Raw genomic sequence first — 57,671 nt, 5'->3', positions numbered from 1 at the left:
CTGCAGAAGGGAATCCAATGCGTGCGGTGACAAGCGGATGTCGGCATCCAGAAAAACGAACGTATCCCCGGAAGCATGAAGATAGCCGTTCCACACGGCCCATGTTTTTCCCGTCCATCCGGGAGGAAGCGGCGGATTCTGCACCACGGTCACCCCGAAGCCCGCGGCAACGTCCCGGGTCCGGTCCCCCGAGCCGTCGTCGACGACAATAATCTCATACGGCTGCAAGCTTTGAACCCGGAGCGATTCCAGGAGGAAGGCCAGGTTCTTCTCCTCATTCCGCGCCGGAATGATCACGGAGAGCTTTTCCCCCGTCCGCCCCGCGCTTTCACTGCGGAGGACCAGGCTTTTGCGGAACAAAACGATCCCGGAAAGGATGCCGATAACAAATAACAGGTAAAGCCCCATAGCCAACAACCCCATCTCTCTAAAGTAGCTGGAACCTTGGAAGGTTAGAGCCTTTCGTGCGTCTGCCGGATCTGTCATGAAGCGTTATCGTTGAATGATGCAACCATAGTGTAGCCGAGCATTTCTCCCATTTCAATACATTATATTCCATCCCCTTGGCCAAGGATTCGCGGATTGCGCCATCCCCTCTGAAAACTTTCTGACCCTTCCGGACCAAGCTGCGCAGCGAAACGCCTTTTATGATAAAATAATCGTACTGCCACCTGGACAGGGCGGCGGCAAGGAGGCATAATCCATGAATATCAGCAGCCGGTTTTCCGTGGCTATTCATATCCTTTCGATTCTGGAAATCAACAAGACGGGTACCAATACGTCTGATTTTATAGCTTCAAGCGTCAATACGAACCCGGTCGTTATCCGGAGAATTACCGGCATGCTCAGCAAGGCGGGACTGGTCGAAGTGAAGCCGGGGGTCCCCGGTGCCAAGCTGGCCAAGGATCCCGGCGATATAACGCTCCTGGACATTTACAATGCGGTTAACGTCGTGGAGGAGAACGGCCTGTTCGGCGTCCATGATTCTCCCAACCCCGATTGCACGGTGGGCCGCAACATCCAGGGAGCGATCGTACCGCTGTTTACCAGCGCCCAGAAAGCGATGGAGAACGTGCTCGCTGCCGTTAAGCTCCAGGACATCATCCAGGACATCGAAGCGCATGAAATGTAACGCACGCCCCAACTCCCGACCCGGAAGAGGGGCGTGTTTTTATCGTGTTGAAGGTTCGCCGTCCTTTTTGATTTGACATTCGCCCGACATGTAACTACAATTGTTACAGGATAAACATGATCATCAGGAGGGAAATTTTTATGAATATTGGAGTTATTGGAGCCAGCGGTAAGGCTGGGCAACTTATTGTAGAGGAAGCGTTGAACCGCGGACACCAGGTAACGGCGATCGTTCGTGATGCAGGCCGCGTTACGGGGAACGTCAGCGTTCTGGAGAAAGATGTGTTTGACCTGACGTCTGAAGATGTGAAGCCGTTTGATGTCGTCGTCAACGCCTTCGGCGCCAAGCCCGGGGACGAGCATCTTCACGTCGAAGCCGGAAGATCGCTGATTTCCGCCCTGAAGGAAGCACCGTCAACCCGGCTGATCGTCGTGGGAGGCGCAGGCAGCCTGTTTGTCGACGAGGCGCTGAGCACCCGCGTCATGGATACGCCAGATTTTCCGAAGGAATACTTCGCTACGGCATCCAATCAGGGCAAAAACCTCGAGGATCTGCAGCAGTCCAGCGGGATTCAGTGGACCTTTATCAGTCCGTCGGCCTTTTTTGATCCCGAAGGGGCAAGAACCGGCTCCTACCAGGCCGGAAAGGACCAGCTTCTCGTCAACTCGGCCGGAAGCAGCTATATCAGCTATGCGGACTACGCCATTGCCGTCCTTGATGAAATCGAGCATCCGCAGCATCGGAACGAACGGTTCACCGTTGTGGGCGAATCCAAATAAATAGGATTTACCGGCAAAAAGAGACGATCCCCTACCTTCTTGGGACCGTCTCTTTTGTGCTTACCTGGAAAGGCGGTATCACGCCTATTTCGATTCCTTCATCGATGGAGCGGCCTTCCAGCTCATCTCCTCCAAAAGGGCGCGAACCCGTTCCAATATCATTTCCACATGCTCGGCATGCATATCTTTGATGAGCGACATATTTTCCGGCTCGGCTATATAACTGAGCGTGTTCAGGAACAGCTCCGTCTCCAAATCGATTAACGCGATTTCCCGCGCACGGTCAATTAAATCTTCATAGGTCATGCGGTCCGGAGGGAAATCGAGCCTAAGATGCAGAGCGATCTCCTTCAGCTTGGTTTTCGCCGCCATATGGGCGAGTATCAGCGCCGGCTGCAGCTGTCCCTCGTCTTTGAGCAGGATCGCCAGATTCATATGACTCCTGGATAACTCACTCCAAATGCGGGTCTTGGCGGACTGAAGGGAATCCCCATCCGCGTGAAGTTCCCTTTCTTTAACCAGGCTCAAGTTTGCTGTGTTCGGACTCATTCCCAATCATACCTCCCTTGGAGCAGCACTTCTGCAGGAACTGAAGCCGGCATGGCTTGCCGGTGCGAAGTAAGGGGGTGCATACTCATTTTGAGTGTCGGCATACGAACTGCCGAAATTGCTTGCCGCCTGCGGCTTACCGCATCGGTCATCCAGGACGGGAACGTTCCCATCTTGAACGTTGCGGGCTTTAGGCTTGATAACTGCTGGCACTCTATGTTGTATATTTCGGTTATTTCTGCATCAGAATGAAGGGTTTTCCATATTAAAACGTTTTCTCTAACCATTCTGTTTGTTTTTGGGGATGCGCAGTGGCAAAGGCCGCCCTACCGCTCCCCGGTTCCTCCCTTTTTTTTCATCACGGCTCCGGGTACGGTGCTATAATGAAGAGGTTGGTTTCAAATACATCATGACAATGATCTCGAAAAAGGAAGCTGAGCTATGATTGGAGACATACTTCTGGAAGTGGTGCTGCCCGTCTTTGTGCTGATTGGAATCGGTTCTTGGATGCAGCGCGTATTCCGCCTGGATTTGTACACATTGGCCAAAATCAATTTTTACTGTATAACCCCTGCCGCCGTCTTTATGAGCATGTATCATTCGGATATGTCGGGCGAGCTGCTCGGGAATGTGACGCTCTTTTATGCACTATATGTATTCATTCTATACATCATAGGGACCTTGGTCGCCCGCCCGCTGAAATTCACCAAAAGCATGCGCGCCGCGTTCAACAACAGCATCATGCTGGACAACTCGGGCAACTACGGGATGCCGATCAATGCCCTGGTGTTCAAGGCAGACCCTCTCGCCAGCTCCATGCAGGCACTGATCATGTCGCTGCAGAGCCTCCTGACATTCACTTATGGAGTCATATCGATTCAGGGCGCCAAGTTGAAGGGAAATTACCGCAGCATGATCATCGGCTTTCTGAAAATGCCGGTCCCGTATGCGCTCGTGCTCGGCATCGTGCTGCACGCCGTACATGCCCCGCTGCCCTTGTTCGTTTCGCAGCCGCTCACCTATGCCCAGCAGTCGATGGTGGCCGTCGCCCTGCTGACGCTGGGGGCTCAGATCGTCAAGTATCCGCTCAAGCTGTACCGGGTAGACGTATATATCAGCCTGTTCCTCCGCCTTATCATCGGCCCGGTCATCGGCGTAACGCTCGTGTTTGCGCTCGGAATGAAGGGTATTCCGGCCCAGGCGCTGCTCATCGCATCCGGCATGCCGACCGGGGTTAACACGTCGATTCTGGCGGAAGAGTATAACAACGAGCCGGATTTTGCGGCACAAACCGTTCTGATTTCCACGCTGTTTAACATTATTACGATTACGGGATTGATTTCACTGGCGAAAATGTTCTGAATAGAAAGAAATTGTTCTGAAATAGAGGCGAAATGCCTCTATTTTTTTGTATATATCGGCCAGGTCTGCTCCTGCCTAGCGGGAACCAAGGACGAATTGGCGCGGCGTGACGCCGAGCACCCGTTTGAAATGCCGGTGAAAATGGCTCTGATCGCTGAAATTAAGCGCTGCCGCCACTTCGTGAACGGGAAGACCGGACAACAGCAGCTGCTGTGACCTGCGGATCCGCTCCCGGATGACGTACTGATGCGGCGGCAGGCCTGTGGTCTGCTTAAACAGCCTGACCAGATGGGACGAGCTGATATGGGCGGCCGCAGCCAAGTCTTCGAGAGAGATATCCTGATCCAGAAACGCATCGATGTACTGCAGCACTTGATCCAGCTGATTTTTTCCCAGCTTATGCCGGGCGGCCTGACTCCCGGCTTTTGTGCCTGTACTGTAGCGGTCGACCATATGGACGGTGAGCATGCGCATCAAAGAATCCGAGTAGAGCCTGCCGCCCGGCCCTCCGCTTTGCTGTTCTTCGTGGAGCCAGCGGACCAGCTGAACGATCCGCTCATCCTGCAGCCGGATCTGGGTAGCGAAATCAATCTGTCCGGCTCCTCCGGGGAGTTCCAGTTCACCAGCCACCTTGTGGACCAGGTCAGGGCTCAGGTCAAGACGGTAGAAATCGAGTTCCCTGTCCCATTGGCACAATGACATGTCGCCTGCAGAGAATAAATTGATATGCCCCGGCAAGGCCACCCCTTCCCCGCTGTATCCGTCAGACCGCTCAAACACGCGGACCGGCTCCTTGGTACGGTGAACGACCATGAGATGCCCTGCTAATACCGGCTCAAAGGCCTCCTGCGGAGGGACTTGCTCCAAGCTGGACAACGTATACTCCGGCTTATCCACGATCCTGTTTTCATCCTTTCCCACTGCGGGTATCGGCAATACGCTCTCCTCCCTGCGGCTTTGATACAAATGAAACGCCTTTTTTTTCCATTCTAAACGCTGCTCACTTCCCTGACAAAGGGTACTTCGGCCCAAATGAGCATTTTGTTCAAAAAGACGATCAACCGGTTCAAGAAACCGTCCCCGGATTCCCCGTATACTTGGTTCAAGAAGGGCACTAACCCTATAACATGAATGGAGGCGTTGAAGCATGAAATATTCAAGACTCGGAAACTCGGGACTGATCGTGTCCAGACTGGCATTCGGAGCAATGACTTTTGGCACGGGAAACCTCCCAAGCGTCTATAAGGTAGGCCCATCGGCTGCCCGGCAGCTGGTGAATGAGGCGCTGGCGGCAGGCATCAATTTCTTCGATACCGCGGATGGTTATGCCGACGGGCAAAGCGAAGAAATGCTGGGACAGCTGCTCGGCTCCCGCCGACAGGAAGTGGTCATTGCCACCAAAGGCGGCTTCCGGGCGGGACCCGCGCTTGTTCAATCGGGCTTGTCCCGCAAGCATTTGTTTGCCGCCGCAGAGGCAAGCCTGAAACGCCTCAACACCGATTACATCGATTTGTACATCGTTCACAAGACAGATCCCTTCACGCCGCTGGAAGAGACCCTCGAAGCGCTGAACGACCTGGTCCGGCAGGGAAAAGTCCGCTATATCGGCTTCTCCAACTGGTCGGCCTGGCAGGCGGCCAAAGCGGTGCAAATCCAGCGCGAACGGGGCTGGGCCACCTTTATTAACGGTCAGATGTATTATTCCCTGGTCGGCAGGGACGTCGAATACGAAGTCCTGCCGTTTATGAAGGATGCGGGGGTCGGGCTGACGGTATGGAGCCCGCTGGCCAGCGGATTTCTGAGCGGCAAGTATACCCGCAGCAATTTGCAGGATCCGGACGGACGGCTGAGCGGCTTTGACATCATTCCGTTCGACAAGGAATGGGGATTTACCGTGCTGGACCACGTTCAAAGTATCGCCGGTGCGCACGGCGCTACGGCTGCGCAGGTATCGCTTGCCTGGCTGCTGTCCAAAGCCGGCGTCAGCAGCGTCCTGGTTGGCGCCAGCAAAATGAGCCAGCTGGAGGACAATTTGAAAGCCATCGACCTGGAGCCGAGCGCTGAGGAGATACTTCTTCTGGATCAAGCCACGCAGCCGCGCCCGCTCTATCCGAATTGGTTTGCCGATTCGATGCTGGATGCGGAGCATGTCAAGGCGTTGGGGTAACGTGAAGTACCGGCGGGAATCCGGTCTCGCCTTTCGGTGTTTATTTTCACCTATTTTCCGGCGTCGTTCATATTCAGTTCATAAACATCGTGTAATTTGGTTACATTCCAAAAAGCAATAGAGAAATGAGGGAGTTTGGAGTGAAATCAAATCGAAACACGCTGATTTTGATCGGACTGATGATTGGTTTAATTTTTGCGGAGCTGGACGAAACCGTCGTGTCCACGGCGATGCCCACCATCATCCGCGATTTGCACGGGCTGGCGCTGTATGGCTGGGTCGCCGGCATTTACATGCTGGCTGCGACCATATTCATGCCGATCCTCGGCAAGCTGGCCGACATTTATGGCCGGAAGGTCATTTATTTAAGCTGCATGGCGCTCTTTATTGCAGGCTCGATCGTGTGCGGCCTCGCTCCATCGATGGCGGTGCTGCTTATCGGCCGGGGCATTCAGGGCATTGGAGCCGGAGGGCTCATGCCGATCGCCCTGGTCATCATCGGGGATTCGTATCCGCTGGAGAAACGGGCCAAAATCCAGAGCTTGTTCGGCCCCATGATGATCATTCCCCAGCTGCTGGGTCCGACGGTCGGCGGCTACCTGGTCGGCCATGTCAACTGGCACTGGGTGTTCCTGATCAACATTCCGGTCGGCCTGATCGCCGCCTTGGTGCTCGGGATCGGCATGCGGGAATCGCGCGGGAATGAGAGAAAGCCGATCGACTGGCTCGGTTCCGCCGTGCTTACTTTAAGCATGCTGTCCCTGCTCATGTCGCCCGTATTGGTTGATAACCAAGGCCTCGCCTGGTCGTCGCCGACGATTATCGGGCTGCTGGTACTCGGGGCTGTACTGCTCGGCCTGTTTATCTGGATCGAGACCAAGGTCAAGGAACCGATCATCCCGCTGCATTTGTTCCGTAACCGCAACGTAGTCGTGCTGTCGCTGCTGGTCTTTATTCTCATGCTCGGCCTGATGGGCGGCATTGCGACCTTCCCGTACTTTGCCCAAAATGTGATGGGGATGACGCCAACGCAGTCCGGGTATCTCATGCTGGCGTTCATGGCCGGCGCCATTCCGTCGAGCATCGTCAACGGATTTTTGATCACCCGGGTTCCATACCGCAATCTGTTTATCATTTGCTTTATCCTGCCGGTCATCGGCATCTATCTGCTGACGCAGCTTGGCATTCACACGTCCGTGGTTTATATCGTCGCTTCCTTCTTTATTCTGGGCCTCGGCCTCGGCGCCCTGTTCGGCGGCGACAATCTGATCGTGCAGGAATCGGTCTCCAAGGAAAACAGCGGCATTGCGCTCGGCACCGTGCAGCTGATCCAATCGCTCGGCACGACGATTGGCCTCAGCGTCTTCGGCAGCCTGCTTGCCAAGCATATCAAAGACGGCGTCTCCTCCATTGCCGGACAGCTTCCTGCAGGAAGCGCAGAGCACCTGGCTACGGGAGGCATTCCGACAAATCTTGCGCCGGACCTGCTGCTGAAGGTGCAGACCGTCTTTGTGGACGCGTTCCAAAACTTGTTCGGCATCGCATTCGTGTTTATCCTGGTATCCTTTGTCATCACCTGGTTTTTGAAAAAGGGCGTGCTCACCAGCAAAGAGACGGCGGCCGAGTCGGGACACAGCTGAGACGGCGGTCCGTAGTTATAAAGTTATAAATACGGCTGAATGCATCTCTAATCAGGCATTACAATCAAAAATAAATAGCGACGGTCCCGGGACAAAAAAACAACATCCCGGGCTGTCGCTATTTCATTTCCAGCTATCCCCTGCTTCTATTCCCCCGTTTTGGCAAACCGCCCGATTCTTTCGCCAATCTGATCGCGTACACGCTGAAATACGGCCCATTTCTCATCATCTGTGCCTTGGGCTTTCGCCGGATCGTCAAATCCCCAATGCTCACGTCTGACTTGTGGAGGGGTTACAGGGCATTTATCGGCCGCATCACCGCAGAGGGTAATCACTACATCGGCGTTATTCAGGATTTCCGGATCGATGATGTCGGAAGTTTGATTTGAAATATCAATACCCACCTCATGCATAGCTTTTACAGCATTCGGGTTAAGTCCGTGAGCTTCAATGCCCGCACTCAGCACATTCCAGTCGTCACCAAGATGTTTTTTCGCCCACCCTTCAGCCATTTGACTCCGGCAGGAATTGCCTGTGCACAAAAAGTAAATTGTTTTCTTGTTCATGTGAGCATGTCTCCTCTCCATATGAAAATTATAAAATCGCCAACAACAAATACAGGCCCAGCAGCGTAATCAAAAGGGTAGGAATCGTCAGGATGATGCCGGTTCTAAAATACGTCCCCCAGGAGATTTTGACCCCTTTGGCGGACAGCACATGAAGCCAAAGGAGCGTCGCCAGAGATCCAATGGGAGTCATCTTCGGTCCTAAGTCGGAACCGATAACATTGGCATACGCCAGAGCCTCTTTGATGGCATCGGTGGTGTGGGTTGATTGTATGGCCAGCGCATCAATCATGACGGTGGGCAAATTGTTCATGACAGATGACAGCACAGCAGATAAAAAGCCCATCGATATTGTCGCCGCAAACAATCCCTGATCTGCTGCCGACTGAATGACTTGTGCTAACAAGTCCGTCAGCCCGGCATTCCGCAAGCCATACACCACCACATACATGCCAATGGAGAAAAAGACGATGGCCCACGGGGCTCCCTTAACCACATCTTTGACTGGAACTATTGGACTTTTTCTTGCCATAAGCAGAAAGAAGATCGCGATTACACCAGCGACGATAGACACCGGTAAATTTAGAAATTCGCTCGCAAAGTATCCTGCCAGCAGAATGACAAGCACAACCCAGGATAATCTGAACATTTTAGGATCCTTGATCGCATCCTCCGGGTTCCTCAGATCGGCCGTATCAAACTTCGGGGGGATGCTCTTTCGGAAAAACAGGTAGAGAACGATGATGCTGGCTCCTAGAGCAAATAAGTCCGGGATGATCATATGGCCGGCGTATTCCATGAAAGAAATACCGAAGAAGTCGGCAGACACGATATTTACGAGGTTGCTGACAACCAGCGGCAGTGAAGTCGTATCCGCAATAAACCCGCTGGCGATGATGAACGGGAATACCTTCTTTTCATCGAATCTAAGCGCCCGCACCATCGCGAGGACGATAGGCGTCAGGATCAACGCGGCACCGTCATTTGCAAAAAATGCAGCCACAACGGCACCGAGGAATGAGACATAAATAAACATCCGCATGCCGCTGCCGCGAGCGGCCCTTGCCATATGGAGCGCAGCCCACTCAAAAAATCCGATGCTGTCCAAAATCAGCGAAATAAGGATGATGGCTACAAAAGCGAGCGTAGCATTCCAGACGATTTGCGTGACATCCCAAACGTCTTGGAATCGAACCACTCCAACAAGCAGGGCAAGAACAGCGCCTCCGCAGGCTGACCACCCGATAGACAGGTTTTTGGGCTGCCAGATGACGAGAATTAATGTGATCAAAAATATGACGCAAGCCAATACAACGGTTACCATTTCAACCTCCGTGCGAACTGTCGCTCTTCATGTTTGTAAACATTCGCAAATCATTATATAACTATGTACTTATATGATCAACAAAAAAACTTACTTGCACACCGAAGTTACATGTTGTTTGTTTAGTACGGATAATATGGTTTTGGAATCGGGCGTGTAGTCCAATACAGCCTTGATATATGATTTATCATCGACATGTAAGGAGTAGTACACCCATTGTCCGCGCTTACTTTCCTTCACCATGCCCTGAGATTTCAGCTTTCTTAAATGCTGGCTTACAGCAGGCTGGGAAATCTCCAGGATCTCAACAAGCTCACAAACACAAAATTCCCGGTCCTTCAGTAAGGATAGTATGGTAAGGCGGGTGTAATCGCTGAGCAGCTTCAGCTTGTCTGCCATTTCGCGAATTTGTTCCATAAGGGCCCTCCTCTTCTGGTGATATATAAGCGAATGTTTATATGATATGATGATGAGAAATAAAAATCAAATCCATAAAAATTCGCTTATTCTCCAAAAAAACATTTGCAATTTGCAATTAATTGCAGTATAAATGAATCATGAGGTGAAAACGTAATGGAAAGCACTCGCGAACTATTCCAGATCATGACCCGCCGTTTTGGCTTACTCAATAAAAATTGCTGCACTGTGGGCGGGCATGATATTACACCAGTTCAAAGTCACATTTTGTTCGAGGTCGACCGCCAACATCATCCTTCGATCCAACAGATTGCAGAAACATTAGGCACCGATATCACAACATTCAGCCGCCAAATACAATCATTGATCAAAATGAACCTGATTAAAAAGACACCTGATCCCACAGATCGCCGGGTTTCCACGCTCGCTCTAACGGTTGAAGGGAAATACGTCGCTACCACCATCGACCATCAAATGAACGCGTATTTGGATGACGTATTTTCTTATATGACCGAGTTTGAAAAAGAGACCGTTCTCCGGTCCATAAAATTGATGAATGAAGCGATGGCCAAATCCGATTATTGCTGCAAACCAATGTTAGGGTAATTTTTTTTACCCTTAAATACTTGTATTTTGCAATAAATCCTTGTGTACACGCCTTGATCTGATGTCAAATGGCTTTGCTGCTTCCCGCGGCGGGTCATTCAACATACACAACCATTAAAAGGAGGTCCTCCAATGTACGATCACTTTTACACCGCCGAGTACCTAATGAAAATGAACGAACAACAAGTGCAAAAAACGGCCCGGCAAGCATGGAAATGGTCCACGGAAAAACCAAAGATGGGCAGGTATAGGTTCCTGGACTCTGTCCGTAAAGCGAAGACAGTCCCTTGCTGCTCTCAACCCATTCAGGCTTGCTGCTAAAATGCTGCTGACCATTGATCGAATCCAAACCCATTCTAAGGAGTGTTATCCATGTTAAAGTTAACGAATGATGAAATCCGCCAAAACGTGCGTAGCCGATATAAGCAGATTGCCGTTGCCGAGATGAATGTTGAATCTTGCTGCCAGCCGGACAACAGCCAAGCCAGCTGCTGCAGCACGCCTTCCGATTTTAATTCGATTTCAAGCCAATTAGGTTACTCTGAGGACGAATTAAACGCGGCACCTGAAGGCGCAAATCTTGGTCTGGGATGCGGTAACCCGCAAGCCATTGCTTCTTTGAAAGCTGGTGAAGTGGTGCTGGATTTGGGAAGCGGTGGAGGATTTGATTGTTTTCTGGCATCGCGGCAGGTGGGAGATACCGGGAAAGTCATCGGCGTCGACATGACTCCCGAAATGGTCAGCCGCGCACGCAGCAATGCCGTGAAAGGCAATTTCAAGAACACCGATTTCCGTCTGGGGGAAATTGAACATCTTCCCGTCGCTGATCAAACGGTAGATGCCATTATTTCGAACTGCGTGGTCAATCTATCTCCGGATAAGCAGCAGGTGTTTTATGATTCTTTCCGTGTACTAAAAAGCGGGGGCCGTCTGGCCATTTCGGATATTGTTACAACAGCAGATTTACCTCCCGAGATTAAAAACGACCTGGATGAATTGTATTCAGGCTGCATTTCAGGGGCTTCTTCCATCAGCGAAATTGAAGCGATGCTTAGACAAAGCGGGTTTACAAACATTAGCGTTGAACCTAAGGATGAGTCCAAAGCATTTATTAAGGATTGGGTTCAAGGATCGAATATTGAGGATTATATTGTTTCGGCTGTCATCCAAGCCACCAAGCCTTAAGCTTGTAGAATGCCGTTCTGTTCCCCCATGCCCACCCATATTATGGCTCTCGTTCCAATCGAGATGTGTTATATTAGTACCATCTCGGTTAAATACATAATTATGGAATTTTTAGGGGTGAACAGCTATTGGATTTGGAAAGAAGGATTGAACAGCTCGAGGCGAAAATGAAAGCGATGGAGCTGGAGCTGAACGAACTTAGACGGGAGAGGCCGGGTATGGGCGATCCTCGGCAGCAGCCGGTGAATCCGTCAGCCCAGGCCCAGCGGCCGGTGCAGCCTCAGGTTTCGCCTCAGGCTCCCTATGCGGGGCCGCAGGTACCGGGCGCTGCATACCCGAACCCGCCCGGAACACAACCTTACCAGGGGCATCCAGGCCAGCAGCCGATGCCTGGGCGGCCGGGAGTGCCGGGGTATCCAGGAGTTCCCGGCATGGGGCCGTATCCGGGCCAGCCGGGAACCGCAGGGTACCAGGCGCATGCTGGCCCGCACCAAGGCCAGCCGGGCCAAGGGCCGTACTATGGCCAGCCTCATCCCGCCGGGCCGCAGGCCCAGCGGCCGCCCAAGCCGCCAAAGCCGCCCGTGGACTGGGAGCATGCCATCGCCCGGGTGTGGCTGCCGCGCGTGTTTATCGTCGTGCTGCTGCTCGGCGTCCTGTGGGGCTTTATCGCCGCCGTGTCGGCGGGGTATCTGACGCAGCCGGTACGCTGCCTTCTCGGCCTGGTCGCTGCCGGCGCCATGTACTTCTTCGGGGAGCGACAGGTCCGGGCGCGGCGGGAAGGATTGGCGCAGGTGCTGCTCGGCGGCTCCGTCGCCGTGCTCATGCTGACCTTTTTTGCGGCGCATCATCTATATGAATTGATCCCGTCCTGGTTAGCTTTCCTATTATATATCCTGTCCATCGCCCTGGGGGTGTGGACCGCCGTAAGGCGCCGCTCCCAGACGCTCGTGATCATCATGACGGTCGGCGGTTATCTCATTCCGTTCCTGGTGAAATCCACGGAGCCGAACGCCTGGATCGCCACTGGTTTCGAGCTCGTCTTTTCCCTGGCGATGACGGCGCTGTCGATCCGCTTTGCTTACCGCGCCGCCTACTTCGTGTCCATCGGCGTGCTGCATCTGCCGCTGATGATTCTATATATGGCGGGTGATTTCGAAGGCAGCCGGCATGTCTTCCTCGGCGCGGTATTCCTGCAGCACGCCCTGCTGCTCGTCCTCTCGCTGGTCCGTCCGTACCGCCATCGCGTGGACGAAACGGTGTCGCTCATGACCGGCTTCGGCCTGGTCGTGCTGTGGATTTACGCTTTGTACAATCAGGCGGGCGGACCCGGTCCCGAATCGATGATGATGATCATCTGGGCCGTCATTTACAGCCTGATCGCCCTCTGGCGGGTGATGAGCGGCCGCGTTCCGCATGAATACATGGCGATCGCGACCTGTGCATGGCTCATCTGGCTGGTTGAAATCGTCAGCCGGGAGGCGCTGCCGCTGTCGGTCCTGATCGAGGCGTCTCTGGGGCTCGGCCTCGGCATCCTCCTGAGAAGCCGGATGCAGCAGATCACGTCCGCCGTCCTGTATTTGTATGGGGGTCTGAGCATTCTGCAGCTGATCATTCACGAGATCCTGTCGGTCGAAACGCTGTCCTGGATCGTGCTCCTGGCCAGCCTGGCAGGTTTATCGGCGGTTCTCCGCAGACATTTGGCCGAAGAGTGGCAGCGGAAAGTGCCGGATATCCTGATGTGGTCCGCCGCGCTGCTGTCCATCGTCTTCCTGACGGAGGCGACCCAGGTACTGACGCGGAACCTGTCAATCGACCTGCAGCATTTGATCCTGTCGGCCGAATACGCGCTCTATGCGATCATCGTCATTATTTACGGCGTGATGGTGCGCAAGTCGATGGTCCGCCTGGCCGGCCTGATCGTCCTGCTGATTACGCTGCTCAAGGTCATCTTCTTCGACCTGCCGGACGTGTCGCTGGCCGTGCGGGCAATCCTGTTCATCGGTCTGGGCGTCGCCGGGATTGCCGTTTCCCGGATTTTGTACAAACGCAAAGGGACCGATACCCCAGCACCGCCAGGACCTCCACCGGGATCTCCGCCGCTCCCGCCGGAATAAATACGAAATGACCGCACCGCGCGAGAGTTATTCTATTGGACTCAAAACGCGATGGCACAAAGCCGTGCCTGTCGATCTCCAACAATAAAGGGTACCTGTACATCCCCGATGGATGCAGGTACCCTTTTTTTCAATTAAAACAGCCAACCACCCACTATCCGCCCAGCAGAACGGATCTCAGCTCCTCGTAACCCCCCAGCATATGCTGGGGCTGATGTCCGGTCGCGAACGGTCCGACCTTTCGATGGTTAAACCAGACGGATGTCCACCCCGCCCCCAGCGCACCAATGACATCGTTGTTCCAGGAGTCGCCGATGTACCAGCTTGCCGCAGGCTCCGTTGCCGTCACCTCATTGACATGGCGGAACAGCCGGGGATCCGGCTTGTCGATGCCCACTGCTCCGGACACGAATACGCGGTCCAGTCCCACAAGCTTGTCCAGCCCGAGCGCACGGACTTTGTTCATCTGGTGTTCCTTCGGGCCATTGGTGATCACACCAACCACATCGCCCCTCTCCTGCAGCTCCCGGATCAGCTCCTGCGCCCCCGCAAAGAGGCGGATATCGAACTGCCCTTCCAAATAGGCCGCCTGAATCGCAGACGCCTGCTCCCGGTCCACATCGATGCCGAACTCCGCAAGGGCCAAACGAATCCGCTGCTCGCGCATGTCCTCCAGATCCCCCGCATTCGCCGGATCATTCACATGACCATGCCGGGCCGACAGCAAGTCGCTGTAATGCCGGAACCGGTGGTACACTTGTTCATAAGGAAAGCCGTCCGGCGGCGATATCAAGCGATCGAGCGCCTGCCGCAGCGGTTCCAGATGGTCATACAGCGTATCATCCACGTCAAAAAATACCGCTCGTTGTTCACCCATTTTTATTTTCTCCCCCTCTGCCTGTCCACGATCACATGCCGGCCGCTGCCCTCATTAGCCATCATATTGTACCATACAGCAGGCATTCAGGGCTCCTTAGCCCTTGTTTCAGCAGGGCAGAATCCGGTTAACGGCTTTATGATAAGCCCTTTCAATTGTGACGAAACTGGCAACATTGACAAAGCCTTGTGCAATTTTGAACAAAAATGAAAATCCCCGATTTTCAGCGATTACAGTGATTTTTCGCACAATTTGAGGTTTTTTTATAAATCATGTGAAGATGTTCACAGAATAATTGTAAATGATTTACTTTTATTACTTTTGTTGCATTTGTTTTCGTCCCCCCGGATTACTAAGCTATGGCTATAAGGTTCATTATTTTTAGACCAATTCAGCTACATGTAACGCTAGAAAGGAGCTCACTGTGAAGAAAAAAAGATGGTTATTTTTTGGTTTATTTGTATCCATCATGTTGCTGCTTAGCGGATGCGACTCGTCGTCACTCATCGTGCTAGATCCGAAAGGTCCGCAGGCAAAAACGCAATCCAGCACGATTATTTTCTCCATCCTGATGATGGCCTTCGTCTTGATTGTTGTTTACATCTTGTACATCATCATGCTGACCAAATACCGGGCAAGCAAAACCAGTGACGATTATATCCCGCCTCATATAGAAGGTAACAAATGGCTCGAGTTCACCTGGATTGCGATTCCGGTTATCATTGTGGCCATTCTATCGGTTGTCACGGTCAAAACGACCAGTGCGGTGGAAAGTGTTCCTGCCGGTTACGAGGATCAGAAGCCGCTTGTTATCTATGCCGCATCGTCCAACTGGAAATGGCACTTCAGTTATCCTGAAGAAGGCGTTGAAACGGTGAACTATGTGAATATTCCTACAAACCGGCCGATCGAGTTCCGCCTGTATTCTTACGGACCGATTACGAGCTTCTGGGTGCCGCAGCTTGGCGGACAGAAGTACGCCATGAGCGACATGGTCAACACGCTTCACCTGCTGGCCGACACACCGGGTTCCTTCATGGGACGTAACTCCAACTTCTCCGGTAAAGGCTATGCGCAGATGGAGTTCGAGGTACAGTCCATGAGCGCCGGAGACTTCAGCAAATGGGTCGACGACGTGAAGAAAACCGCCCCACAATTGACCGAGGACAAATTTAACGCTCTGCTGAAAACGTCCTACGTTGGACGGGAATCCTTCTCTTCCACGCACCTCGGGTTCAACCCGCCGCCTGAAATGGATATGTCCGAAGGACATCACGGCAGCGGCAGCACGGAGAAAGATTCCGGCTCGGAAACGATGGATCATTCGGATATGAGCCATATGGAAGATATGGGGTCCATGGAACATGGAAACTAACATCTACTGGAAAGGAGACCTACCTGCATGAAATGGGACGAATTTTTTGTTACCGGTGAGCCGATGATCTATGCTGCCATGGTCAGTATCGTCGTCGTTTCCATCGCCATCCTGATCGGCCTGACCTATTTTAAAAAGTGGGGCTATCTGTGGCGCGAATGGCTCACAACGGTTGACCATAAGCGGATCGGGGTCATGTACATCCTGTCCGCACTCATCATGCTGTTCCGCGGCGGGGTCGACGCCCTGCTGATGCGTACGCAGCTCGCGGCTCCGGAAATGAAGTTTCTGGATGCGCAGCACTATAACGAAATCTTTACGACGCACGGCGTTATCATGATCCTGTTCATGGCGATGCCGTTCGTTATCGGACTTATGAACGTTGTCGTTCCGCTGCAAATCGGGGCGCGCGACGTAGCTTTCCCTAGACTGAACGCCGTCAGCTTCTGGATGTTCTTCTTCGGAGCCATGCTGTTCAACATTTCCTTCGTCATCGGGGGATCGCCGGATGCCGGCTGGACCGCATACTTCCCGCTGGCGAGCCTGGAGTTCAGCCCGACCGTAGGTAACAACTTCTACTCTCTGGCCCTTCAGATTTCCGGTATCGGTACGCTGATGACCGGTGTCAACTTTATCGTAACGATTCTGAAAATGCGTGCGCCAGGCATGAAGCTGATGCGCATGCCGATGTTTACCTGGTCCGTCCTGATTACGAACGTTATCATCCTGTTCGCATTCCCGGTTCTGACCGTTGCCCTTGCCCTGATGATGTTCGACCGCATCTTTGGCAGCCAGTTCTTTACGATGGCGAACGGCGGCATGGATATGCTCTGGGCCAACCTGTTCTGGGTATGGGGACACCCTGAAGTATATATCGTTATTTTGCCGGCCTTCGGTATATTCAGTGATATTATTTCCACGTTCTCGAAAAAGAATTTGTACGGTTATAAATCGATGGTCGCCAGTATGGTAGTTATCTCGCTCCTGTCCTTTATCGTATGGGCTCACCACTTCTATACGATGGGCGCGGGCGTTATGGTCAACGGCTTCTTCTCCATCACGACGATGGCGATTGCCGTACCGACCGGCGTAAAAATATTCAACTGGCTCTTTACCTTGCAGAAAGGTAAAATCTCGTTCACAACACCGATGCTGTACGCCATGGCCTTTATTCCGATCTTTACGATCGGCGGCGTAACCGGCGTCATGCTGGCGATGGCCAGCGCGGACTACCAGTACCATAACACGATGTTCCTGGTTGCCCACTTCCACTATGTATTGATTCCGGGTACCGTCTTCGGGGTTCTGGCAGGCATGTACTTCTGGTTCCCGAAAATTTTCGGTTTCCGTCTGAACGAGAAGCTCGGCAAGACCGCCTTCTGGCTTATCGTCGTCGGCTTCAACACGGCCTTCCTGCCACTGTTCTTCCTTGGACTGAGCGGCATGACGCGCCGGATGTACACGTACTCGGCCGATACCGGCTTTGGACCGCTGAACATGGTAGCTACGATCGGTGCCTTTATCCTGGCCATCGGCTTTGTCGTTCTGTGCTACAACTTCTACTGGAGCTTCCGTTACAGCCCTCGCGACGAGAACGGAGACCCATGGGATGCACGTACGCTGGAATGGAGTACGCCAAGCCCTGTGCCGGTGTACAACTTCGCCAAGGTACCTAACGTCAAATCCATGGATGCACTGTGGGAAGCAAAAGTCAACGGGGTGCCTCTCTACGAGGAAGGCCCTTACGAACCGATTCATATGCCTAACAACAGCGGTCAACCGTTTATTCTCGGTCTCATTATGTTTTTCCTAGGCTTTTTCCTGGTATTCAGCTGGTTCATTCCGGCGATTATCGCAGGTATTGCTGTCGTGGTGATGCTGGCCCTCCGTTCCTTCGAACGCGACCACGGCTACCACATCCCACCGGAGGAAATTGCCGCTACTGAACAGAAATTGCGGGGTGATTCCGTATGAAAATAAATGATTCACTGCCACTCGAGTATAGAACGGAGGAGAACAGCAACAAGATCTTCGGGTTCTGGCTCTTCCTCGGGGCAGAGATCGCCCTCTTCTCCACGCTGTTCGCCGTCTATTTGACGCTGTGGAACCGGACGGGGAGCGGCCCGACGGGGAAAGAGCTGTTCGAACTGAACGGCGTCATCTGGGAGACGTTCCTGCTCCTGACCAGTAGTTTCACCTGCGGCCTTGGCATTCACGCCATGCGCCTCAATCTGAAGAAGCCGATGATCGTCTTCTTCGTCCTTACACTGCTCATGGGCCTCGGCTTCCTGGGCATTGAGATCACCGAGTTTGTCAACTACGTTCACGAAGGCGCCACGCTGCAAACGAGCGCGTTCCTGTCCAGCTTGTTCGTCCTGCTCGGTACCCACGGTCTCCACGTGACAATGGGTATTCTCTGGGGCGCCGGCATCCTGATTCAGGTCGGCCGTCAAGGCTTTACGGATGAAACGGCGAACAAATCGTTCATCTTCTCGCTGTACTGGCACTTCCTTGACGTTGTCTGGATCTTCATCTTCAGCTTTGTCTACATGAAAGGACTGATGTAATATGGCACGTTTATTTCCAATACGGCACGTGATCGGATACATCTTCTCGCTGATCCTTTCAGTGGTTGGACTGGGCGTTGTGTTCTGGGATTTGAACCCGACCGCCGGACTCTGGATCCTGATCGTGTGTGCGCTCATCCAGGCGTCGCTGCAGCTCGTACTGTTCATGCATATCGGCGAGACCGACAACAAAAAGTCGCTGTACTTTAACATTGCGTATGCGTTGTTCGTCGGACTGGTTACGATCTTCGGTACACTCTTCACGATGCTGTGGGGATGGTAAGAAGCTCGTCTGGCTTGAGATAGTAAATAAGAGGCTTCTCTGATCCTAAGGGGTCAGGGAAGCCTTTTTTTTGCGTTTGACGGTTTAATTTTTTGATCAAAAAAGGAATGGTTTCATGCAAAATCGAATCTAACTATTGACTCGTTCAAGCGTTGTAATACGATTACGTTCCAATGGAGGCGAACGAATTATTGGCTCAGAAACTAAGGATCACCTATTTGGATCTCTTGCGCGGCATTGCAATATTGGCTGTGGTCACCATCCACGTGACATCCTATCCGGTAGCCTTTCTGTCCACGGATTCCACCGTGTACCCGCTCTATTTTATCCTGAATACGGCATCACAATTTGCCGTACCGGCGTTTCTGTTTTTGAGTTCACTCGTCCTGTTCTACCGAAATGACAGCGGCGTTCAGAGCAACTGGCTTCTTTTTTATTGGAAACGCTTAAGGCGGATTCTGCTGCCTTACTTGTTCTGGTCCGTGTATTACTCCACTTATCTGTCGTATATCCTGCATATTTCATTCTCAGACGGTCTCCGCAAGTTTCTAGAGGGCTTACCGCTTGGCGGCAGCTATGACCATTTGTATTTCATGATCATCATCGCCCAGTTTTATTTGCTGTTTCCTTTCCTAGCGCTGTTGTTTCAAAAGGTCGGGCAAGTCCGGCGGCATCCCATATTCGTGGGGGCCCTGCTGCAGATCGCCTTCTATTTATTAAATTATTACGTGCTTCATATGCATAAAACGGGGACGTTCGTGCTGACCTACGTCGTCTATTTCTTTTTGGGGGCTTACATGGCCGAACGGTTAAAGGGAGTGCCTTCCCACGAGACGCCGAAATGGAACTACCGGTGGATAGCTCTGTTTCTGGGATCCGCCGTGCTTTTTATCGTGCAAAAATGGCTGCAGCTCGCCAGCCCCCATTGGATTCGCCAGCCTTTTCTATCCAACATCAACTTTATAACGGATTACGCCTACTGCAGCATTGCGTGTGTATTTTTGGTACAGCTCGTTCGAATCCTGGAAGGGAGACCCCCCCTTCAAAAAGTAATGTTTTCTCTCGGCTCCTGCGCCTTCGGCATTTATTTTATTCATCCTTACTTTCTGATTTTGTGGCGGCATTTTGTTATGACGAGCGGACCAATCGCCTATCACCTCCTCACCTGGGCAGGCGGAGCTGCTGCGCTGGCCGCATCCTGGCTGATCACTTGGCTCCTCATGCATACGCCGCTCGGCGTCTATCTTGTCGGGGAATCGAAATGGAGGGCCCGGAATAAGCGCGGCGTATCTCAGCGTGGAACGATGTGAGCTTGGGCCCAAGCAGTGCCGCCCCCATTCGGCTGCCCTGCCTGCCCATAGTTTGATCTTAATCGGTGGTCACCCGCTTTTCTTCCCGGATTTCTCTTCCCAGACCATCCCTGCAAATAAGACGCGTTTCGGTTCAGGTGTAAGCGTGCAGCTCTCCCAGTGGTCCATCTTCACAAGCCCTCGCCGAACGAGCGCAAAAACGGTATTTGTCGTACAATACCAACCCGGTTTCGATAGGTTCCGGGAGTCATCCGGCTCCCTTTCATAAGTCCAATACCCGCCATGCTTCCAGCGTTGAAGCTGCCCGCCATGCTTTTGCGCCATACTCAGCGCTTCCATTTGTTTGTCGGATAGTTTCATATGATCACCACATCATCCTTATTTGTCTTCTCGCCGGCAGAGACGGCGGATCAGGCATTAATATACTGATACCCAAGATAATCCGATTAAACCATAACGGACTGGATCAATTCTGAATATGGGTGAAACAAACCGGCTTTTAACCGGCTTAGGCTTATCAAAAAAATAAACGGATGCCTGTTCCGGCATCCGTGTTCTCATATTATTCATTCCAAAGCAATATTCAGATAAGATTCAATCCTACGCTGTACAATACATACATATACTCCAGATAAGATGGTATCCGTTTGGAAGCAGATATGGCTGACAATAACAATATTTGAGGTGGATCCATGGAGGTTACGCGCATTCTCAAGGAAACGTTGCTCAAATATAGCACAATGTCAAACGCAGAAATCAAGGAGCTTCTCGTAAAAGAACAAGTATTATGCGGGACCGCGGGCATGGCTTCCAAAAAACCAGAGCCCGCAAACCATTTACTTTAGCAGCGGGAGATCACCTTTAAGCCCTCTTTATTGAACGTCGGCCTCTTCCTTCTCATGCATGCGTTCCTTCTCCCACGCCTCGAACCAGGCTAAGATCTCCTTACTGGGAGCCATATCGTAGTCTTCCAAGAAAACCGTTGTCATCTGCTGGTACAGCCGGCGGACCCCGACCCGTTGATTGAGGGAGGCATACAGCTTCATTAATCCTTCGTACCCCTCTTCCCTGTAAGGCATTTTCCGGATCATTTCCTGATACAATCCGATGGCTTCCGCTTGCTGTCCGAGGTGTATGCAGCATTCGGCGATTCTCTTCGCTTGGTCAAACCAGAGCAGCCGGGTCCGCTCCTGTTCGGGCTCTGCCCATCCGTACCCGTGTTCCTCCAGAAAATCCCCCGGGTACTTATCCATGATGGCGATGTGTTCCGGAAGGCTTTCGGGATCCACCGGCGGAGCGCTGCGAAGGGCTTTTTCCCAATCCTCGATATCCAGCGTCACATTTCCGAATTCAAGCCGGTATCCTTCATCCTGAAACTTGATATGTAAATCGATGCCGCTCGTCTTAATCGTTTTCCTAATTTGATAGATGGCCGTGTGAAGCTGGGTTGTCGCTCTCTTCAGGTTAAAATCCGGCCATAACAGGTCGATCAGGGTTTGCTTGCTTACAGTTTTATTCCGGTAATAGATCAGGTACGCAAATAGCTCCGGTGCTTTCAGGGTTCTCCATGAAAAAGACTGGACCTTGCCGCCGGCGGATCGGAAATGCAGGTTTTTCAGGCAGCAAAGCATCATATGGCTTCTGGGTCGGCCCTCTTCCGAAGGGGTATCCGCCGGCGGTGAGGAAGCCACCCGTTTCATCGTGACATCCAGCCTATTGGGATGAATCGGTTTAAGCAAATAGTCCAGCGCGTTAATCTCAAAGGCTTTTATAGCAAATTCCTGATAGGCCGTTACAAAAACAACCTCCAGACCGGGATACATGGCGAACAGGCGGTCAGCCAGTTCAAATCCCGTCATTTCCGGCATATCGATATCCAGAAAGGCAAGGTCCGGGGCGTCCTCCGCCGCTGCATCCAGCGCTTGAAGAGGACTTTGGAAGGCTCGGACAGACAGCGGCTCCAGATTTACTCCTTCCAGCGACTGCAGGAGCCGTTCCATTTTCTTCAAAGCGAGATATTCGTCATCAACAAGAATAATCTTCAAGGTGCGTTCTCCTTTCAGGCCATTTCGAACATGCCGTCTCTTTCTAATGAGGCGCTTTTTCTGCTAGAGTCCGATCATGTACGACGATGCCGCAAACAGCCCCCGCAAAAAGGTCCTCTTCACAGGGCTGCTCCACGATTACCCAATTCGAGAGTATCATTAATTCGGTATCGATTCAATTCGTTTAGTACATTAGTGAATTGAAGTATGGATGACAAACGACCCTTAACTGTAGAACGCGATATTGATCAATCTTATAATTAAAGCAATGACGACAATGAATGACGAGGTATACGCGAGTTGGTTCAGTCTCTGATCTTCTGCGGACTGCCGGCGCCTCTTTTTCGGACGAAGCTTTCTTTTGGCGTCATTCCTTTTAGTAAATCTCCTTGTGGTGAGGCTCCTTTTGGACATGTTGGAAATCCTCCATTATCTGAGGTGTCACGCTGCAAAGGCTGTGCCGGCTGTCTTCATGCTCAGCACCTTATTCTACTTATATGTAGATGAAAGGACAGTGGGAACTATCCGAGTCCCCTCATGTACACTTGCCTCGTTATCTGCAGGTTTTGAACGCAAAAAAAAGCAGGGCTTCCTGCGAGCTTCGCCTGCCCCGATGGGTCGGTGCAAGTTCAGGATCCCTGCTTCTCTATAAATTCCGCCAGACGGCGGTAGATTCCGACGATCTCCTCCATCGGCATCCGCACGAGTCCGCTTGAACTGGGAGCCACAAACTCGTGGATTTCCGGGATGACGGGGTCCGGCTGAAATCCCCAATCCACCTTGGAGCGCCGGCTGTATTCCGTGTACACGCCTTTACCAACAAAACAGGCGATCCGCGGCAGGTACTGCCGCAGTTTTTCCCGGAGAATCTCCCTTCCCTCCGCATACTCCTGCCGCTCAATATCATCAACACCCCGGGTCGGTCTTGCCACAATATTCGTGAAACCGTAGCCGAGCTTCAGGAGATCCTGGTCCTCCGAAGCATCGTACAGTCTCGGCGTCAGCCCCGAGCGGTGCAGAATACGGTAGAAATTGTTCCGCGGGTTGGCGTAATGGTGCCCGGTTTCTCCGGACCGCAGGCTGGGATTAAAGCCGATAAACAGGATGGACAAGCCATCATCGAGATGATCCGGTACCTCGGACATCCTCATCCCCTCCTTTATTTCCGGTTAGTACAATTTATCGGATGTCGCTTTGGCCGTAATTTCCCGGTACTTCAGCGCATCATCCTTCATTCGCAAAGATACGGCCACGTTCAGCATATCGATAACGGCCAGCTGCGACATTTTCGCCGACAAAGAGCTTCCCTGAAGCGGATTCTCCCGGCCCACCATAATCAACACGATGTCCGCCACCTTCGTAATCGGGGAACGGGCGTTGCTCGTAATGGCAATAATGCGGGCACCCGCCTTTTTCGCCAAATTCAAATTGTCGATCGTATCCTTGGTGCTGCCCGAGATAGACAAGCCGACGGCCACGTCGCTGCTCGTCATTAGCGAAGCGCCCATCGCCTGAAAATGGGTATCCGCGACCGCCATACTCCGCTTGCCGATCCGGGCAAAGCTGTGAGCCCCCTGCATCGCCGTCAGCCCCGAGGACCCCACCCCGAAGAAGTGGATGGACGAAGCGCTTAGTAGGCACTCAATCGCCTTGCTCAGCTGCTCCCCATGGATCAGCTCACGCGTCTGGTCAAGGGTCTGGATATGCGTGCCGATGATTTTCTGGCTGAGCGTGACCGCGTCGTCATCCTCGGAAATCTCTTTATGAATATGGTCCGTCGGCTTCACCAAATCCTGCGCCAAAGACAGCTTGAAGTCCTGGAAGCCTTGAAACTTCAGCTTGCGGCAGAAGCGGAGCACCGTCGTTTCCCCAACATCCGCCTTCTCGGCAAGCTCTGTCACCGATTCATAGATAATATCCTGGGCATGCTCCAAAATGTACTGGGCCACCTTCTGCTCGGTTTTCGTCAGTCCGTTCAGATGGCTGCGGATGCTCAGCAGGGTCTTTCCCATTTCCTGCACCATGGACACTTGTATCTTCCCCTTCCTCTTTTAAGCCGGTTCGCGGTGAACCACCCGCATCCTTTTAGGAGATAATTTCCCTAATTATAAAGAATGGAGGTTAATTTCTCCAACAACAATACAATTTTATTGTATAGGCAAAAAAAGAGGATTGCAAGCGAAGGGGGGCTGATGGATGGAGGCATGAACTAAAGGGCCCCTTCATTCAGCGCACGGTACAGTGAAGGGTAATTGGGCCTGAACTCCAGCTGCTCACGGATTTTGGCCGTATCGACAAGCTGCAGCCATGAAGGATCCACAGTCCGGCTGACTGCATCGTCCGGCATCGTCTCGTTGTACATGCTCAAGATTTCTGCCGCGGAGACCGGCTGATCATCCGCCACATTAAAAATCTGCCCCTTTGCCCGGGGAGATTCGATCCCCAACATGACAGCCTGCGCCACATCCGCCTGATGTACCAAATGAATGCGCTGGGCCGGATGCCACTGCCGGAACTTCAGCACCCCTTCCTCCAGGTGAGGATCCCCGTCTCCATAGACAAAAGCCAGGCGAAGTATGCACAGTCCCAGCCCCCGGCTGCGGTAAAGATTCAGCAATTCGCGTTCAGCGGCGGCTTTTGCGATCGGATAGGGACTGATGGGAACAGGAAGATCTTCTTCATTAAAATACCGTTCGTCCGTCCCGGGGCCGTACACCAAATTGGTACTCGCATAAATGAAGCGCGGGACGCCTTCAGCCAGTGCCGCATCGGCTAAAGCGATCGTCCCGTCCATATTCACGGCATGGGATACCTCGGGGGCAACGCCGCGAAATGCAGCCGCAAGATGGACAATCGCGTCTTTGTGAGCGGCCGCCTCCTGTAAAGTTTGCGGTTGCAGCAGATCGCCGATCATGATTTCAGCGCCCAGGCGCTGAAGGTCCCGGGTATGCTCCGGGTTACGGACCAGTACACTGACGGAATAGCCTTGATCCAACAGCCGCGGCACCAGGCGGCTTCCAACGCGGCCGGTTGCTCCAGTGACCAAAATGTTCATGTCATGACTCCTTTTCATCGTTATAATATAGATACATCTTTTGGATTAAAAAGGGTTACCATCCCTTAACCAAGCCGCATATTCAGCAATCCCGAGGTCCAGGGTATATCGGGGCCGCCATCCCAGCTCCTCATGAATCCGGGAAATGTCCATAGCGGGATACTGCGGTCCGTCTCCCTTCCCGGGCCGCAGTTCTATTTTCGCGTCCGGTTCGACTCGCAGAACAGCTTCAACCATCTGTTTGTAGGTGACTACCCGCCCTGTTCCGATGTTATAGACGGAATGAGCCAGAGATGGGGCCGTCTGCAGCCGGGCCAACGCCTCAGCCGTATCCGTGACATAGGCAACATCCATGCCTTCTTCTTCACAGGGGAGCAGCCCGCCCCGTAAATAAGACGACAGCGGTTGGCCATTAACGACCGCATGGACGGCCTGGGCCGGCAGGAAGTACAGTCCGCGGGCCAGTGGGCCAAAGGCGGAAAAGCGAGCGCTGACCACCTCTAGTCCGGTTTGCCGGGAATAAAAATCGCCTATCGTCTCCGTCACTTTTTTGTAAGCCGTCATCGGATAGGGAGCCTGTACCGGCAAAGCGTCGTCCTCCCGCCACAGCGGCATCTCCACTCCTGCATACACCGCGATGGAACTGGCAAGGACGACACGTCTCACCTTTAACCGGCTGCCGGCATCCAGGACATGGAGCAGGCTTTGTAAGGTTTGCTGCATCCCATCAGCGGCCGGCACATTCATACGCGGGGACGCCAGATGCATAAGCCCGGTGACCGCGTGCTTTTTTCCTGCTCCCAGCAGGGATTCCGCTTGAAGCACGTCCACCGTTTCGATAAACAGCCTTTTGTTCAAGTAAGGGGCAAGAAAAGACGGCAGCCGGTCCTCTCGATAACGGGTAATGATAACGTCTTCGCCGAGATCAAGGAGCGCGCGAGCCGCATGGAGGCCGATGAAGCCCATCCCTCCGGTAATCATGATCATACGCTCGATTCCTCCTTACAGTCGTAACGCCGCCGGGCCCTATCCCGGGTCGATACATCCAACTAGGCATCCGGAAGGTCGTTCTCCAACATTATGAATCATTCGAAAAAGCGCTGCCCTCCTGTGCGTAACGTACCATTGGCAGTGTCAGGATAAGGAGGTTTTGCCACATGAATGAAGCATCGGCCGGATTCACATTGGGCGCGTTTTTGCGCGCACGCCGGGAACAGCTGCATCCATCGGATGTGGGCTTACCCTCGCAGGGCAGGCGCCGGACCCCGGGACTCCGCCGTGAAGAAGTGGCTCAGCTCGCGCATATCGGTATTTCGTGGTATACCGCGCTCGAGCAGGGCCGGCAGACGAATCCGTCCGACCAGGTGCTGGACAGCCTGGCCCGGGCATTGAAGCTGAATGAATATGAGCGGCAGTATCTGTATCGACTTGTCAAAGCGCAGGATTCCGCGGGAAGGAATGAAACACCGTTACTGCCTGCCGGGCTGGAGAGAACAGTCCGGTCCCTAGACCCGAATCCGGCGCTGGTCATAGACCGAAAATGGGATCTGCTCGTATGGAACCGCGCCGCCGAGCTCGTATTCGATCTACCCGCGTTCACGGACCATGCCGCTCGGCCGAACTGGCTGATACGCTTCCTGACTGAATCCATTTTGCGCATGAACGACACGGAGCGGGACGAGAAAGTGCAGGTCATGATTGCAAGGTTCCGGGCGGATTGTGCCCGCTACCCAGGAGATCCCGATGTGCAGGCGCTTATTCAGGAGCTGCTGGAAACGAGTGAACCGTTTCGGTTCTACTGGGGCCGCCAGGACATCAGTCAGGCGTCGGATTGTTATAAACGGTGGGAGATCGCGGGGATCGGCCCGCTGGAATTCGAATATATTAATCTCCAGCCTTCGGGAAGCCCGGATCTTCAGCTGATGGTGTATTCGGCAAGTCCGGCGACGTATGAGCGGCTGGGGGAGATGGTGCGGAAAGTGAATGAGGGTTTTTAGAGCAAGAAAAGGCCTCCGGCTGTCCCGGAAGGCCCTCTTTCGTTTGTCTTCGTCACTCCCATGCTCACCTCTGCATCAAACTCCAAAACTCAAACCGTTAGTCCTCCCCTGCTTCCGGCAGCTCCGGCTCGGGTTCGTGTTTAACGACCTCGATCTCCCGGATCAGCGGACCTTCCATGCGCCGGATGGCAAATTCGCAGTCGTCCTGCCGGATGACGTCCCCTTCGGCAAGATCGAACTTTTCGGACAACAGCCAGCCGCCGATCGTGTACACTTCGTCCCCCGCCGGGATATTGGTCCCCAGCTTTTTGTTCACGTCATGGATGAGGGCTTGCGGCTGAAAGCGGTAGCGGTTGTCCTCCAGCTTCGTGATCAGGCCGGATCCCGCTGGCTGCGGGCCGCCGGAGCCCGAAGGAATATCTCCGACGATTTCCTCCAGAATATCCTCCATCGTGACCAGACCCGACGTACCCCCGTACTCGTCCATCAGCACCGCCATATGGATACCCGCTTTTTGCATCTGGGCCAGCAGATCTCTCGCCTGAACGGTCTCAATGACCTGCAGAACCGGGCGGATAAAAGGCGTGATCTTCTCGTCTTCGCCGGTTACACGCCGGACGACCTGATGCAGCATTTCCTTAACGTGGATAATCCCGGTTACACGGTCCTTATCGCCATCTACCGCAACCGGCAGGTAATTGAACGTTTTGCTCTCGATGACATCCAGGACATCCCGGACTGTCGCATCGTGGGAAACGTAACGGATGGAAGTCCGCGGCACCATGATTTCCCGTGCATCCCGCTCGTCGAAATCAAAGACGTTGTTCAGGTAGCGGTACTCGGTTGGCGTAATTTCGCCGCTGCGGTACCCCTCGGTGAGCGCAAAACGGAGCTCTGCTTCGCTTAACGCAGCATCTTCCTCCGATATGGGCTTAACCCCGAAGATGCCGGTAATGAAGCGCGAGGAACGGCTCAGAACCCAGTTGAAGGGATACGTGATTTTGTAAAAAACGATCAGCGGACGGGCAAAAAACAATGCCATCGGTTCAGCGATCTGGATCGCAAAGCTTTTCGGCACGAGCTCCCCGATCACCACCTCAAAGTAGGTCAGGATCAAAAAGGCGATAATGAACGACACGATGCTCTCCACCGACTCGGGTGTATGCATGAGCTCAAACAGCGGATGGATCAGCCGCTCCACGGTGGATTCCCCCAGCCAGCCGAGAGCCATCGAGGTCAGCGTCGTTCCGAGCTGGCAGGCGGACAGAAACTCGTCCAGGCGGGAAATGATATGTTTGACCGCACGGGCGTTTTTATTGCCTTCGGTCACCAATTGATTAATGCGGGACACTCGGACCCGGATCACCGAATATTCGGAGGCGACGAAGAACGCGGTCAATGCGATGAGCAGAACAACGAATATAATTTTCACAATTTCCACAGCATTTCCTTACCCTGCGCCTCGGGCGGCGGTGAGCGGCCAGGATAAGGAGCACCTCCTTTATGTTCAACGGATGAAAAATCTCTTGGAATGTATTTACCCAATTTTCAGGGGGAACGCATGGATTCGGATGGGCGGGTTCGGAGAACCCGTGGGAAGAGCGGGCCGTTACTTCGACTTTTCGCGCGCGGGAGGAACGGGCATTGGGCTTCAGCCGCTGTTGAATTCATGTTGTTTGGGATTTTAATTGGTGGTCACAACACGAATTCAAAGGCGGCACGTAAACTTTACGCCTCAATCCCCTTTTCCTCCAGGTGCAGCTGTTGCAGGAGTAACAGACCTAAGAAAGTTTCATCAGCATCCTTGTAAGAAGCCAGGCCGCGTTTTATCGAAAATTCTTTTACGACATGAGGAAGCCCGTATCTTCTGAAGCCTACATTTTCTCAGACCAAAAAAAATCCCGACGATTCATAGAATCGTCGGGTCCTCCTTTAACTGTGAATTTCCTTCGGCACATTTGAACCCTGCATCCCTTGAACCAAACATCCCCGCTAAAGCCTTAAATATCTTCCAGTGATCGAGGCGCTGCAATCGATGCTATCTTTCGGTATGCCTTCAAACATCACCTGGCCGCCTTCTTCACCGGCCCCGGGACCGAGATCGATCATCCAGTCGGCCTGACGGATCACCTGCAAATTGTGCTCGATCACGATCAAGGTGCTGCCCCGCTCAACGAGGCGGTTCATGAGGCCGATCAGGAGCTCGACGTCAGACATATGCAGTCCGGTGGTCGGCTCGTCCAGAACATACAGGGTCCCCTCTCCTTCCAGCTCTGCGGCCAGCTTGGCCCGCTGCAATTCGCCGCCCGACAACGTACTCAGAGGTTGTCCCAAGGATAAATAGCCGAGACCTACTTCCTTTAATCTTTTGAGCGGCGTTTCAATTTCCTTTTCATGAAATACGTTGAGCGCATCCTCCACGGTCATCGCCAGGACGTCGCTGATGCTTTTCCCGCGGAAACGATAGGACAGAACCTGTTTTGTATAACGCTTTCCCTCGCATGCTTCGCAGATGCTGGAGACCGTATCCATAAACGCGAGATCGGTCGATATGATCCCCAAGCCCTTGCAGTGGGGACAAGCCCCTTCGGAGTTGAAGCTGAACAGCGAAGCGTTGACGCGATTTTCCTTGGCGAACAAAGTCCGGATTGTGTCGAAGATGTCCGTATAGGTGGCCAGATTGGACCGGTTGGAGGCGTGGATCGCTCCCTGGTCAATGAAAATCGCCTCGGGATAGTACCTCGGAAGAACTTGACGGATCAGCGTGCTTTTCCCGGATCCCGCCACTCCGGTAACAACGGTCATCACGCCGGCCGGAATTTGAACGCTGATATCTTTGAGATTATTCATAGTCGCATGCTCGATGGCGAGCCAGCCGCTGGGCTTCCTGATCTCCATTTTGAAAGCGAGGTTACGATTTAAGTACTTGGCGGTTAATGTTGGGGACGACAGCAGTTGGTGAAAGCTCCCCTGGAATACAACCTCTCCACCGCGGGTTCCGGCGCGCGGCCCCATCTCCACAATGTAATCGGCGATCTGGATCACATCCGGATCATGCTCTACAATCAGGACGGTGTTGCCTTTATCCCGCAGCTGCTTAAGCAATTGGTTGATGGTGTGGACATCATGCGGATGAAGCCCAATGCTGGGTTCGTCAAAAATATACAGCAAATCGGATAAGCTGCTGCCGAGCTGACGCACCATCTTGATCCGCTGCGATTCACCGCCCGACAAGCTGGGCGTTTCGCGACTCATGCTTAAATACCCAAGGCCAACCGCCAGCAAATTTTCCAGGCGCTTTACGATCGCGTCCGTCACCGTCTGTACTTCGGGCTCGCGGATGGAACGTATAAACCCGATAAGCTCGCTGACTTGCATAGCCGCGCAATCGGCAATGCTCTTTCCGTTAATTTTGCAGGACAACACGCGCGGGTTCAGACGGCCGCCGCGGCATGAAGCGCACAGCTTCTCGCTCACGATGCGGTCGATCGCCTCTCTATATCTTTTAGCATCTCTCGAATCTTTATATAGAAACGTACGTTTTATGCGCGGAATGACCCCTTCATAGAGAGACGTCGGCGGCCACCCCTCCGTTGGACTTGGCGGCTTGAACCCGCTTTGATGGAGCAGCGTGTCCATCTCCTCATCCGTATAATCCTTCAGCTTTTTGTCGTTATCGAACAGGCCGGTGCAGACATACCTTTTCCACCTGACGTCGCCGGGCATGAATGTTGGGAACAGAATAGCCCCCTCGTTAAGTGATTTTTCCCTATCGATCAACCGGTCGACGTTGATGTCTTTCACTTTCCCCAAGCCTTCACAGTCCGGACACATGCCTTGAGGGTTGTTAAAGGAAAACACGTCGGAATACCCAACGAAAGGAGTTCCGATCCGGGAAAACAACAGCCGCAGCAGCGCGTAAATATCCGTAACCGTGCCCACGGTAGATCTCGCATTCCCGCCGATCCTTTTTTGATTCATGACAATAACCGCCGGTAAATGCTCAATGGCATCCACCTCCGGCTGCCCGTAATGAGGGAGCCGGTTGCGAATGAAGCTGGAGTACGATTCGTTGAATTGCCGCTGCGATTCCGCTGCGATCGTATCGAAGACAAGCGCCGATTTGCCGGAGCCGGATACGCCTACAAAGACCGTAATTTGCTTTTTGGGGATCGTCACATGAATTCCCTTCAGATTTTTTTCTCTTCCGCCGACGACGCGAATATCATCTTCTTTGATCATGTGGATGCCTCCTCTTGCGATTTGTATAAAATAGTTTATGCTAAAACCATGCCAGAAACTGTCATGGTTAAGTGAAGAGGAGGGACTTTTGTGAGTAAAGCCAAACAACTGTTTGATTTGATCTTGTATGTGAATACCAAGCGCAGCTTTACAGCACAGGATGTCGCGCATGAATTTGGCATTTCTGTCCGAACGGCGCACCGGTATCTTACGGATATTGCCGATATGGGCGTCCCGCTCTATACAGAACCAGGAAGAAGCGGTGGTTATCGGGTACTGAGCAACCGGACACTGCCGCCGATCATGTTTAACGAGGAAGAAGCGTTCGCTATCTTTTTTGCTTTCCAGGCATTGAAGTACTATCAATCGCTTCCTTTTGATATTCATATTGATTCCGTCTCCCGCAAGCTGTACGCAAGCCTGCCTGACGATACAAAAAGAAAAATGGACAGCCTGGATTCAGTGATCACGTTTTGGAATCAAAAAAGGACCGTCCCGTCTCCATTTCTAAAGGAAATCATTGAGGCCGCCGCCGCGCACCAGCTGCTTAAAATCGAGTACGTGTCGAAGCTGGAGAATACAGTGAGAGAAGTGGCTCCGATCGGCATATACGCCAGTGATGGCTTCTGGTACATGCCTGCGTTCGATCAGGCTCATGGCGAAATCCGGCTGTTTCGGACGGACCGGATCGTATCTTTGGAACGAACGTCCGAAGTATTTGCACCTCAGATCGAACTGCCGGACTGGCTTAACCGGAGTATGGCGCAAACGCCGGAATCACCTGTTCGTTTATATGTAGAGTTGACCCGCGAGGGCTTGAGGCAGTGCCGCAGTCAGCCATGGCTGGAGCCGTATATCGTGGAGGTTAGCCCGGATCAAGGTTACATTGAAAGTGTAATTGATCAGCGTGAATTGGAATTCGTTTCCGGCTACTTTTTTCAACTGGGTACTGCCGTTACAGTCATCGAACCGCGCGAGCTTGTGGATGGGATTCGTGAGCAGGCACGGGAGATCCTTCGCCAGTATTCATGAGACGTTCTGCTGTAAACCGTTTTTCATGCAAAAAAGCCTGCACAGCGGTTTCAAACGCTGTACAGGCATTCTCTGGATTATCCGGATTAGAACAGGCTGCGCTGAAAATCGGCGATCGCCTTATATTCCTCTTCCAGATTGCGTGAAATTTTGATAAAGATCGGCAGCAGCTGATGGTAAATTTGTGCGTTCTCCTTCACCGGCTTATGCTGATGCGTCGATCCGACCATGCCGGAGACGACGCTCAGCGAATCGACTTTGCCCATTGCATACAAGCCAAGCACGACGGCGCCCAGGCAGGAGCTCTCGAAGCTCTCCGGCACGACGACTTCCTGATCGAAGATGTCGGCCATCATTTGGCGCCACAGCGGAGAACGGGAAAACCCGCCGGTCGCGTGGATTTTGGCCGGACGCCCGATGCGTTCCTCCATCGCCAGCAGTACGGTATATAAGTTGAAAATGACACCTTCAAGGACGGCGCGGATCATATGCTCCTTGCGGTGGTGCATCGTCAGGCCGAAGAACGATCCACGGGCATCGGGGTTCCAGAGCGGGGCGCGCTCCCCGGTCAAATAAGGGTGGAACAGCAGCCCGTCGGATCCCGGATTCACCTGTTCCGCAATCCGCGTCAGCAAGTCGTACGAATTGATGCCGAGACGCTTGGCGGTCTCGATCTCGGATGCGGCCAGTTCGTCGTGCACCCATTGGAACAGCATGCCGCCGTTGTTGACGGGACCGCCGATCACCCACAGCTTCTCCGTCAGGGCGTAGCAGAAAATGCGGCCCTTCGGATCCGTTGCCGGATGATCGACCACGGTGCGGATTGCTCCGCTGGTGCCGATGGTGGCGGCAACGACACCAGGCTCGATCGCATTGACGCCCAGATTGGACAACACGCCGTCGCTCGCACCTACGATAAACGGCGTGGAAGGATCGAGCCCCATCTCGGCGGCAAACGTCTTATCCAGCCCATCCATGCGGTGCGTGGTCGGAACAAGCTCGGACAGCTGGCTTGGCGTAATGCCGGCAACCTCCAGCGCCTCTTCGTCCCAATCCAGCTTGTTCAGGTTCATGAGGCCGGTACAGGAGGCCATCGAATGATCGACGACGTACCGGTTGAACAGCTTGGCGAACACGTATTCCTTAATCGAGATGAACTTGGACGTCTTTTCGAAAATGTCCGGATTGTCATGACGCAGCCACATCAATTTGGTCAGCGGGGACATCGGATGGATCGGCGTACCTGTGCGCAGGTAAATTTCATGACCGTTCATGTCGTTCTTCAGCACTTCGGACCATTTCGCGCTGCGGTTATCCGCCCATGTAATGCAGTTCATCAGCGGCTTCCCGTCTTGGCCGACCGGAATGACGCTGTGCATGGCCGAACTGAACGAGACGAACATCACCTGTTCTGGTCGGATTCCGCTTGTATCCATCACCTGCTTCACCGAATGGATTACAGCTGTAAATATCAGATCCGGATCCTGCTCGGCAATGGACGATGTCGGTGTCAGTAGCGGATAGCCTTCACTTCCCTTGGCCACAACCTTTCCGTTTTCTTCGAACAGAACGGCCTTGGTGCTCGTCGTTCCAATATCGATTCCGATCATCATATTACTGCTCATGTTTCACCCTTCTTTCTTCTTCACTAGGACATATCCTTATACTACCAGACTGAGCACCAGGATGATAATCAATGCAACAATCGACAACAGCGTTTCCATGACAGTCCAGGATTTCAGCGTCTGCGGAACGGACATGTTAAAGAATTCCTTGACCATCCAGAAGCCGGCGTCGTTGACATGCGACAGGACGAGCGAGCCCGCTCCGGTCGCCAGCACGACGAGCTCGACATTGGCTGCCGGGTTCATGGCTAGCACCGGTGCGACGATCCCGGCAGTCGTGGTCATGGCTACGGTGGCGGAACCGGTTGCAACACGGATGAGTGCGGCCACGAACCATGCAAACAAAATAATGTTGATGTGAGCCGAAGTCGCGATTTGGGCAATGGCATCACCTACGCCGCTGTTAATGAGCACTTGCTTGAACGCCCCGCCGCCACCGATGATCAAAATAATCGTGGCTGTCGGCGCCAGACATTCGCTCGTAAACTTGGATACCTGTTCTTTCGTAAAGCCTCTGGCAAAGCCGAGGGAGAAGAATGAAAACACGACCGAAATCAGGAGCGCAATAATTTCGTTTCCGATAAATTCACAGAACAGCGTAAAACCGTTCGAAGCGTCCGGGTCGACAATCGAAGCGATCGAACCGATCAGCATCAGGATGACCGGCATCAGAATCGTCAGCAGTGTAATGCCGAAGCCCGGAAGCTTGCGCGTGCTGCTGCTGGAGAACTGCTCTGCCAGCTCGGCAGGCGGTTCGACCTGGATGCGTTTGCCGATCCATTTGCCAAAGAGCGGCCCGGCCACAATCGCCGTCGGTATACCCACAATCAGGGAGAACAGGATCGTTTTGCCCAAATTCGCCTGATACGCGTCAATGGCGATCATCGGTGCCGGATGCGGCGGAACAAGGCCGTGTACGGTGGACAGACCGGCCAGAATCGGAATACCGATTTGCAGCAGCGACATTTTGGTTTTACGGGCGACGGTAAAAATAATCGGGATCAGCAGGATGACACCGACCTCAAAAAATACCGGAATCCCTACGATAAAGCCGACGATCATCATCGCCCAGTGAACGCGTTTCTCCCCGAAACGGTTCACAAGGGTCGTGGCGATCTGTTCGGCGCCGCCGGATTCAGCCATCATTTTGCCCAGCATCGTGCCGAGACCGATGACGATCGCGATCGTGCCGAGCGTGCCGCCAAGCCCCTTAGTTACAGAATCGATAATATCCATCGACTTCATGCCGGTCAGGAATCCGAGCAGCAGGGCGGACAACAACAGGGTCACAAACGGATTCCACTTGAATTTGGCAATAAATACAATAAGAAATGCAATGGCGATCAGTGTCCATACAATGAGCGTCCAATGATGGCTCATACCGAATATACTGGACATGGGTTGCCCTCCTTTTGTTCGTACATGATGTTTTCACATATGATACCCATGATTCCAAGCTTTGATTTTTAATACTTGCATACTTGTCGACAACATGAGGCGGAAGCTGCCCGCAAGCAGCCCCATTTCGTTCATATAGTGGGATGAAAGGCAGGCCGAAGCTCTAAACATCCGTTAAGCTGCGGTGCAGCGTCTGGCGTGAATCGGCGAAATACTCCTGTACAAGCTTCTGGATTTCGTCCTCATCACCTGAAGCCAGCCCGTCCATAATTTTCAGATGCTTGCCGATCACGGACCCGAGCTTCTCTTCCCCTTTGGAGAAGATCTCCTCCGTCGTAATAAGCATGACGGTCATCACGATTGGCCGGATGCTGCTCCATAAATGCAAAATGCGCTTATGGTCCGCAGCCGTAATAATCGCCTCGTGAAAGGACAAGTCCTGAAACGAAAATTCGATGGCATCCTGATGCTTTACCGCAAGCTCCATCCGGTCAACGATCCGGCGCAGCGTCATCAGCAGCTGATCCCTGTCCATCTGTGCCAGCCGCTGCTGAACGAAGCTCTCGATCAGGAAGCGGACATCGTACAATTCAACAATATCGGTCAGGCTCAGTCCGACGACGACGGCACCCATCCGTTCGAGCCGGATCAGCCCTTCGCTCGAGAGCGATTTCAAGGCTTCTCTGACAGGGGAACGGCTTGTCCCGAAATCGGCGGCCACCCGGTTCTCTGAAATGATTTCACCCGGCTTGATCCGGCCGCTGATGATCTGCAGCCTTAGCTCGGATGCAATCGACTCTCCCAAGGAAACACCCTGCAGCCAGGATGAAGGATAACGCAGCATGAGACAACTCTCCTAAATCAATGTATGTACAATGACGTACGCTACCGATTTTATCATACAACCGACCGCCGCATCCATGGTGGGGGGATCTGCTCTCCGGAAGCCCGCCTCAGCCGTTGGCCCCAACCGTGTAACCGCAGCCGTGTGGTTAACCCGATTTTTTCCTTTTTTCAAAAGAACCATGCAACAACGAAGAACCGGAATGCGTCTTTTTCCACGAAGCCCCGTTGTGCTTCGAAAAAGAAACGCTTCCAGTTTTATTGTGCTCTGCCCTGACTGACCTGCCTCTGCCTCTGCCTCTGCCTCTGCCTCTGCCTCTGCCTCTGCCTCCAAGTATACTTGTATACAACTTGTGATCGTCTTTATTTTAAAACAATTCGTACGATCTGTAAACCGCGTGGATGAAACATCCAGCACACCCAGCCTCGTAAAGGGGAGATTGAGCTTGAAAAAAATAGCCGGCAGCCGAATTCTTGCAGCCGACCCGGAAGGCAAGCTGTCAACGCCCCGGCAGGAGTTTACTCAGGCGGTTATCGCGCCGGGCGAGCTGGCCGGTATCCGCTTCGCGAAGCATCAGGCCGGCAGACAGAGCCGGTACAATTTCGACCATGATGAAGGCGATTTGTTCCGCCTCACCTCCCCGGTCACTCCGCCGGATCCCGACGCAGGCGTCGTTCTGGCACAGAAGGACGCTTTTGCCGGACACCAATTTCTGCTGGTCGAGCATGCGGAGGGAAGCCTCTCCTAGAAGGCGGCAGCCCGGATCGAGCAAGCCAAAGGGCTCAACATCCAAAGCCAGGGACTCATCGGACAAATCGCCCCTGATGTGCAGTTGGGTATCGTCCAGTACGACAAAGGCGGCAAGCCGCTGGCCAGCCTCGTGCTGATCACACCGGATACGCTGCTGTTTCACGATTTTGAAGGAACGGATGACCCGAACTCCACCTGGCGCGTCGACGACGGCGGGCAGATGGACCCGCAGCGGTTCCACGTCTTATTTGTCACCCGTTCCGGGCCTGGCTATACGCTGGGATACGAATGGTGGAGCGCGGAAGGAACGAACCTGGCCGTGCTGCAGCAGATGGTGCCGTATTTCGCGTCGTGCTGGAAGGCGGCCGCTACACGGCGCCGATGTAACCTAGCCCAAATCCCAGGCGGTATGGATTTTCGGCACGTCGCTGATCAGCTGCCTCGTATAGGCTTGCTGCGGGTTCAGAATAATGTCTTCGGCCGGTCCCCTCTCGACGATTTGGCCCTTCTCCATAATGTAAATCGTGTCGCTCACGTAATAGGCAAGCCCAACGTCATGCGTAATAAAAATAATCGTCATCTCGTTCTCATCCCTCAGCTTCAGCAGCATGTCGAGAATGGTAGACCGGGAGCAGGCGTCGACCATCGAGGTGGGTTCATCCGCGATCAGCACCTTCGGATGGAGCATAAAAATCCGGGCGATCATGAGCCGCTGCATCTGCCCGCCGGACAGCTCGAACGGATACTTGTTGTACAGCTCCTCAAACTTCAGGTTGACGAAAGAGCAGGCTTCCTTCATTTTGTTGAACTGCTCTTCCTTGGTGAGCTTCAGCCCCTGCAGTCGGATGCAGCTGAGCAGCAGCTTCTCCACCCGCTGGAACAGGTTAAAGGACGAGAACGGGTCCTGAAAGATCGCCTGAATGTCTTTCCAGTACTTTTTCCGGTCGGCATGGCGGCGGAGCACTCTGGGCTGACCTTTGTAATCGATGCTGCCCCCCGACTCCTTTAAGAGGCCCATGATGATTTTCGCCAGGGTGGTTTTGCCGCTGCCGCTCTCGCCGACGATGGAAATGATTTCACCCTTATGAAAATCGAAGTCCACCGTATCGACCGCCGTCGTTTTGGCCGCCCCGTACCCGAATACTTTCGTAATGCCTCTGCCGCGGATCAACAGGTCACGACTGCTCATTCGCATACCACTCCTTCAGCGTTCCTGTGTCAAAATGGCACCGGTACTGGCGGCCGTCCACTTCCTTGACCGCCACATTGTTTTCCCTGCATTGATCCTGGGCGTAAGAGCACCGCTCGGCAAACCGGCAGCCGGCCGGCACATGCTTCAAATTCGGCGGCGTACCCGGAATGGCCGCCAGCTTGTGCCCCTTCATCCCCTCCTCCGGAACGATGATGGAGCCCATCAGCTTCTTCGTATACGGATGCAGCGGATCAAAGATCATCTGCTCGGCCGTACCCCGCTCCACGATCTCTCCCGCGTACATGACCATAATGTCGTCGGTGACGTGGTACAAGAGCGGCAGCTCATGCGTGATGAATACCAGTGAGCGGATGAACTGCTTGTCGAGCAGGTCCTTCATCAGCTTGATGACGGCCTTCTGCGACGTCACGTCCAGCGCGGACGTCGGTTCGTCGGCGATCAGCACCTTCGGATTCAGAATGGTGGAAATCGCAATGACCGTCCGCTGCTTCATGCCCCCGGAGAGCTCATTCGGATACGAGCGCAGCACCTTCGGCGACAGATTAAGCGTTTCAAACCGCTCGACGGCCATATCCCACACCTGTTTCTTGGTGAGCTCGGGCCGGTGCTCTTTCATAATATCCTCAATAAAGCGGATGATCCGCAGCGTCGGATTGAGGGCATTCATGGCCGCCTGGGGAATATACGCGATTTCCCGCCCGGAAATTTGCGTGCGCAGCTGCTCCTTGCTCAGCTTCATAATGTCGCGGCCGTGGATTTGGATCGAACCGCTGCCGTAATGGAGCGGCGGAAAATAAAATCCCATCAGGCTCAGCGCCAGCGTCGACTTGCCGCAGCCGGATTCGCCGGCGATGCCGAGCGTCTTCCCCTCTTCCAGCACGAAATCGACGCCGTCAACGGCAAACACTTTTTCCTTAAGCCGGGTTTTATAATAGGTTTTCAGTCCGCTAACTTCCAGAATGTTTGTAGTCATCGGCCTAGCTCCTTATTTTCGGATTAAAAATTTCGTCCATGCCCGTGTTCATCATATACAGCGAGAACGTGATCAGCGCGATCGACAGCGCCGCCGGAATAAACGCCCACCATGCGCCCGCTACCGGCGCCTCGAAGACGAGCGCCCAGTTCATGATGATGCCAAGGGAGATCGTATTGTACGGCCCCAGCCCCAGCATCGAGATGGAAGCCTCCGACAGAATGCCGGACGCGGTCTGCAGCACAAACGCCATGACGACATAAGACGCGATGTAGGGCAAAATTTCAAAAACGATGATCCGGGGCGTGCTGTGTCCGGAAATTTTGGCGATATGGACATGATCCCGGTTGCGGAGCGAGCTGGTCTGCGCCCGGACGGCCCGGGCCGTCCACGGCCAGCTGGTGATGCCGATAATGATCGCCGTCACGAGTGAGCTGCGCGAGTTGATGCTGACCGAGATGAGGATCAGGATAATAAACGACGGAATGACGATAAAAATGTTCGTGATCGAGGTCAGCAAATTATCCACGATGCCGCCGATGTAGCCGGAAGCGAGGCCGATAATGAGTCCGATCGCCGTGGCGAATACGCCTGCGATGAGACCGACCCGGATCGAGGTCTGGATGCCGTACATCAGCTCCAGGAACAGATCCCGCCCGAAATTGTCCGAACCGAGCCACAGCTGCGAACTCGGCGGCTGAAACGCCAGGGCGATCATCTCCAGCGGATCCTTCCTGTTGATCATCGGGAAGATGAGCACCAGCGCCAGCATGACGATGAATATCCCTGCCCCCAGCATGAATTTGGGGGACTTGATGAGAATGTTGAAGGAGTTTTTCATATTACTGATCCTCCATTTGCGAGGCTTTGATCCGCGGATCGATAAAACCGTAAATGATATCAATCGTAAAGTTGGCCAGCAGAACAGAGAGCGCGATCAGCAGCGTACAGCCGGAAATGAGCGGGTAATCGAGCTGACGGATGGCCGTAAACAGCCAGGTGCCGATGCCCGGATAGCTGAACACGATTTCGCAGATGAGCGAACCGCCCACCATCGTGCCGATGGACAAGGCCAGTCCGGTAATTTGGGGAAGCATGGCGTTCCGGAACACGTATCTGGAAATGCGTGAGTCGCGGATCCCGAGCAGCTTGCTGTACAGCACATAGTCGGCATTCAGCTCGTAAATGGACATCTCCCGCATTCCGATCGCCTGGCCACCGATGGTGACGAGCACGATCGAGAGGAATGGCAGCGTATGGTGGCGGATGACCGAGCCGATAAATTCGAAGCTGAGCTGCGGAATCATTTGAAAATCATACCCTCCGGACAGCGGGAACCATCCCAGCGTCAAGGCGAATACGTACAGCATGATGATGGCCAGCGTAAAAAAGGGAATCGAGTTCACGAACAGGGCCACCGGGAAGATCACTTTGTCGAACACGCCTTTTTTATAGGCGGCTACGGCTCCGAGCACGTTGCCCAGAATCCAGCCCACCAGAATCGCCGGCAGCTGCAGGCCGATCGTCCACGGCACGGCCGAAGCCAGGATGTCCGTCACCTTTTTCGGATACAGGCCGAAGGAGGTGCCGAGGTTGCCGGTAAACAGGTTTTGCACATAGATGAGAAACTGCTGCCAGAGCGGCTTGTCAACACCAAACTCCTGGATGAACGTCTCATAGACCCGTTTGATCGTATCGCTGTCCGTCATTCCTTTGGTCATTTGCGAGACGATCATGGCGACGGGGTTCCCCTCGATCATGCGCGGAAGGAAAAAGTTCAGAGAAACGGCAATGACGAGCGTCACCAGGTACCAGAACAGCTTTTTTACGAAATATTTGGCATAGGCATTCAAGAAGGTCCCTCCCTTGATCTTTGGATCGGCGGCGGATGCGTCTTGGAAAAGAGGGCCCGCATGGCGCTCCAGCAGTGCCGGGAGCCTCCCATGCAGGCCGCTTCCTTGGGCTTAGTTGTGAATCTGGTACAGCGCCCGGATGCCCGCGCCATCCATGGCGATTTGCGGAGGAATGTTGCTTCCGTCTCCGTCAACGGGGAAGCCTTTCCATACCGATTCATTGACCGTATGGAACACCCACGGACGATACATGAGCGGAATGGACGGAATGTCGGTCAGCCAGATTTTCGTCAGATCGGTGTACAGAGTTTTGAGTTCGGCCTGATCGGTGACGCTCGGAATTTTGTCGATAATTTGGTCGGCCTGGTCGTTTTTGTAACGGCCCCAGTTCCAGAACGCCATTTCGCCGAGCGGAGCCACTTCCTTGGAATACATAATGTCATGCGCTCTGCTCCACGGCTGGCTCGGATTGACGCCGCCCGCAGGCGTGTTCATGATGATGTCGAACTTGCCGGTTTGCAGGTCGTTCGTCCATACCGGCGCTTCCGGGAACTTCGTGCGGATCTCGATGCCGATCGCTTTGGCGCTCTGAGCCACGATCTCCAGCGCCGCATTCCAGTCGGACCAGCCGTACGGGCATTCGACTTCAAATGGCCCGAGGCGGGTGCCGTTCAGCACGCGGATGCCGTCTTTGCCTTTTTTGGCGCCGATGCTGTCGAGCAGCTCGTTGGCCGCCTTGACGTCGGTCGTCCACTGCAGCGATTTGATCGCATCCTGATCGACGTACTTGGACTCCGCATCCGTGTTCAGCGTCAGGGACGGCTGCATCGCGGCGGAGTAGCCGCTCATTGCGAGGTCGGAAATTTTCTTGTAATCGATGCTCATCGCGATCGCGCGGCGGACGTCCGGGTTATCCAGCCCTTTTTTCGAGAAATTAAAGAAGATCGACGGCATGGAGCCCGGCACGTAATAAGGTGCGTCTTTCAGATAGGTTTTGATGGGAGCGCCGTTCTTCCACATGTTCCAGACCTGCGGGATGAACTGCTGGGAGACGTCCACCTGCCCGCTCTTGAAGGCCAAATCGCCGGCTGCGTTATCTTTGTAAATGACGTGCGTAATAAATTTCGGAGCAGGCAGCTTGCCGAAGAGCGACTTGCCCCAGTAATTGTCGTCGCGGACAATGGTGATTTTCTGGTCGTTGTAGAAGTAGATTTTGTAAGGGCCGGTGGCTACCGGATTGGCATTGACTTCCTTACGGATCGTCGCCAGATCGTTGTTGGCCTTCTTCTCGATTTCTTCCCAAATATGTTTGGGCATCATCGGAATCAGCTCGATGCTGTCGAGCACCGTCAGGCGGTTCGGATTGTCTTTGTTCAGCGTGATCTTGACCGCATTCGGGCCGTCCGCTGTGACATCCGCGATGTACGCCCAGTAGTTGCTCCAGTTAATGTCGTATTTTTTGCCGAGCTGGTAGGTGTACACGACGTCATCGGATGTAAACGGCTGGCCGTCGCTCCACTTGGCGTCCTTGTTCAGCTCGATATGCAGCGTCATGTCGTCGGACCACTCGTATTTGGTGCCGAGCAGCGGCTCAAGCTTGCCGTCCAGCTGGTTGATCATGAACAGCGTCTCGTAGACCAGCTCTCTCGAGTTTCCGTAGTTGATCGGGAAGGCCGGATTGCCGCTCAGCAGGTTGAAGTTGGACGGCGGCCCCCATTGAAGTCCGTTAATGTAAAGGGTTTCATTTCTCGGCGTTTCTTTGGCGTCTCCGCTCGTTGCCGGCTGGTTCGCTGCGGGCTCGGTCGTCGCGGGCTCCGTGGCTTTTTCTCCCTGATCGGCCGGCGTGTTTTCTCCTTGCGCCGGCGGCGTTGTCGTTCCCGTTGCGGAAGGCGGCTGCACGGTCTGGCAGCCCGCGATCATAACGGTTGCCGCCACCAACAGGGCCATGAGCGGCTTGGAAGCTAATTTCAGCTTCATGTGAACTCCCCCATTTCCTCCAATTCACATCTACATAAAATTGAACTAAAGAAAAGGAAAGCACCTCGCCTGTATTCCAGATGGAATCAAGAGAAGAAGCAAGGTAAAACTTTAGTTCATTTTATATACATGCAAGCGTGCTGCAGAATCCACGTCTTCCGACCGGAAGGTCCGCGCCTCCTGGATCCGAAGAGACCGAACCTCTTCATTCTGAGGAAACCGCATACCCACCTGCCGGATTAATCCGGCTAAAACGCGTTCTGCAAGCGCTTTCCGTAAAATGTATGAAGGATCGCTTGGAAATGATGACTGATTTATTTTTTTAAATGTGCTGAAAAAAAGTTACTGAAATACTTCGACGGTCTGCCCTCCCCCGCCAAACAAAAAACGGTCCCTGCAAGGAGCAGGAACCGCTTTGCAAACCTGTATAAAATCGCGTCTTTCAAGCCTGAACCGGCTTGAAAGGTTATGCCGCGCTCTTGCGTGAAATCATGAACAGCGCCGCCCAGATCAGGATAAATCCAACCGCTTGTGTTGGCGTCACAGCCTGATGAAATACGATCCAGTTGATCAGCACGCTCACCATCGGAAAGCTTAGTTCCGCCAGCGTGGCGACCGATGCTTTCGTCGTCGTCAGGCCTTTATAGTACACCATCAAGCTGAACAGCCCCGGCAGAAGCGCCTGCCCCAGCATGTTGATCGACACCGCAGCCAGCGTTCCCCCGTCGGTATGCACCTGCCAAGCATCGCCCTGATTGATGGTAATCCCGATCAGCAAAGGCAGCGCCAGGATGAAACGCAGCGAAGTTACCGTCTCATACTCCATTTTTCCGACCATCAGACGCCCCATGACCGTGGAACCGCCCCACAGTGCCGCGGCGCCCAGCGAGAACAGGCTGCCGACCTTGACGAAATCATTCATATGCCCGAACGGAAACGTGAAGCCGAAGGTTAACAAATAGGTTCCGGCCAGCGCCACGATGAACAGCCAGGTGAAATGCTTCGGAAGCTTCTCGCGCAGCAGCAGTTTGGCCATGAGGATGGCGAAGATCGGCTGCAGCTTCTGCAGCAGAACGACCGCGTTCAAATTCCCGGAGGACAGCCCTTGCGTAAACAGGATCGTTGCAATGGCCGAGCCGCCCCACGACAAGAAGAGCAGCGCGCCGACATGGCGCAGCTTCAGGCCTGTCAACTCGCTCCGATGCTTCCACAGCATCGGTGCGACGAACAGCACCAGCAGAATATGCTCGATGAGCACAATTTGCGTTGCCGTCATATGTTCTTTGAGCAAAATGATCCGGAACAGCGGATCCGCTCCCCACAATGCTGCACCCAGCACAACCAGCCAAAAACCGGATTTGCTGCGTTCGGCCTTCCCGCTTGCCGCGGGCCGGACTTTGATGTTGCTGCTTACATTTTCCATACTCCAGTTCCCCTATCCCTGAATACGGAGTCAACATTGGAAAACCCCCGAGATCGACATCAATCGACACATCGGGGGTTGATCAAATAAGCTTGCGGAAATGTCAAAATTTCGCACATGCCTATTCTTTGATCTTCTCCCATCCGGACTTTACCGTCGGCCCTGGAGTTTCACCAGGTCAGTCGCAGCCTTACGGTTAAAGCTGCGAGTCGCGGGCTTGACGCCGTCTTCTCCAGAAGAAGAGACGCTCACCGCCGGTCAGGAATTTCACCTTACCCCGAAGATCCATATTCATTTATTTTTATTTTTTTCATGCAACTTACATTGTTTTCATCATTATAGCATAAATGTATCCAAAAGTGTTTCAGTTTTTTAATAGCTTTTTATTTCTACCGATTAAAAATTTGGATATGGATCTCAACATCAAAGGTTAGCGTCTGGCCCCGCGGCTGGCGCAGCAAGTGTGGGGTGCTGCAAACGAGTAAACGGGCGGCATCACTTATCGCTGCTCAAGCACCGATAGGATGACAGCCACCGCTTCAGCCCGCGTCGCGTGCGCGTTCGCGGCGAACAGGCTGCCTGATCTTCCATGCATCATTCCTTTTTCCACCGCCGAGGCGATATACGGCGTGGCCCAAGCCGGAATTTGACTGCGGTCGGCAAAATCCAAGCTCCCCGCGCCGCCCGGTGTACCCGCTCCGAGAGCCCTGACGGACATCGCCGCCATTTCGGCCCGGGTAATGAGCCGGCCTGGTCCAAACGTTCCGTCGGCATAACCGTTCATGATACCGCGCGAAACCGCATCCTGAACAGAGGACAGCGCCCAGGCCGGAATCTTCTTCGCGTCGGAAAAAGCCAGCGCCTGTGAGCCGGCCGTCTGGCCCACGGATACCGCTCGCATCATCATGCTGGCGAACTCCGCCCGGGTCACTTCCTTGTCCGGCTGAAACGTGCCGTCGGGATAACCGCTGACCCATCCCTGCTGGACCGCGTTCAGAATCGGCTGCTCCGCCCAGTGGCCGCGGATATCCCGGAAAGCGCCCGGCGTTCCTTCCGCTTTACCCGGCTGGACCGTGATTTCCGGCTTGACGGACATTTCGGATGAGTGGAGAGCGGAATCCACCAATTTGGCGCTCTCCACAGCCACCCGGGACGAAGCCGCCTGCAGCGCCGTAAACTCAATGACGGCGAGCTGGAGCTTGCCGCTGTCTCCGGTTGTTTTTCCTACTTTGGTGTGGGCCAGACGGATTTCGTTGTTATTGACTATCGGTTTGACCGAAAAGCCGGACGTTCCTGATGAGGCGGTGCGGAAACTCAGCTTCGCCGGGTCGAAACTGAGCGTCAGCTCATACGCATACAAGTCCTTCAGCTGCTCGCCGGTCACCGTGACCGTCACCTTGGAACCATTGGATGTTACCCCCAGTGACAAGAAAGGAGCCTCCGCAGCGGCGGCGGTTCCTGCAGCAGCCGAGGCGGCCGAGGCGGCTGCGGCAACCGGGAAGCTGCCGGCAGTTCGTATTCCAGAAGCCGCAGCGTTTGCGAGATTTCCTGATCCGATGAGTCCGACACAAATAGCTACAGCCCATGCGGCATAGCGGGTAGATTGGTTTCGAAGCATATGTCCAGCCCTCTTTCCATGAATTGAAAATCGCAGGAGCAGCCTGCACCGCTCCTGCGATTGTATCCTTTTCAAAGCAGTCGATTTCTAATGCTGCTGATAAACATATCCATTAGATGGTCTACTGTCCCGAAACTTTCTCTATCTCATTACTTCGCGTACCAGCTGCCGATGATCATCTGCGCCACCGCAGCCAGCGAACGGATCGAAATTTCGCCTTCGCTGAACAGGTCCGCCGGAGCAACGCGGCTCCAGTTCGGGTCCGTCAACTGGATGCCGTAATACTTGGCGAGGATGGACAAATCCTGCACCGTAATCTGCACCGCTCCAGGCACCAGCGTGATCAGCTTCTTCTGGAAGGCCGATACGGCGCTGCCGAGCGCCGCCGCAGCCGAATCCACCTGGTTTTGTGTCGAGGAAGAGCTGTCTTTGACTGCTTTCGCCGCCTGGATGGCCGATTGCAGCTCGGACTTGGCCGCAGCCGGATATTGGCCGATCTTATCGCCTGCGACCGCCCGGTCATAGATGCTCTGCGCGGAGGCAATCGCCGAAGAGAGGGCCGACTTGTCCACCGGAACCGAAGGAACCGGGATGACGGCGTTCTTGAACGTGCTGACGGCCGATTGAAGCGCAGCCACCGCATCGTCGACCGCCTTCTGCGTTGCAGCGGCATCGCCCGCCACGCGCTTGGCGTCGCTGATCGCCGACAGCAGGGCGGTCTTCGCCGATGCCGGGTACTGCCCCGGCTCCGTGCCCGTGACGGCTTGATCCGCCAGCTTCTGCGCTTCGCCGATGGCGGCAAGCAGCGCCGCCCGGTCGGCAGCGGCGATCTGGATCTGCAGCGCAGCGGAGTCCGTGTTCACCGGGCTCGAATTGCCGTCCGCCGAAATATCAAAGGCGGACACCGACACGGCTGCGCTTCCGGAGACGCCGGCTTTCAGCGTTCCACGGAGCTTCAGCAGCTCCCCTTCTTCCGAGACGGCGTTCTCCTGGCCGGTGCTGGCCATGATGATGCGGATCTCGCCTTGTTCCGGCTTCACCCCTGTGGCCAGCACACCAAATCCGGTGCGCGACGAGCTTACCGCGCCTTCTGCCAAGGCCAGCGTGCCGTCCGTATTCGCCGTGGTCGCAAATTCCAGCTTCGCCGGATCGTATTTGACGATCAGGTCCAGCGCCGTAAAAGCAAACGACGGCTTGGTAATGCCTACGCCCAAATCCACCTGCGATCCCGCAGAAGCCGTTGCCGGTCCGGTCAGCACGGCGGAGTCCGGCGCCTGCGTCCCTGCCGCTTCGACCGTGATGCTGACCTGAAGCGTATCGGTACCGCCCTTCCCGTCCTGAACCCGGAAGGAAGCCGTATAGCTGCCTTCCGCAGCCGGCGTCCACGTGAACTTGCCGGAAGCCGCATCAAAGGCCGCTCCCTCCGGCAGAGACACCGCCTCATAACTTACAACGTCTCCGTCCTCATCGATGGCGTACACCGAGAACGTCACCTGCTGCCCGGCTTTCACGGTCTGGGCGGGCACGTCGGCAAACGCCGGAGCGTGATTGTCTCCGGGAGCCGCAGCCGGACGGATGTCGCTTTCTTTCAGAAGCTTCAACTGGTAGGTGCCCTTAAAGATCGAAGAGATCCCGGTAATATCCACGGCCGTTCCTGCCGGATAGGCCTGCTTCAGCGCATCCATGCTGATGCCCGTCCGGCTGTCGACGCGGACACGGTTCGTCGTGCCGCCGCTGACGAGATCGAATTCCAGGGAGCCCGTGACGGTGGCGTAGTTTTGCACCGCCGCGTTTTTGATCGTGATCAGCTGCCCCTGATTGCCGTCATTGACCGCGGCCGCAGCCTGCGGAACCGGAGCCGGAATATCGGCTTGGTCGTCCAGCTTGGCCACCTGGACTTCATTGGCCAGCTCGACCTCGGTATTATAGACCAGCTTTTGGGCGGTCAGTTTAACCTTATCCCCAACATGGTAGCCTGTCGCTTTGCTCGGATACACATAGACACCGCCGGTGCCGTCCTGCATGTAAAATCCCGAGCCGCCAAAAACTCCCGGCTCCGACGTGACGACGCCCTGCACCGTAACGTAATCGTTGTCCGCCGCTTTACGCGCTTCCGCGATGGTTGTCAAATCGGGAATGGTAACGACGGGCGGCGTACCGCCGGCTCCGTAGGAGCCGGCTTTGTACGTCGTCGGATCATACCATTTGTACCCTGCTGCCGGCGTCGTCCACGGCTCGGTCCCTGGAATTTCGGCCGATGTGGCCGGTTCTTCCAGCTGGCCGAGCAGCGGCGTCGGCGCATCAAGCGTAATGCCCTGATTTTCGAATGTTGCGTAATCTTCATGGACCGCCAGCCATTGAACCGTCTGGACGAGGAAGGCGGCGTCCTGGGCTTCTCCCTTGAAGCCGTCGTAAGTCGTTTTCTTGCCGCCGTTGTCCTCGCGGACGTATCCCGGCGTGGGGTCCTCGACCGGCGAGGAGTCGCCGATGAATGCGGCTTTTCCTTGTTCCAGCTTGGAAATGGCAGCGAACGGTCCTTCGGCGATGCCGCCGTTTTTATAGACGCCTCCGTTCGGGAAGTTGGCCTTGTCGCTGTTCTCCACGGCATTGCCCCAGCCCGGCACATTTTCCGGGAGGTACACGACGCCTTTGACCCGGGTCGGATCCAGAATCGTCAGCGTGGAGCCGCTGTGCATCTCCACATCATTAACGCCTGCGGTAATACCAAAGGACTGATCATATTTCACCGCATCGGTTTTGGTGACGTCGCCGACCGAATTGAAGCGGAAGCGCACGCCGAAGTTCTGGCCGAGCCAGTCCGTGCTGGTCACGTCCTGCATCGCGCCCGATGCCGCTTCGGCGGTGGACATGCCCTTGGCCGGATGACCGAACGCCCCGCGCCGGTAGCCGTTCATCACTTCCGAGGAATCCCAGCGGTTCAGGTTCCGGTCGGAGTTATAATGGTCGGAGATGAAGAATATGCTGCCGCCTTCCTTGACATACGTCAGCATGGCGGCCTGCTCGGACGCCTTGAACGGAATGTTCGCTTCGCCGATAACAAAGACATCGTATTGCTTCAGCTTGCTCAGCGTAATAGCCGGCGCGTCAAAAGCATGCGAGTCCATCGGCAGCGTTCTTTGCAGCGCATCTACCTGGAAGCCCGCTTCCCTTAGTCCGTCGGCGAAGTCCGAAAACGCGCCGTCAATGACCCAGTCCGAAGCTCCGGCCGTCTGACCGTGCGTTTCGTCGAACAGCACCTGTTTCCCCGTGCCGTCCGGCAGCGTCGTCGGAACGCCGATATTTTCGCTGCCCGGATCCGCCGGGTTCGGCGTGCCTCCGCCGGGATTTCCTCCGGACTCCCCGTCCAGGGACATCGCAGTCGGGTTTTTGATTCCGGCCATGCCGCTGTATGCGGTCAATTGCCCGGTAACGGTCAGTTTTTTTCCCACGTTGGCGGGATTCGACTTGAGACCATACTGGGAGCGATAGGAAGCCGAGATCTGCACATCGATCATCTTGCTCTGTGTCTGCTCCCCGGGTGTATCGGCAATCAACACGTTGTAATCGTCCTGAAAGCCCGAATAAATCGGTTTGGAATTGTAAATTTCACCGACGATATAGCCTTCAACGGTCGCGGTCTCTCCGCTGTTGTTTTTGGCAAGAGCTTCGGCCACCGTGAGCGGAACCGCAGCCGCAGCCTGTGCGGGCATGTATCCCAAGGCGGCGGACAGCATCAGCATCCATGCCAGAAATAGACCTGTGAGTTTTTTCCTGCGGACGAAATACGGGTTGTCCATCTTGCGAACTCCTCCTTTACATTCCGGCAATTATGATTGCGGCTTCCTCAGGTTAACATCCCTTTATTATGGCTTGTTGCGGATTACGTAAAATATGGGGCAGCTGTGCAAATACACCGCGGTTGCTAAGGAAACCCTTCCTTACCTTGGATTTTATATGAGGCAGCAGAAGGGCGGGCAGTGCCGCAGTCCTCATTTTGGCGCAAAAAAAAAGAGAGACCTTTAGGCTTATGCCTGGGACTCTCCCCTCAACGGTTTTGTCATGCCCTGCCGTTATTTAACGAATTTTGGCTTCCGCTATACTGGACATGATCTTGTCCACTGTCTCCCCGGGCGTCAAGCTGGAGGAATCCAGCCACAAACCGATCCGGGGCGTTTCATCATGCAGCACGTGGTTTAAGGCGCCCACCGTCCAGGCTCCGTAGCCTTTTTTGGACCGCTGCGCTTCCCTCCGCTCGACGGCCTCGGAGCTGGGACACAGCACCACTAAATATACCGGGCGGCTCTGCAGGAAGGACAAAAAATCTTCCAGCACCCGGCCGACGATGACGTCCTGCACCACGACCGTAAACCCCGACTTGGCGTACGTATCCGCCGCCTGCGCGGCAAGCCGGTAGCGGAGCAGCAGCTGACCGAGCTCCTCTTCGGAAGCGCCTGGCTCGACCTCTTTCCGGTCGTTCACAATCATTCTCCGAAACAGATCGCCCCGAAGATGCACGGACCTATCGAGCTGCTCGGCGAGCAGCTGCGCTACCGTCGATTTGCCGCTGGCCATAATGCCGGTAATCACGATGACGGCAGGCTGCTGAACGGAATGGGTTGCCATGTACAATTCCCTCCTTGAATACGGTTATCCTATCATTATATATTTGGCATCCCGTATCTTCAGGGGATTTATTCCTCGAAATCAATCTTTCCCGGATTTCCGATCGCCGTATCGCGTTCCGGCGACCGCTGCCCCAAATCCAGACGAAAGATGCCGAAGCCCTGATCGTTCAGCCGGCCGGTAAAACGGATATGCGGATAATCAACGGCATATTTCACCGCGTCAGGCGAGGTCGTAAATGTGACGTTCACAGGCCCTTCCACCCGTCTAAAGCGCCAGCCAGGCTCCACCTCAGCCGGAATTTCGCCGCATGCCGTAATATAGTCAATCAGCACCTGGCGGCATTCATCCTCAGAATCGATGACCAGCTCCGCCTCCCGGATCCCGGGAAAATTGCCGCCGCCGAAGACCCGGTAGTTGCTCGAAATCACGATGAACTCCTGATCCGGATCCAGGGGAGCTCCTTGATAGCACAGATGAACGATCCTGCCGGCATTCGGGTCATTCAGACCGCCATCCAGCATATACTTGGCCGGCTGCGTCACGTCGACCTCGTACGTAATGCCGCTGATCACGTCGTAATTAAATACGGAAAACTGCGGATTGAGCAGCGGCTGTTCCTCCGAGGACAGCGGATCGATGCGATTGTACGCTCCCGCGGTCATTTCCAGCCATTCCTTAACGGCCCGGCTGGAAATTCGCACCCCTTTGATCGTATTGTCATACAGGTACAGCTCCGTCGCGCTTTTAATCGCTATCGGACCGGCCGGAATATCGGCATATTCCTTGGGGCCGTTGCGTCCCGCTTTAAACGGCGAGCCCACGGACAATACCGGCAGATGCTTCAGCTCCTCTGGCATAGAAGCCGCAATCATCCGCCGGGCGTACCATGTCTGGGCATGGTTGACGAGCTGAACGGAGGCGTCGTCCTGCACCAGGGAGAAATAGCTGTGCAGCGGGGCGTGAATGGTGCCGATCGGCTTATTGGCATAAGCGACGGTCGCCTCATGGTCCGGACGGAGGAGTTCGGCGATCCCAGCGTCCCGAAGCGACGGGTCACGGTCAGCATCCGCCTCCTTTTCCAAACGTCGGGCCGTTGATGTCCCCTGCACCACCTGCCATCTCCCCTGCCGAAATTGAAGCGACAGGTCGATCACGCCCAAATGCCCCCCGCCGAACCCGGCCTGCACGGCCGGAATGCCGTGAATTGTCCCCTTTTCCAGATTGATGTCCGGCAGGAGTTCACCGCTCTCATCCTTGAAGGAAGCATCGAGCAGATGGATGTCCGCAGGGAACACGTGATGCGTATGGGAAAAAGCAAGCGCATCAATGCCGGGGACCAGGCTGAGCGGATACACCGCATTCTCGGCATTGCAATCCGTCAGCGCCACCTTGCCGTCGAAACCCGTATGAGCCAGCGCCACGACCAGATCCGCGCCTTCCTCCTTCATTTTCGGAACCCATTCCAGCGCGGATAGCAGGATATCCTTCACCATCACCCGGCCTTCAAGATTAGCCTGGTCCCAGTCCATAATATGCGGCGGCACAAAGCCGATGAGTCCGATCCGGATCTCATGGGCCTGCCCTGCATCGTCCAGGCATCTTTTATCCAAAATGACATACGGCTTATACCTGTTCCGGCGGCATTGCTCAGGCTCAGGGCTCAGGCCTTCATCGAAATATACGTTGGCGTTAACATAGGGAAAATCCGCTCCCGCAATGACGTCGTCCAGCATGTCGAGTCCGTAGTTGAATTCATGATTGCCCAAGGTTGCCGCGTCATACCCCATCGCATTCATGACCCGGATCGCGGGGTGGACGTATGGCTCTTGTCCATGCTCCAAGGCGGCATATTTTTTAGCGGCATACGTTCCGAGCGGCGTTCCTTGAATCAAGTCTCCGTTATCCACGAGCAGCGTGTTCGGCACCTCATCCCTCGCGCTTGCAATCAGGGCGGCCGTCCGGACCAGCCCGATGGAGGCATCCGGTTGATCCCGGTAATAATCGTAATCCATCAGGCAGGCATGCACGTCCGTCGTCGACAAAATCCGCAGGTTGACCGTTCTATTGTTATCGGGGATGTTCCCGTTCACTATATTCATCGATGTCTCCTCTCCTCCGGGGCCGGCTCGAACAAGCCGGCACTTCCTGTTTTCCAGTATAACGGAAAAACATTAATTCCACGTAAACGTCCTTTCGGACCGGTTTCTACTTATTGGAAGTAGACCTTTCGCCTTAGGAAAACGCCGGACTATACGTTCCGAAGCACTAAATTTTTACAATCATTTACAAAAGACAACCTCTCCGTTAACCCTTATCCCCCGGAACGTGTGATAAGCTCTTTCCTGTCAGACGGGCTCCCCCCGCATCTGGCCAAATAGATGAATCAAGTGGAGAGGGGATCATCCATGTTTAAAAAAGTACTATCCATCAGCATGACCTTGGCTTTGGCGGCCAGTTTAGCGGCATGCGGTTCTAAAACGAGCGGGAGCGACTCGGGCAGCACCACCGCCTCATCGTCCTCAGGTACGGCGGAAGCGGCTGCTACGGCTTATGTGCCCAAAGAACTGAACGTGCAGTTCGTTCCTTCGCAGAACGCCGATACCCTGGAAGCCAAAACGAAGCCGCTGGAAAAGCTCCTCGGCGACCGTCTCGGCATTCCGGTTCATGTCACGGTTTCCCCGGACTATAACACGATCGTAGAAGCGATGGCTTCCAAGCAGGTGGACGTCGGCTTCCTGCCGCCGAACGCTTACGTATTGGCCCACGACAAAAAGAAAGCCGCCGACCTGCTGCTTCAGGCGCAGCGCTACGGCATTAAAGACGATACAGGTGAAGACACGACGGAAAAGGTCGATTTCTACAAAGCCATGATCGTTGTGAAAAAGGATTCTCCGATCCAAAGCCTTCAGGATTTGAAGGGCAAAAAGATCGGATGGCAGGACGTCACTTCCTCCGCCGGCTACGTGTTTCCTGCGGCTGAGCTGAAGAAGGAAGGCATCGACCCGGACAAGGATGTCCAAGGCGTGACGATCAAAGGCCATGATGCCGCCATTATGGCGCTCCTGAACGGTCAGGTTGATGCCGTCGCCGTATTCCAAGATGCGCGCAACACGGTGAAAAAGGACGTGCCGGACGTCTTTGAAAAGACCCGCGTCCTTCACTATACGGCCAAAATCCCGAACGATACCGTCAGCGTCCGCAACGACATGGACCAAAGCTGGAGAGACAAGATCAGCCAGGCGTTCATCGACATGACGAACGATGCGGAAGGTGCACAAATTATCAAGGACATTTACACGCATGTCGGCTATGCCCCAGGCGATGACAAGAACTTCGATCCGGTTCGCGAATACGCCGAAGCCGTCGGCCAAGAAATCAAGTAATTTCGAGCAATTCAATGTAGATACAATGAACCGGGCAGCACCGTCCATGGCTTCATGGCGGTGTTGTTTTCCCGTTTTATCCGAAAATATGACAGAAAGTTGGAATCCCATGATTGAATTCGATCACGTCTCCAAAGTGTATCCCAACGGAACGGTCGGGCTTCGCGACATCAATCTGACCATCAAGGAAGGTGAGCTTGTCGTCATCGTCGGCCTTTCCGGCGCCGGCAAGTCTACCTTTTTGCGCAGCATTAACCGGCTGAACGAAATTTCCTCCGGGGAAATCCGCGTCGGCGGACAATCCGTTACCCGCGCGGCCGGCCGCCAGCTTCGGCTGATCCGCCGCGACATCGGCATGGTGTTCCAAAATTTCAACCTGATCAAGCGCCAGAACGTGCTCAGCAACGTGCTGTCCGGCCGGGTCGGCTACCATTCGACGCTGCGGACGATGCTGGGCTGGTTCCCGAAGCCGGACGTCGCCATCGCGCTCGACGCCCTGAACCGCGTCAACATCCGTGAAAAAGCCTACGTGCGCGCCGACCAGCTGTCCGGCGGCCAGCAGCAGCGCGTCTCGATCGCCCGCGCGCTGGCGCAGGAGGCCCGGGTCATTCTGGCGGACGAGCCCGTCGCCTCGCTGGACCCGCTCACGACCCGCCAGGTCATGGACGACCTGAAGCGGATCAATCGCGAGATGAACATTACGACCGTGATCAACCTGCATTTTATCGACCTGGCCCGGGAGTATGCGACCCGGATCATCGGGCTGCGTGCCGGCGAGGTCGTCTTCGATGGTACTCCGGAGGAGGCGACGGACGAAGCGCTGGCTGAAATTTACGGGCGGCCGGTTCTCAAGGACGAGCTGCTGGGAGGCGTGTCATGAAGGCGGCGCCTCAGGCAGAGCCGCTGCAGCCGGCCTCCCTTCCCGGGATGGCGCCGCCGCCGAAATACAAACGGTACGCGGGGTGGATCGTCCTGATCGCGATCCTGATCGCCTGCTCGATCCGCACCGAGGTCACCCCCTACCAGCTCATCACCGGCCTGCCGCAAATGGGCAGCCTTCTGGCGGAAATGTTCCCGCCGGATTGGAGCTACCTGCCCACCATCTGGGCCCCGATGATGGAAACCGTACAGATCGCCGTGCTCGGTACCTCGCTCGGGGCGCTGCTGGCGATTCCGGTGGCGCTGCTGTCCGCGTCCAACCTGCGCGTCAGCCGCTCCGTCTCGCTGCCGGTACGGATGGTGCTGAACCTCGTCCGCACCATTCCGGATCTGCTGTTCGCGGCCATATTCGTCGCCGTGTTAGGCATCGGCCCGTTTGCAGGGATGCTGGCGCTCGTCTTTTTCTCCTTCGGCATTATCGCCAAGCTGACGTTCGAGGCGATCGAAGCGATCGACCCGGGGCCGCTGGAGGCGATGTCGGCCGTCGGCGGAAACCGGCTGCAGATCATCCGGTATGCCGTCATCCCGCAGGCATTGCCCTACTTTATGTCGTACTTGCTGTATACGTTTGAGGTGAACGTGCGTGCAGCCGCCGTGCTCGGGCTCGTCGGGGCGGGCGGCATCGGCCTTCTGCTCGACCGCTCCCTCGGCTTGTTCCGGTATGACCGCGCCTGCATCATCATCTTGCTGACACTCGTCATCGTTCTGATCATCGATTACGGCAGCGCGCTGATTCGGAGGAGATTATTATGAACCGTAGGACATCTTTGCCGCCGTCCGGCACGCCGGTTTCAGCCGGCTCGGCGCTTCGCTCCCGCATCCGCTTTGGACTGATCACACTGGTGGTCATTGCCGTCTACTGGTGGTCCATTCAGGGGATGCACTTTGAAGGGATCCAAGGGACAGCGGGTACCGTCTCCAAGTCTATCCTGACCGGCTTCCTGCACCCGGACTGGTCCTTTGTGTACATTCCGGACGGGGAGGACCTGCTGCGGGGACTGCTCGATACGCTCGTCATCTCCGTCCTCGGCACCGTCGTCGCTGCCGTCGTCTGCATTCCTTTCGCCTTCTGGGCTTCCAGCAATATGAGCCGCGGACTTGCGCTGTCCGGCAGCGGTAAGCTGGTCCTGAGCGTCATTCGGGTGTTCCCGGAGATTATCGTGGCGATTCTGTTCATCAAAGCCGTCGGCCCCGGCTCCTTTGCCGGCGTCCTCGCCTTGGGCATCCACTCCGTGGGCATGCTGGGCAAGCTCTACTCGGAGACGATCGAGAGCATCGACCGCGGGCCGCAGGAGGCCTTGATCGCGTCCGGGGCGAACCGGCTGCAGGTGCTCCGGTATGCGGTGCTGCCGCAGGTGATCCCGCAGTTCCTTTCGTACTCGCTGTACCGGTTCGAGATCAACATCCGCTCCGCTACGACCCTTGGTCTCGTCGGTGCCGGAGGCATCGGCACCCCGCTGATCTTCGCGCTGCAGGTGCGCAACTGGAACCGGGTGGGGATCATTTTGCTGGGGATCATCGTCCTGGTCATCCTGACGGACCTCGTTTCGGGATGGGTGCGGAGAAAAATTATCTAAACGGAATGAGTCGGGGCGTATGGCCGGCAGTTCTGGCAGTTTTGTTCAAGCTCATTCGCTGAATATTGCAGCTATTTTCTGTTTCCAAGGTGGATGTTAACGCCTGATGGCGCGATTTCCAGTTAGCTCCAAAATAAGTCAAACCTCATATGCAGAATGGTTACAGCGCACCTGTTAGGCAACCCGCTCCCACTGCACAATAGAACTTGATCATATTCCCAATAATAAAGGAGTGATGCGGATTGACGGCAACCTTGCGTAAACCGGTGATGATGTTGATGGCTTTGGCGACAGGGATTTGTCTATGGGTAGGCCAAACCGCTACAAGTTATGCGGACATGAGCTCTTTCAAGCTAGATGCGGAATGGAACCATTTGTACGGGGATCCCGCGAACTACAATACGCCGGATCATGTGGCACCGACGGCCGATGGTGGGTTTGTTATACTCAGCGATTCCACAAACCGCGAACATTCCTATCCCACGAAACTTCATGTGATAAAAACGTATTCAGAAGGCAACACCGAGTGGGAGACGGATTTTTTCGATGATCGTGACGGGACGGAAGTGTATCGTGGGCATGTTATTCAACAGGTCAGCGACGGAGGATATATCATTGGCGCAGGCTTGCAAGGCGAAGGCGCTTCTTATCATGCTTATCTCCTTAAGCTGTCTCCCACGGGAGAAGTGGAATGGAATCGGCTGTATCTAACCTCTCCCATAAATCCGGTGAACAGCGTCCGAGAAACGAGTGACGGCGGTTTTATTGTGACGTCATCCACATCTAACCATTCGGATACGATGCCCGCTTATATTTTTAAAACGGACAAGGACGGAAATAAGGAATGG

The 57,671-nt window shown here is 54.5% G+C and carries 49 protein-coding genes and 1 riboswitch (2 of these 50 running past the window's edge); of the genes, 20 read left to right on the top strand and 29 right to left on the bottom strand.

Annotated elements, in window-relative coordinates:
* On the bottom strand, positions 1-408 hold the 5' end (the start) of the coding sequence (locus tag FHS19_RS30915) for a glycosyltransferase (protein ID WP_183586665.1). Its footprint begins 687 nt before the window's first position; only the first 408 of its 1,095 coding nucleotides appear in the window; the start codon lies at positions 406-408; the stop codon falls past the left edge of the window.
* Positions 409-703: 295 nt separating this feature from the next.
* Between FHS19_RS30915 and FHS19_RS30910 the strand changes: the two genes are divergently transcribed.
* Together FHS19_RS30910 and FHS19_RS30905 are read left to right on the top strand one after the other, a co-directional pair.
* Entirely contained in the window at positions 704-1,132 is a 429-nt protein-coding gene (locus FHS19_RS30910) for an Rrf2 family transcriptional regulator (protein WP_183586663.1), read from the top strand.
* Between the two features lie 140 nt (positions 1,133-1,272).
* Positions 1,273-1,911, top strand: coding sequence for an NAD(P)-dependent oxidoreductase (locus FHS19_RS30905; protein ID WP_183586661.1), 639 nt, complete (start codon positions 1,273-1,275; stop codon positions 1,909-1,911).
* Between the two features lie 84 nt (positions 1,912-1,995).
* Here FHS19_RS30905 and FHS19_RS30900 read toward each other — a convergent pair whose 3' ends face one another.
* Positions 1,996-2,460, bottom strand: a complete 465-nt coding sequence (locus FHS19_RS30900) for a hypothetical protein (protein ID WP_183586659.1) — start codon at positions 2,458-2,460, stop codon at positions 1,996-1,998.
* A gap of 441 nt (positions 2,461-2,901) precedes the next feature.
* On the opposite strand from FHS19_RS30900, the gene FHS19_RS30895 reads away from it, so the two are divergent.
* Positions 2,902-3,822: an AEC family transporter gene (locus tag FHS19_RS30895; protein ID WP_183586657.1), complete on the top strand. Its 921-nt coding sequence runs from the start codon at positions 2,902-2,904 to the stop codon at positions 3,820-3,822.
* 75 nt (positions 3,823-3,897) lie between these two features.
* On the opposite strand, the gene FHS19_RS30890 is transcribed toward FHS19_RS30895, so the two are convergent.
* The gene (locus FHS19_RS30890) at positions 3,898-4,758 is read right to left on the bottom strand and encodes a helix-turn-helix transcriptional regulator (RefSeq protein WP_204797561.1); all 861 of its coding nucleotides are present in this window, start codon (positions 4,756-4,758) and stop codon (positions 3,898-3,900) included.
* 211 nt (positions 4,759-4,969) lie between these two features.
* Between FHS19_RS30890 and FHS19_RS30885 the strand changes: the two genes are divergently transcribed.
* Both FHS19_RS30885 and FHS19_RS30880 read left to right on the top strand, forming a co-directional pair.
* Positions 4,970-5,989, top strand: a complete 1,020-nt coding sequence (locus FHS19_RS30885) for an aldo/keto reductase (RefSeq protein WP_183586655.1) — start codon at positions 4,970-4,972, stop codon at positions 5,987-5,989.
* Between the two features lie 140 nt (positions 5,990-6,129).
* Positions 6,130-7,629, top strand: a complete 1,500-nt coding sequence (locus FHS19_RS30880; protein ID WP_312887381.1) for an MDR family MFS transporter — start codon at positions 6,130-6,132, stop codon at positions 7,627-7,629.
* A 146-nt stretch (positions 7,630-7,775) separates the two neighbouring features.
* Here the strand turns inward: FHS19_RS30880 and arsC are convergent, their stop codons facing one another.
* The 3 genes from arsC to FHS19_RS30865 all read right to left on the bottom strand — a co-directional run bounded on the left by arsC (position 7,776) and on the right by FHS19_RS30865 (position 9,936).
* Positions 7,776-8,195: an arsenate reductase (thioredoxin) gene (gene arsC / locus FHS19_RS30875; protein WP_183586651.1), complete on the bottom strand. Its 420-nt coding sequence runs from the start codon at positions 8,193-8,195 to the stop codon at positions 7,776-7,778.
* A 28-nt stretch (positions 8,196-8,223) separates the two neighbouring features.
* Positions 8,224-9,519, bottom strand: a complete 1,296-nt coding sequence (locus tag FHS19_RS30870; RefSeq protein ID WP_183586649.1) for an arsenic transporter — start codon at positions 9,517-9,519, stop codon at positions 8,224-8,226.
* A 90-nt stretch (positions 9,520-9,609) separates the two neighbouring features.
* On the bottom strand, positions 9,610-9,936 hold the full coding sequence (locus FHS19_RS30865) for an ArsR/SmtB family transcription factor (RefSeq protein ID WP_183586647.1): 327 nt from the start codon (positions 9,934-9,936) through the stop codon (positions 9,610-9,612).
* Between the two features lie 156 nt (positions 9,937-10,092).
* On the opposite strand from FHS19_RS30865, the gene FHS19_RS30860 reads away from it, so the two are divergent.
* The 3 genes from FHS19_RS30860 (at position 10,093) to FHS19_RS30850 (ending at position 13,841) form a co-directional block, all read left to right on the top strand.
* A complete protein-coding gene (locus FHS19_RS30860; protein ID WP_183586645.1) occupies positions 10,093-10,542 on the top strand; it encodes a MarR family winged helix-turn-helix transcriptional regulator in 450 nt (149 codons plus the stop codon).
* A 372-nt stretch (positions 10,543-10,914) separates the two neighbouring features.
* On the top strand, positions 10,915-11,727 hold the full coding sequence (locus FHS19_RS30855) for an arsenite methyltransferase (protein WP_183586643.1): 813 nt from the start codon (positions 10,915-10,917) through the stop codon (positions 11,725-11,727).
* Positions 11,728-11,855: 128 nt separating this feature from the next.
* Positions 11,856-13,841, top strand: a complete 1,986-nt coding sequence (locus FHS19_RS30850; protein WP_183586641.1) for a DUF2339 domain-containing protein — start codon at positions 11,856-11,858, stop codon at positions 13,839-13,841.
* Positions 13,842-13,995: 154 nt separating this feature from the next.
* On the opposite strand, the gene FHS19_RS30845 is transcribed toward FHS19_RS30850, so the two are convergent.
* Complete coding sequence (locus tag FHS19_RS30845) at positions 13,996-14,718, bottom strand: HAD family hydrolase (RefSeq protein ID WP_183586639.1); 723 nt, start codon at positions 14,716-14,718, stop codon at positions 13,996-13,998.
* Between the two features lie 424 nt (positions 14,719-15,142).
* Here FHS19_RS30845 and qoxA point away from each other — a divergent pair, with 424 nt between their 5' ends.
* The 5 genes from qoxA (at position 15,143) to FHS19_RS30820 (ending at position 20,253) form a co-directional block, all read left to right on the top strand.
* Positions 15,143-16,093 carry a cytochrome aa3 quinol oxidase subunit II gene (qoxA, locus tag FHS19_RS30840; RefSeq protein WP_376772003.1) on the top strand — a complete coding sequence of 317 codons (951 nt, stop codon included), beginning with the start codon at positions 15,143-15,145 and terminating at the stop codon, positions 16,091-16,093.
* 27 nt (positions 16,094-16,120) lie between these two features.
* Positions 16,121-18,067 carry a cytochrome aa3 quinol oxidase subunit I gene (gene qoxB / locus FHS19_RS30835; RefSeq protein ID WP_183586637.1) on the top strand — a complete coding sequence of 649 codons (1,947 nt, stop codon included), beginning with the start codon at positions 16,121-16,123 and terminating at the stop codon, positions 18,065-18,067.
* Entirely contained in the window at positions 18,064-18,660 is a 597-nt protein-coding gene (gene qoxC / locus FHS19_RS30830) for a cytochrome aa3 quinol oxidase subunit III (RefSeq protein WP_183586635.1), read from the top strand. The genes qoxB and qoxC overlap by 4 nt, the downstream gene beginning before the upstream one ends.
* 1 nt (position 18,661) lies before the next feature.
* A complete protein-coding gene (gene qoxD / locus FHS19_RS30825; RefSeq protein ID WP_076173618.1) occupies positions 18,662-18,943 on the top strand; it encodes a cytochrome aa3 quinol oxidase subunit IV in 282 nt (93 codons plus the stop codon).
* A gap of 191 nt (positions 18,944-19,134) precedes the next feature.
* Positions 19,135-20,253: an acyltransferase gene (locus FHS19_RS30820; RefSeq protein WP_183586633.1), complete on the top strand. Its 1,119-nt coding sequence runs from the start codon at positions 19,135-19,137 to the stop codon at positions 20,251-20,253.
* A gap of 69 nt (positions 20,254-20,322) precedes the next feature.
* Here FHS19_RS30820 and FHS19_RS30815 read toward each other — a convergent pair whose 3' ends face one another.
* From FHS19_RS30815 to FHS19_RS30790, 6 genes are all read right to left on the bottom strand, one after another.
* A complete protein-coding gene (locus FHS19_RS30815; RefSeq protein ID WP_183586631.1) occupies positions 20,323-20,613 on the bottom strand; it encodes a hypothetical protein in 291 nt (96 codons plus the stop codon).
* A gap of 512 nt (positions 20,614-21,125) precedes the next feature.
* A complete protein-coding gene (locus tag FHS19_RS30810) occupies positions 21,126-22,298 on the bottom strand; it encodes a response regulator (RefSeq protein ID WP_183586629.1) in 1,173 nt (390 codons plus the stop codon).
* A gap of 629 nt (positions 22,299-22,927) precedes the next feature.
* Entirely contained in the window at positions 22,928-23,443 is a 516-nt protein-coding gene (locus FHS19_RS30805) for a mismatch-specific DNA-glycosylase (protein WP_183586627.1), read from the bottom strand.
* Between the two features lie 24 nt (positions 23,444-23,467).
* Positions 23,468-24,322 (bottom strand): MurR/RpiR family transcriptional regulator, encoded by an 855-nt coding sequence (locus FHS19_RS30800; RefSeq protein ID WP_183587026.1) that lies wholly within the window; start codon positions 24,320-24,322, stop codon positions 23,468-23,470.
* 185 nt (positions 24,323-24,507) lie between these two features.
* Complete coding sequence (locus tag FHS19_RS30795) at positions 24,508-25,353, bottom strand: NAD-dependent epimerase/dehydratase family protein (RefSeq protein WP_183586625.1); 846 nt, start codon at positions 25,351-25,353, stop codon at positions 24,508-24,510.
* Positions 25,354-25,398: 45 nt separating this feature from the next.
* Positions 25,399-26,340, bottom strand: coding sequence for an NAD-dependent epimerase/dehydratase family protein (locus FHS19_RS30790; protein WP_183586623.1), 942 nt, complete (start codon positions 26,338-26,340; stop codon positions 25,399-25,401).
* 170 nt (positions 26,341-26,510) lie between these two features.
* Here FHS19_RS30790 and FHS19_RS30785 point away from each other — a divergent pair, with 170 nt between their 5' ends.
* Positions 26,511-27,350, top strand: coding sequence for a helix-turn-helix transcriptional regulator (locus FHS19_RS30785; protein WP_183586621.1), 840 nt, complete (start codon positions 26,511-26,513; stop codon positions 27,348-27,350).
* A 97-nt stretch (positions 27,351-27,447) separates the two neighbouring features.
* Here FHS19_RS30785 and FHS19_RS30780 read toward each other — a convergent pair whose 3' ends face one another.
* Both FHS19_RS30780 and FHS19_RS30775 read right to left on the bottom strand, forming a co-directional pair.
* A complete protein-coding gene (locus tag FHS19_RS30780; RefSeq protein WP_183586619.1) occupies positions 27,448-28,791 on the bottom strand; it encodes a hemolysin family protein in 1,344 nt (447 codons plus the stop codon).
* A gap of 551 nt (positions 28,792-29,342) precedes the next feature.
* Entirely contained in the window at positions 29,343-31,589 is a 2,247-nt protein-coding gene (locus tag FHS19_RS30775) for an ATP-binding cassette domain-containing protein (protein WP_204797563.1), read from the bottom strand.
* A gap of 93 nt (positions 31,590-31,682) precedes the next feature.
* Here FHS19_RS30775 and FHS19_RS30770 point away from each other — a divergent pair, with 93 nt between their 5' ends.
* Positions 31,683-32,624, top strand: coding sequence for a helix-turn-helix transcriptional regulator (locus tag FHS19_RS30770; RefSeq protein ID WP_183586615.1), 942 nt, complete (start codon positions 31,683-31,685; stop codon positions 32,622-32,624).
* A gap of 86 nt (positions 32,625-32,710) precedes the next feature.
* Here FHS19_RS30770 and gntK read toward each other — a convergent pair whose 3' ends face one another.
* The 14 genes from gntK to FHS19_RS30700 form a co-directional block, all read right to left on the bottom strand.
* Entirely contained in the window at positions 32,711-34,249 is a 1,539-nt protein-coding gene (gene gntK / locus FHS19_RS30765) for a gluconokinase (protein WP_183586613.1), read from the bottom strand.
* Between the two features lie 36 nt (positions 34,250-34,285).
* Positions 34,286-35,647, bottom strand: a complete 1,362-nt coding sequence (locus FHS19_RS30760) for a GntP family permease (protein ID WP_183586611.1) — start codon at positions 35,645-35,647, stop codon at positions 34,286-34,288.
* Positions 35,648-35,810: 163 nt separating this feature from the next.
* The gene (locus FHS19_RS30755; RefSeq protein WP_183587024.1) at positions 35,811-36,488 is read right to left on the bottom strand and encodes a GntR family transcriptional regulator; all 678 of its coding nucleotides are present in this window, start codon (positions 36,486-36,488) and stop codon (positions 35,811-35,813) included.
* A gap of 502 nt (positions 36,489-36,990) precedes the next feature.
* Positions 36,991-37,482, bottom strand: coding sequence for a hypothetical protein (locus FHS19_RS30750; protein ID WP_183586609.1), 492 nt, complete (start codon positions 37,480-37,482; stop codon positions 36,991-36,993).
* A 147-nt stretch (positions 37,483-37,629) separates the two neighbouring features.
* Positions 37,630-38,430 (bottom strand): ABC transporter ATP-binding protein, encoded by an 801-nt coding sequence (locus FHS19_RS30745; RefSeq protein ID WP_183586607.1) that lies wholly within the window; start codon positions 38,428-38,430, stop codon positions 37,630-37,632.
* Positions 38,417-39,427, bottom strand: a complete 1,011-nt coding sequence (locus FHS19_RS30740; RefSeq protein WP_183586605.1) for an ABC transporter ATP-binding protein — start codon at positions 39,425-39,427, stop codon at positions 38,417-38,419. The genes FHS19_RS30745 and FHS19_RS30740 overlap by 14 nt, the downstream gene beginning before the upstream one ends.
* Positions 39,428-39,431: 4 nt before the next feature.
* Positions 39,432-40,268 carry an ABC transporter permease gene (locus FHS19_RS30735; RefSeq protein ID WP_183586603.1) on the bottom strand — a complete coding sequence of 279 codons (837 nt, stop codon included), beginning with the start codon at positions 40,266-40,268 and terminating at the stop codon, positions 39,432-39,434.
* A gap of 1 nt (position 40,269) precedes the next feature.
* On the bottom strand, positions 40,270-41,280 hold the full coding sequence (locus FHS19_RS30730) for an ABC transporter permease (RefSeq protein ID WP_076173597.1): 1,011 nt from the start codon (positions 41,278-41,280) through the stop codon (positions 40,270-40,272).
* Between the two features lie 111 nt (positions 41,281-41,391).
* Positions 41,392-43,257 (bottom strand): ABC transporter substrate-binding protein, encoded by a 1,866-nt coding sequence (locus FHS19_RS30725; protein ID WP_183586601.1) that lies wholly within the window; start codon positions 43,255-43,257, stop codon positions 41,392-41,394.
* A 466-nt stretch (positions 43,258-43,723) separates the two neighbouring features.
* Complete coding sequence (locus FHS19_RS30720; protein ID WP_183586599.1) at positions 43,724-44,680, bottom strand: DMT family transporter; 957 nt, start codon at positions 44,678-44,680, stop codon at positions 43,724-43,726.
* A gap of 127 nt (positions 44,681-44,807) precedes the next feature.
* Positions 44,808-44,969: riboswitch (FMN riboswitch) on the bottom strand.
* A gap of 210 nt (positions 44,970-45,179) precedes the next feature.
* The gene (locus FHS19_RS30715; protein ID WP_183586597.1) at positions 45,180-46,298 is read right to left on the bottom strand and encodes an S-layer homology domain-containing protein; all 1,119 of its coding nucleotides are present in this window, start codon (positions 46,296-46,298) and stop codon (positions 45,180-45,182) included.
* A 149-nt stretch (positions 46,299-46,447) separates the two neighbouring features.
* Positions 46,448-50,095: a DUF6359 domain-containing protein gene (locus FHS19_RS30710; RefSeq protein WP_183586595.1), complete on the bottom strand. Its 3,648-nt coding sequence runs from the start codon at positions 50,093-50,095 to the stop codon at positions 46,448-46,450.
* Positions 50,096-50,372: 277 nt separating this feature from the next.
* Positions 50,373-50,921 (bottom strand): AAA family ATPase, encoded by a 549-nt coding sequence (locus tag FHS19_RS30705; protein WP_183586588.1) that lies wholly within the window; start codon positions 50,919-50,921, stop codon positions 50,373-50,375.
* A gap of 68 nt (positions 50,922-50,989) precedes the next feature.
* On the bottom strand, positions 50,990-53,023 hold the full coding sequence (locus FHS19_RS30700; protein ID WP_183586586.1) for a bifunctional 2',3'-cyclic-nucleotide 2'-phosphodiesterase/3'-nucleotidase: 2,034 nt from the start codon (positions 53,021-53,023) through the stop codon (positions 50,990-50,992).
* 306 nt (positions 53,024-53,329) lie between these two features.
* On the opposite strand from FHS19_RS30700, the gene FHS19_RS30695 reads away from it, so the two are divergent.
* From FHS19_RS30695 to FHS19_RS30675, 5 genes are all read left to right on the top strand, one after another.
* On the top strand, positions 53,330-54,307 hold the full coding sequence (locus FHS19_RS30695; RefSeq protein WP_183586584.1) for a phosphate/phosphite/phosphonate ABC transporter substrate-binding protein: 978 nt from the start codon (positions 53,330-53,332) through the stop codon (positions 54,305-54,307).
* Between the two features lie 109 nt (positions 54,308-54,416).
* Positions 54,417-55,187: a phosphonate ABC transporter ATP-binding protein gene (gene phnC / locus FHS19_RS30690; RefSeq protein WP_183586582.1), complete on the top strand. Its 771-nt coding sequence runs from the start codon at positions 54,417-54,419 to the stop codon at positions 55,185-55,187.
* Positions 55,184-55,999 (top strand): phosphonate ABC transporter, permease protein PhnE, encoded by an 816-nt coding sequence (gene phnE, locus FHS19_RS30685; RefSeq protein ID WP_183586580.1) that lies wholly within the window; start codon positions 55,184-55,186, stop codon positions 55,997-55,999. Before phnC ends, phnE (FHS19_RS30685) begins: the two co-directional genes overlap by 4 nt.
* On the top strand, positions 55,996-56,823 hold the full coding sequence (phnE, locus tag FHS19_RS30680) for a phosphonate ABC transporter, permease protein PhnE (protein WP_183586578.1): 828 nt from the start codon (positions 55,996-55,998) through the stop codon (positions 56,821-56,823). The genes phnE (FHS19_RS30685) and phnE (FHS19_RS30680) overlap by 4 nt, the downstream gene beginning before the upstream one ends.
* Positions 56,824-57,065: 242 nt before the next feature.
* A protein-coding gene (locus FHS19_RS30675) for a hypothetical protein (protein ID WP_183586577.1) crosses the window boundary here: on the top strand, positions 57,066-57,671 show its start. 1,107 nt of this gene lie beyond the right edge of the window; the window shows 606 of its 1,713 coding nt (coding positions 1-606); the start codon lies at positions 57,066-57,068; its stop codon lies beyond the right edge, outside the window.

This window comes from Paenibacillus rhizosphaerae, assembly GCF_014192015.1.
Classification (GTDB): domain Bacteria; phylum Bacillota; class Bacilli; order Paenibacillales; family Paenibacillaceae; genus Paenibacillus_AQ; species Paenibacillus_AQ rhizosphaerae.
The sequence above is the reverse complement of the archived record's forward strand: the minus strand, read 5'-3'. Positions and strand labels throughout refer to the sequence as shown.

Bases quoted from the DNA above. Each gene is read 5' to 3' on its own strand.
- FHS19_RS30910 (WP_183586663.1), top strand. From the start codon at position 704: ATGAATATCAGCAGCCGGTTTTCCGTGGCTATTCATATCCTTTCGATT.
- FHS19_RS30905 (WP_183586661.1), top strand. From the start codon at position 1,273: ATGAATATTGGAGTTATTGGAGCCAGCGGTAAGGCTGGGCAACTTATT.
- FHS19_RS30900 (WP_183586659.1), bottom strand. From the start codon at position 2,460: ATGAGTCCGAACACAGCAAACTTGAGCCTGGTTAAAGAAAGGGAACTT.
- FHS19_RS30895 (WP_183586657.1), top strand. From the start codon at position 2,902: ATGATTGGAGACATACTTCTGGAAGTGGTGCTGCCCGTCTTTGTGCTG.
- FHS19_RS30885 (WP_183586655.1), top strand. From the start codon at position 4,970: ATGAAATATTCAAGACTCGGAAACTCGGGACTGATCGTGTCCAGACTG.
- arsC (WP_183586651.1), bottom strand. From the start codon at position 8,195: ATGAACAAGAAAACAATTTACTTTTTGTGCACAGGCAATTCCTGCCGG.
- FHS19_RS30870 (WP_183586649.1), bottom strand. From the start codon at position 9,519: ATGGTAACCGTTGTATTGGCTTGCGTCATATTTTTGATCACATTAATT.
- FHS19_RS30865 (WP_183586647.1), bottom strand. From the start codon at position 9,936: ATGGAACAAATTCGCGAAATGGCAGACAAGCTGAAGCTGCTCAGCGAT.
- FHS19_RS30860 (WP_183586645.1), top strand. From the start codon at position 10,093: ATGGAAAGCACTCGCGAACTATTCCAGATCATGACCCGCCGTTTTGGC.
- FHS19_RS30855 (WP_183586643.1), top strand. From the start codon at position 10,915: ATGTTAAAGTTAACGAATGATGAAATCCGCCAAAACGTGCGTAGCCGA.
- FHS19_RS30845 (WP_183586639.1), bottom strand. From the start codon at position 14,718: ATGGGTGAACAACGAGCGGTATTTTTTGACGTGGATGATACGCTGTAT.
- qoxB (WP_183586637.1), top strand. From the start codon at position 16,121: ATGAAATGGGACGAATTTTTTGTTACCGGTGAGCCGATGATCTATGCT.
- qoxC (WP_183586635.1), top strand. From the start codon at position 18,064: ATGAAAATAAATGATTCACTGCCACTCGAGTATAGAACGGAGGAGAAC.
- qoxD (WP_076173618.1), top strand. From the start codon at position 18,662: ATGGCACGTTTATTTCCAATACGGCACGTGATCGGATACATCTTCTCG.
- FHS19_RS30815 (WP_183586631.1), bottom strand. From the start codon at position 20,613: ATGAAACTATCCGACAAACAAATGGAAGCGCTGAGTATGGCGCAAAAG.
- FHS19_RS30805 (WP_183586627.1), bottom strand. From the start codon at position 23,443: ATGTCCGAGGTACCGGATCATCTCGATGATGGCTTGTCCATCCTGTTT.
- FHS19_RS30800 (WP_183587026.1), bottom strand. From the start codon at position 24,322: ATGGTGCAGGAAATGGGAAAGACCCTGCTGAGCATCCGCAGCCATCTG.
- FHS19_RS30795 (WP_183586625.1), bottom strand. From the start codon at position 25,353: ATGAACATTTTGGTCACTGGAGCAACCGGCCGCGTTGGAAGCCGCCTG.
- FHS19_RS30790 (WP_183586623.1), bottom strand. From the start codon at position 26,340: ATGATCATGATTACCGGAGGGATGGGCTTCATCGGCCTCCATGCGGCT.
- FHS19_RS30785 (WP_183586621.1), top strand. From the start codon at position 26,511: ATGAATGAAGCATCGGCCGGATTCACATTGGGCGCGTTTTTGCGCGCA.
- gntK (WP_183586613.1), bottom strand. From the start codon at position 34,249: ATGAGCAGTAATATGATGATCGGAATCGATATTGGAACGACGAGCACC.
- FHS19_RS30760 (WP_183586611.1), bottom strand. From the start codon at position 35,647: ATGTCCAGTATATTCGGTATGAGCCATCATTGGACGCTCATTGTATGG.
- FHS19_RS30745 (WP_183586607.1), bottom strand. From the start codon at position 38,430: ATGAGCAGTCGTGACCTGTTGATCCGCGGCAGAGGCATTACGAAAGTA.
- FHS19_RS30740 (WP_183586605.1), bottom strand. From the start codon at position 39,427: ATGACTACAAACATTCTGGAAGTTAGCGGACTGAAAACCTATTATAAA.
- FHS19_RS30735 (WP_183586603.1), bottom strand. From the start codon at position 40,268: ATGAAAAACTCCTTCAACATTCTCATCAAGTCCCCCAAATTCATGCTG.
- FHS19_RS30725 (WP_183586601.1), bottom strand. From the start codon at position 43,257: ATGAAGCTGAAATTAGCTTCCAAGCCGCTCATGGCCCTGTTGGTGGCG.
- FHS19_RS30720 (WP_183586599.1), bottom strand. From the start codon at position 44,680: ATGGAAAATGTAAGCAGCAACATCAAAGTCCGGCCCGCGGCAAGCGGG.
- FHS19_RS30715 (WP_183586597.1), bottom strand. From the start codon at position 46,298: ATGCTTCGAAACCAATCTACCCGCTATGCCGCATGGGCTGTAGCTATT.
- FHS19_RS30710 (WP_183586595.1), bottom strand. From the start codon at position 50,095: ATGGACAACCCGTATTTCGTCCGCAGGAAAAAACTCACAGGTCTATTT.
- FHS19_RS30705 (WP_183586588.1), bottom strand. From the start codon at position 50,921: ATGGCAACCCATTCCGTTCAGCAGCCTGCCGTCATCGTGATTACCGGC.
- FHS19_RS30700 (WP_183586586.1), bottom strand. From the start codon at position 53,023: ATGAATATAGTGAACGGGAACATCCCCGATAACAATAGAACGGTCAAC.
- FHS19_RS30695 (WP_183586584.1), top strand. From the start codon at position 53,330: ATGTTTAAAAAAGTACTATCCATCAGCATGACCTTGGCTTTGGCGGCC.
- phnC (WP_183586582.1), top strand. From the start codon at position 54,417: ATGATTGAATTCGATCACGTCTCCAAAGTGTATCCCAACGGAACGGTC.
- phnE (WP_183586580.1), top strand. From the start codon at position 55,184: ATGAAGGCGGCGCCTCAGGCAGAGCCGCTGCAGCCGGCCTCCCTTCCC.
- phnE (WP_183586578.1), top strand. From the start codon at position 55,996: ATGAACCGTAGGACATCTTTGCCGCCGTCCGGCACGCCGGTTTCAGCC.